At 44.7% G+C, this 44,163-nt stretch carries 40 protein-coding genes and 1 tRNA gene; 22 read left to right on the top strand and 19 right to left on the bottom strand.

Annotated elements, in window-relative coordinates; translation table 11 throughout:
• The coding region (locus H4O21_RS20720) for a transposase (RefSeq protein WP_220495775.1) at positions 1-274 on the top strand (274 nt) is incomplete at its 5' end.
• A 361-nt stretch (positions 275-635) separates the two neighbouring features.
• On the opposite strand, the gene H4O21_RS20715 is transcribed toward H4O21_RS20720, so the two are convergent.
• Complete coding sequence (locus H4O21_RS20715; protein ID WP_220495774.1) at positions 636-1,187, bottom strand: transporter substrate-binding domain-containing protein; 552 nt, start codon at positions 1,185-1,187, stop codon at positions 636-638.
• A 570-nt stretch (positions 1,188-1,757) separates the two neighbouring features.
• Between H4O21_RS20715 and H4O21_RS20710 the strand changes: the two genes are divergently transcribed.
• Entirely contained in the window at positions 1,758-2,372 is a 615-nt protein-coding gene (locus tag H4O21_RS20710) for a hypothetical protein (RefSeq protein WP_182810804.1), read from the top strand.
• Between the two features lie 83 nt (positions 2,373-2,455).
• On the opposite strand, the gene H4O21_RS20705 is transcribed toward H4O21_RS20710, so the two are convergent.
• From H4O21_RS20705 to H4O21_RS20695, 3 genes are read right to left on the bottom strand one after another with little or no spacing between them, the layout of a single operon-like run.
• Positions 2,456-3,604, bottom strand: coding sequence for an ABC transporter substrate-binding protein (locus tag H4O21_RS20705; RefSeq protein ID WP_182810803.1), 1,149 nt, complete (start codon positions 3,602-3,604; stop codon positions 2,456-2,458).
• Positions 3,605-3,609: 5 nt separating this feature from the next.
• A complete protein-coding gene (locus H4O21_RS20700; protein WP_182810802.1) occupies positions 3,610-4,230 on the bottom strand; it encodes a response regulator transcription factor in 621 nt (206 codons plus the stop codon).
• Between the two features lie 23 nt (positions 4,231-4,253).
• Positions 4,254-6,143, bottom strand: a complete 1,890-nt coding sequence (locus H4O21_RS20695; RefSeq protein WP_182810801.1) for a sensor histidine kinase — start codon at positions 6,141-6,143, stop codon at positions 4,254-4,256.
• Positions 6,144-6,587: 444 nt separating this feature from the next.
• Here H4O21_RS20695 and H4O21_RS20690 point away from each other — a divergent pair, with 444 nt between their 5' ends.
• On the top strand, positions 6,588-7,532 hold the full coding sequence (locus tag H4O21_RS20690; RefSeq protein WP_182810800.1) for an alpha/beta fold hydrolase: 945 nt from the start codon (positions 6,588-6,590) through the stop codon (positions 7,530-7,532).
• Between the two features lie 20 nt (positions 7,533-7,552).
• On the opposite strand, the gene H4O21_RS20685 is transcribed toward H4O21_RS20690, so the two are convergent.
• Positions 7,553-8,026 (bottom strand): GNAT family N-acetyltransferase, encoded by a 474-nt coding sequence (locus H4O21_RS20685; RefSeq protein WP_182810799.1) that lies wholly within the window; start codon positions 8,024-8,026, stop codon positions 7,553-7,555.
• A 138-nt stretch (positions 8,027-8,164) separates the two neighbouring features.
• Here H4O21_RS20685 and H4O21_RS20680 point away from each other — a divergent pair, with 138 nt between their 5' ends.
• Positions 8,165-8,905 (top strand): pyridoxine 5'-phosphate synthase, encoded by a 741-nt coding sequence (locus tag H4O21_RS20680; protein ID WP_182810798.1) that lies wholly within the window; start codon positions 8,165-8,167, stop codon positions 8,903-8,905.
• Between the two features lie 105 nt (positions 8,906-9,010).
• Here the strand turns inward: H4O21_RS20680 and H4O21_RS20675 are convergent, their stop codons facing one another.
• The 3 genes from H4O21_RS20675 to H4O21_RS20665 form a co-directional block, all read right to left on the bottom strand.
• A complete protein-coding gene (locus H4O21_RS20675) occupies positions 9,011-9,751 on the bottom strand; it encodes a sporulation protein (protein WP_182810797.1) in 741 nt (246 codons plus the stop codon).
• 219 nt (positions 9,752-9,970) lie between these two features.
• A tRNA-Val gene (locus H4O21_RS20670) sits at positions 9,971-10,047 on the bottom strand.
• 49 nt (positions 10,048-10,096) lie between these two features.
• The gene (locus tag H4O21_RS20665; protein WP_182810796.1) at positions 10,097-11,707 is read right to left on the bottom strand and encodes a diguanylate cyclase; all 1,611 of its coding nucleotides are present in this window, start codon (positions 11,705-11,707) and stop codon (positions 10,097-10,099) included.
• Positions 11,708-12,078: 371 nt separating this feature from the next.
• Between H4O21_RS20665 and H4O21_RS20660 the strand changes: the two genes are divergently transcribed.
• Entirely contained in the window at positions 12,079-13,410 is a 1,332-nt protein-coding gene (locus H4O21_RS20660) for a KamA family radical SAM protein (protein WP_182810795.1), read from the top strand.
• A 106-nt stretch (positions 13,411-13,516) separates the two neighbouring features.
• Here H4O21_RS20660 and H4O21_RS20655 read toward each other — a convergent pair whose 3' ends face one another.
• Together H4O21_RS20655 and H4O21_RS20650 are read right to left on the bottom strand one after the other, a co-directional pair.
• Positions 13,517-14,644: a beta-ketoacyl-ACP synthase III gene (locus H4O21_RS20655; RefSeq protein WP_182810794.1), complete on the bottom strand. Its 1,128-nt coding sequence runs from the start codon at positions 14,642-14,644 to the stop codon at positions 13,517-13,519.
• Between the two features lie 316 nt (positions 14,645-14,960).
• Positions 14,961-15,896: a class I SAM-dependent methyltransferase gene (locus H4O21_RS20650; protein ID WP_182810793.1), complete on the bottom strand. Its 936-nt coding sequence runs from the start codon at positions 15,894-15,896 to the stop codon at positions 14,961-14,963.
• A 290-nt stretch (positions 15,897-16,186) separates the two neighbouring features.
• Between H4O21_RS20650 and H4O21_RS20645 the strand changes: the two genes are divergently transcribed.
• Positions 16,187-16,918 (top strand): glutamine amidotransferase-related protein, encoded by a 732-nt coding sequence (locus tag H4O21_RS20645; RefSeq protein ID WP_182810792.1) that lies wholly within the window; start codon positions 16,187-16,189, stop codon positions 16,916-16,918.
• Between the two features lie 82 nt (positions 16,919-17,000).
• On the opposite strand, the gene H4O21_RS20640 is transcribed toward H4O21_RS20645, so the two are convergent.
• Both H4O21_RS20640 and H4O21_RS20635 read right to left on the bottom strand, forming a co-directional pair.
• Positions 17,001-17,939 (bottom strand): LysR family transcriptional regulator, encoded by a 939-nt coding sequence (locus tag H4O21_RS20640; RefSeq protein ID WP_182810791.1) that lies wholly within the window; start codon positions 17,937-17,939, stop codon positions 17,001-17,003.
• Positions 17,940-18,071: 132 nt separating this feature from the next.
• Positions 18,072-19,010 carry a LysR family transcriptional regulator gene (locus H4O21_RS20635; protein ID WP_182810790.1) on the bottom strand — a complete coding sequence of 313 codons (939 nt, stop codon included), beginning with the start codon at positions 19,008-19,010 and terminating at the stop codon, positions 18,072-18,074.
• Positions 19,011-19,229: 219 nt separating this feature from the next.
• Between H4O21_RS20635 and H4O21_RS20630 the strand changes: the two genes are divergently transcribed.
• The 5 genes from H4O21_RS20630 (at position 19,230) to H4O21_RS20610 (ending at position 24,716) form a co-directional block, all read left to right on the top strand.
• Entirely contained in the window at positions 19,230-20,252 is a 1,023-nt protein-coding gene (locus tag H4O21_RS20630; RefSeq protein WP_182810789.1) for a TRAP transporter substrate-binding protein, read from the top strand.
• Positions 20,253-20,336: 84 nt separating this feature from the next.
• Entirely contained in the window at positions 20,337-20,972 is a 636-nt protein-coding gene (locus H4O21_RS20625) for a TRAP transporter small permease subunit (RefSeq protein ID WP_182810788.1), read from the top strand.
• A gap of 2 nt (positions 20,973-20,974) precedes the next feature.
• On the top strand, positions 20,975-22,303 hold the full coding sequence (locus H4O21_RS20620) for a TRAP transporter large permease (protein WP_182810808.1): 1,329 nt from the start codon (positions 20,975-20,977) through the stop codon (positions 22,301-22,303).
• A gap of 166 nt (positions 22,304-22,469) precedes the next feature.
• The gene (locus H4O21_RS20615) at positions 22,470-22,907 is read left to right on the top strand and encodes a BLUF domain-containing protein (protein WP_182810787.1); all 438 of its coding nucleotides are present in this window, start codon (positions 22,470-22,472) and stop codon (positions 22,905-22,907) included.
• A gap of 258 nt (positions 22,908-23,165) precedes the next feature.
• The gene (locus H4O21_RS20610; protein WP_182810786.1) at positions 23,166-24,716 is read left to right on the top strand and encodes a sigma-54-dependent transcriptional regulator; all 1,551 of its coding nucleotides are present in this window, start codon (positions 23,166-23,168) and stop codon (positions 24,714-24,716) included.
• Positions 24,717-24,863: 147 nt separating this feature from the next.
• On the opposite strand, the gene H4O21_RS20605 is transcribed toward H4O21_RS20610, so the two are convergent.
• Both H4O21_RS20605 and H4O21_RS20600 read right to left on the bottom strand, forming a co-directional pair.
• Complete coding sequence (locus H4O21_RS20605) at positions 24,864-25,166, bottom strand: hypothetical protein (protein ID WP_255487399.1); 303 nt, start codon at positions 25,164-25,166, stop codon at positions 24,864-24,866.
• A gap of 63 nt (positions 25,167-25,229) precedes the next feature.
• Positions 25,230-26,699 carry a sensor domain-containing diguanylate cyclase gene (locus tag H4O21_RS20600; RefSeq protein ID WP_182810785.1) on the bottom strand — a complete coding sequence of 490 codons (1,470 nt, stop codon included), beginning with the start codon at positions 26,697-26,699 and terminating at the stop codon, positions 25,230-25,232.
• 321 nt (positions 26,700-27,020) lie between these two features.
• Between H4O21_RS20600 and H4O21_RS20595 the strand changes: the two genes are divergently transcribed.
• Positions 27,021-28,007, top strand: a complete 987-nt coding sequence (locus H4O21_RS20595; RefSeq protein WP_182810784.1) for a hypothetical protein — start codon at positions 27,021-27,023, stop codon at positions 28,005-28,007.
• A gap of 128 nt (positions 28,008-28,135) precedes the next feature.
• On the opposite strand, the gene H4O21_RS20590 is transcribed toward H4O21_RS20595, so the two are convergent.
• On the bottom strand, positions 28,136-28,390 hold the full coding sequence (locus tag H4O21_RS20590) for a YkgJ family cysteine cluster protein (RefSeq protein WP_182810783.1): 255 nt from the start codon (positions 28,388-28,390) through the stop codon (positions 28,136-28,138).
• Between the two features lie 319 nt (positions 28,391-28,709).
• Between H4O21_RS20590 and H4O21_RS20585 the strand changes: the two genes are divergently transcribed.
• The 9 genes from H4O21_RS20585 (at position 28,710) to H4O21_RS20545 (ending at position 38,277) form a co-directional block, all read left to right on the top strand.
• A complete protein-coding gene (locus H4O21_RS20585; protein WP_220495773.1) occupies positions 28,710-28,988 on the top strand; it encodes a peptidylprolyl isomerase in 279 nt (92 codons plus the stop codon).
• Between the two features lie 169 nt (positions 28,989-29,157).
• Positions 29,158-31,566 (top strand): sensor domain-containing diguanylate cyclase, encoded by a 2,409-nt coding sequence (locus H4O21_RS20580; protein WP_182810782.1) that lies wholly within the window; start codon positions 29,158-29,160, stop codon positions 31,564-31,566.
• A gap of 160 nt (positions 31,567-31,726) precedes the next feature.
• Entirely contained in the window at positions 31,727-32,815 is a 1,089-nt protein-coding gene (locus tag H4O21_RS20575; RefSeq protein ID WP_182810781.1) for a YbaY family lipoprotein, read from the top strand.
• A 225-nt stretch (positions 32,816-33,040) separates the two neighbouring features.
• The gene (locus tag H4O21_RS20570) at positions 33,041-34,057 is read left to right on the top strand and encodes a bifunctional helix-turn-helix transcriptional regulator/GNAT family N-acetyltransferase (protein ID WP_255487398.1); all 1,017 of its coding nucleotides are present in this window, start codon (positions 33,041-33,043) and stop codon (positions 34,055-34,057) included.
• Between the two features lie 63 nt (positions 34,058-34,120).
• On the top strand, positions 34,121-34,915 hold the full coding sequence (locus tag H4O21_RS20565) for an AzlC family ABC transporter permease (protein ID WP_182810780.1): 795 nt from the start codon (positions 34,121-34,123) through the stop codon (positions 34,913-34,915).
• The gene (locus H4O21_RS20560; RefSeq protein WP_182810779.1) at positions 34,912-35,235 is read left to right on the top strand and encodes an AzlD domain-containing protein; all 324 of its coding nucleotides are present in this window, start codon (positions 34,912-34,914) and stop codon (positions 35,233-35,235) included. Before H4O21_RS20565 ends, H4O21_RS20560 begins: the two co-directional genes overlap by 4 nt.
• Before the next feature lie 200 nt (positions 35,236-35,435).
• Entirely contained in the window at positions 35,436-36,890 is a 1,455-nt protein-coding gene (locus tag H4O21_RS20555; protein ID WP_182810778.1) for a DEAD/DEAH box helicase, read from the top strand.
• Positions 36,891-37,130: 240 nt separating this feature from the next.
• A complete protein-coding gene (locus H4O21_RS20550; RefSeq protein ID WP_182810777.1) occupies positions 37,131-37,640 on the top strand; it encodes a hypothetical protein in 510 nt (169 codons plus the stop codon).
• A 196-nt stretch (positions 37,641-37,836) separates the two neighbouring features.
• A complete protein-coding gene (locus tag H4O21_RS20545) occupies positions 37,837-38,277 on the top strand; it encodes a MaoC family dehydratase (protein WP_182810776.1) in 441 nt (146 codons plus the stop codon).
• A gap of 11 nt (positions 38,278-38,288) precedes the next feature.
• Here the strand turns inward: H4O21_RS20545 and H4O21_RS20540 are convergent, their stop codons facing one another.
• Entirely contained in the window at positions 38,289-39,218 is a 930-nt protein-coding gene (locus H4O21_RS20540; RefSeq protein ID WP_182810775.1) for a DMT family transporter, read from the bottom strand.
• A 207-nt stretch (positions 39,219-39,425) separates the two neighbouring features.
• Between H4O21_RS20540 and H4O21_RS20535 the strand changes: the two genes are divergently transcribed.
• Complete coding sequence (locus H4O21_RS20535; protein WP_182810774.1) at positions 39,426-40,355, top strand: LysR substrate-binding domain-containing protein; 930 nt, start codon at positions 39,426-39,428, stop codon at positions 40,353-40,355.
• A gap of 263 nt (positions 40,356-40,618) precedes the next feature.
• On the opposite strand, the gene H4O21_RS20530 is transcribed toward H4O21_RS20535, so the two are convergent.
• The 3 genes from H4O21_RS20530 to H4O21_RS20520 all read right to left on the bottom strand — a co-directional run bounded on the left by H4O21_RS20530 (position 40,619) and on the right by H4O21_RS20520 (position 43,693).
• The gene (locus H4O21_RS20530; protein WP_182810773.1) at positions 40,619-41,392 is read right to left on the bottom strand and encodes an EAL domain-containing protein; all 774 of its coding nucleotides are present in this window, start codon (positions 41,390-41,392) and stop codon (positions 40,619-40,621) included.
• Between the two features lie 626 nt (positions 41,393-42,018).
• Positions 42,019-42,435: a YccF domain-containing protein gene (locus tag H4O21_RS20525; protein WP_182810772.1), complete on the bottom strand. Its 417-nt coding sequence runs from the start codon at positions 42,433-42,435 to the stop codon at positions 42,019-42,021.
• A gap of 256 nt (positions 42,436-42,691) precedes the next feature.
• Complete coding sequence (locus tag H4O21_RS20520; RefSeq protein WP_182810771.1) at positions 42,692-43,693, bottom strand: transposase; 1,002 nt, start codon at positions 43,691-43,693, stop codon at positions 42,692-42,694.
• Positions 43,694-44,163: the final 470 nt, after the last annotated feature.

Here is a 44,163-nt window from a genome sequence, read left to right as displayed (position 1 = left end):
GAGGAACCGAAAGAGGACGCTCTGTAGGAGGCGATCAGCGATTGAACCCATCATAGGGCATCTGAAACAGGATTATCGACTTTCCAGAAACGGGCTGAAAGGTAGCGAAGGTGATGCAATAAACCTGTTAATGGCGGCTTGTGCCTGGAATTTGAAGAAATGGATGAGCCTTTTCTTTTTGTTTGAATACAAGGGAGTCATTCAGGCTCTGGTCATCGTACAAACTGCAAATGGGGAACAGAAAATCAGTTGGCTTTATTTCCTGGAGCAATAAAGCCAACCGATGCTCTGTTAGATAGAAACCTGACTTTTTCAGGGCTGACTAGATAGAATAAACCTGTAAGAAAGAAACGTGCTGCAGTTCTGAGAATAGCAGTTGTATCTGTGGCTGAATAATTCATTGCTTAGTTTTTTCCGATTCAGAATGCAATAGAGCGCTTATATAGCTGTTTATCATGGTGTCAGTATCGAGATTTCTGAGCCCCTGGTTATAAACAAAAGACAGATATCTTCCTCTGGGTGTATTTCGGAAGCATAGGTAGAGCTGTTTTTTCTCCAGTAAGCGCTGGTTAATCTGTACCTTGTCTGAAATAAGGGAAAGTCTTTTGTCTGTATTGAGCAAATAATGGAATACGTTATTTATCAATAATGGCTGCCGGTATTCTGTTAGCCGCTACTTTTTTTATATTGGTCAGGTCATTAATCACCGCCTCCGTTTTCTGTAATCCGGAAGCTACTCTCAGATCAAACTCCCTGGTATTTATGTAATTTTGTACCGTGCCTATTACATATGGGCTCAGGTCGCTGATTTTTCTCCAGTAAACCGGATTAAGGGTGTTTTCAATCAGTGCCAATGGGCTGCTTCCCATTGGCTGGCTATACAAAAACTCCCTGGCAACTTCCTCTGAATAATATTCTGGAAAGTAGCCTGAATAGCGGCTATCAGGATTTCTGGCCTCATTGATAGCTCTTGTCCAGGGATAAAATTCAACTTCAAGCTGGTATCCCATTGAGAGAAAAGCTGCTTTGGCAATAGCAACACTGGCTCCGCCATCCGGTAGTTTACTGCTACTGTATGGCGGCCACTCCAGGGATGTCAGGTATATTTTTTTGACTGACGAGGCATAGCCAGTATCCGGAAGATACAGCAGGGTTATCAGGAAAAATCCATATAGCGGTTTGCTCATTATCACCTCCGGCCGCTGCTGCTGGCTCTGAAAGTATCAGTAGATGATATCTTATCTGATTATAGATGCTGTAAAGATCGGATACATAAGTATTGACTCTGGCCTGATCTGGTTGCTGTAGTATGACAGCCTGAGCATTGCATTTCTGAAAAGTCTTGCGACATTCTTCAACTTCTTGACTGTATTTCAGGTCATTCGTCGTGATACAGATACAGCCTATCTCCTTGATGTTGGTGGTTTTCGGTAATAAGCGGCTTGCTGAAACCTGATATGAACTGGAAAGCGGATTGACAGTTTCTTTTCTCTGGCAGCTCATCTGTTCCTATTTAAGTCTTTTCTTAAGTTCTGGCTTCTTGCATCTTCATTCCTGTGCTCCTCAGGCATATGTATTTCAGATTATAGAACTCAGGTTCTTTCATGGCCTTTTAATAGCGTGCTATCGACCAGGAAGATGGGACTGTGTTAACAAAATTTATCAAAAAAACTTTACGTGTGAAAAAAACCCACTTAATATAGATTTTGTGCTCGGGGGAAAAAATCCCACTTTAAAGTCGATTCAGGAGAAAAGTTATGCGTGGAATGAATAGCCAATTTCAGCAAGGCCAGCAATCAGGTAGGCAGGAGGCTTATGAAGGAAAAGGTGGAGGTCATAAAGGTGGCAAGAGAGGTGAGTATTCTGAGCCTGAGGACCTGACTCAGGAAGTCGTTAACAATGATGATGGCAGTGTGACTATTTCTGTATCGGCTACAGACTCTGAGGGAGAGACTCATAGCAGAAGTGTCACTGTTTCAGATAATGACTCAGGTGGTATTGATATCTCTTCTGTTAACGATGAAGGGCGCAGTAAAACGGTAACAGTTTCTGCGGATGAGGATGGTGGGGTAGATCTGGATGTTGTTTGTATTAATGAAGATGGTGAAACAGTGAGTCGTCATGTTGAACTGGATATGAATGATGATGGTACTGTTAGTCTGGAAGAATTATTTATCGATCAGTATGGTGAAGAGCAGAGCATTGTTCGTGACATTGAGCTGGCTAAGTTTTTAGGTGATGAGAGCGAGACTCTCAATGTCTATGAAGTTGTTGAAGGGTATCTTGAGAGAAGTCATTTTGATCTGACCGATGTTGATCTGACAGGACTGAATAATCTGGATACTTCATCAGTTGATGTGTTGAGTATCTGATTCTTCTGGTTCTGAATGTGCGTGTAAAAGCCCCGGCTAACCTTGATGCCGGGGCTTTTCTATTTAATCTGTACCAGATAAATTCAGTTATCAGTCTGGATATGTAAGGTCTGTAAATCCTGCCGATGACGGGCAATCATCAGAAACGGATACTTTTTATGCTGCCGGTGGGCTTTTGAGAATTGAGTGAAATCAATGCTATCAAACTGCCCTGACCTTATTTCTTTTTCGAATGGAATTTTCCATTCGTGTTGGTGACTGATCATCGATAGCTGCATGCTGGTGGGTTGCTGGTTAAACCCCTGAAAAAAATCATACATATAAATGATGCTCCAGGCTGCCGACATATAATGACCACCATAGCTGTTAAGCAAACGTCCTGATGTTATATATTTGTCAGCCTCGGGTGTCAGATCAAACCCGGTAATGAAAACATCTTCGCCAGGTATTTTTCCTGTTTCTGCAATAGCCCTTGCTGCACTGATAGCCATATCATCATTTGCTGACCAGATCAGATTAATCCCCGGATATCTTCTGCTGGCAGACAGTACCGCATCTCTTGCATTATCAGGTTCCCAGTTAGTGGGAAATACGTGGTGAAGCTGAACCATTCCGGCATACTCTCTGAGTGTTTTTTTCAGGCCAGCCAGTCGCTCGTTGCTGGCATCCGAAGCCGGAGCTCCCTCAAGAGCAATCATAGATAATGGTTTTTCAAAGTCCGGATTGCTCAGTCCTTTTTCAATAAGTTCCCGGGTTATTCGTCTTGATGCCAGTTCATTGCCACTCAGTAGCTGGGCTTGCCAGAATTTATAGTGATCGCCCGGACTACCCATTTGATCATCTATAGAGAAACCATTGTCGAAAACCATCGAGTATATCTGGTGTTGCTCGAGCAGATTAAGAATGTGTTGTCCGGTATGTTTAAGATTAGAAAATAATACAGCATCAGGTTTGTAATCTGTTGATAGCAGAGTGTTAAGAGTTCGCACAGGACGAAGCGGGTTGTTGCCCAGGAGGATAACTTCCAGTTTGATTCCAAGATCTTGCGCTGCTTTGTCAGCGGCTTGTCTTGTCAGTTGCCAGAAAGGCGCTTTCTCATCATTTATCAGTAATACGAAATGCAGCTTTCTGGCATCTGTAGCAGGTAGATTCTCTGCCCTGGTTGCTGGGGATAGTGTTACGACCAGAGATATTGATAGTATCAGAACTATGGTCTGTATTATCTGACTCAATCGATTCATGCGCTGGCGTATGCCATATAAATTTTTACCAGCTCAGCCAGTGAACTGGCCTGAGTTTTTTTCATAATATTGCTCCGATGATATTCAACCGTTTTCACTGTAATATTCAGTTCTCGGGCAATTTCTTTGTTTGCCAGCCCTTCAATCAGAAGATCCAGAATCTGCTTCTCTCTTCGGGTGAGGGAGTTCAAAACTTTATTTGTCGCCTGATCCTTTAATACGGACTCTTTCATTTCCCTGAATTTTCTCAGAGCCGCCTCTACCTTGAAAATTAACTGACTATGGTCAATAGGTTTTTCCAGAAAGTCAAAAGCCCCTAGTTGAATAGCCCGGACAGCCATAGGAACGGTTGCATGCCCGGTTATAAAGATAACAGGAGCAATGACATTCAGTCTTTCCAGTTGTTGGTACAGTTCAATACCGCTCATTCCCTGCATTCGTACATCGAGAAGAATACAGCTGGGTTCAGCTGAGGTTTCTTTGACGGTTTCAATAAAGTCCTCTCCGGACGGATGAGTTGTTGCTTCATATCCATATGATTCAAGTAGCATTTTCAGAGATGCAGCTACTGAGTCCGTATCATCAATGATATGAATTTTGTGTACCTTCTGAGTCATAGAGTCCAGATTCCTGTTCAGATTCAATTGACCGTAATTGCTGGAGGCTGGGTGTTATCAGGATTAAAAACAGGTATGCAAAGTGTGAAACATGCGCCGCCATGCTCCAGATTTGTAGCAAAGATTGAGCTCTGATGCATCTCTGCAATACTTCGACAAATTGATAGCCCCATACCAAGTCCGTTTTTCTTTGTGGTGTAGTGTGTTGTGAAAACCCGGTCAATATCTTCTATACCCGGACCTGTGTCCATTACATCCAGCTGGTATTGCTCGTCATTTCTGAGTAAATGCAATGTGACAGAGCGGGTTTGTGCCTGTGTTTCACTGATAATTTCAATAGCATTACTTATCAGGTTTATCATAAGTTGCTTGAGTTGCACTTCATTGCCTACTACCCAGGCTTCAATAGTTGCAGAATTAAACTCCAGTACAACGTTTTCTTTATCTGCTCTGAGCTGGCATAGTTCAATTGTGTTCTGAATCATTTTCACCATCTCAAGCGGTTCCTGAGGATAATCATTTCTTCCGGATTGCCCCCTTGCCTGTTTAACGATATCAGAAGCGATATCAGCTTGTTGTTTGAGCTGACGAAGGCTCTCGGTAATCTTTTCGCGGTTCAGTTCACTATCCTGTAAGCTGAAGTTTATAACAGATTGCGAATAATTCCGTATAGCTGCCAGAGGCTGGTTCAGCTCATGGGCAATAGTGGTTGCCATTTCCGAAATGGCCATCTGATTCTGCCGGTATGACATCAGGTCGTTAGCTTCTTTCTCCAGCGTTTCCGCTCTTACCTTGTCGGTAATATCTTTCAGAGTAACGTAATAAAGAGAGTGGTTTTCATATACAACCATATTGAAATGCAATTCAATATGTTTAGGAAGTGCACCGTACTGACTTGCAAGTACGCCTTCAGGCAACCGATGGTTACCATGTTCCATTGGCTTAATGCCAAATTTATCTTCAAAATCCTGATGTGTCAGGTTATCAAGGGGAAGTTGCAGCAGATTCAGAGCGGCCTGGTTTGCATCAATGATTCTGTTTATGTCAGCTGCGCCTACCCGGTACGGTTCAACGATAAGTACAGGGTCAATGTTACGATGAAAAAGAGCTCGATATCTTTTCTGGCTGCTCTGCAGCATATTAGTGAGCAAACGTGACGACTCTTTTCCTTCTGCCACTTCGTGAGTTCTTTCTATCAGTTTGTCACGGATCTCTTTTTGTCGCAGATGATGGATGTGATTGTTTTCCTGAAGATCATTACATAGCCGGGCCAGTTGAGCTATTTCCTTGTTAAAACTGTTCCTGATTATAATCGGTTTAAATTGTCCGGGGCGATTCCGACGGAGTTGATCTGTCAGTTGTGCAATGGGAGAAACCAGTTTGTATTTCAGAACCATATAAATAATAAATGAGATCAGCAGTATGTCTATCATGCATGCAAAAACAAACCAGATATTACTGGCGGAAAATAAGGCTTGCTCCGCTGCATTGGTGAAATGAGCTGTGACATTTCCCATTAATACACGTTCCCCGGATGGTAACTGATAGCTCAGAGGGCGGCTGATGACCAGAGGGTCCAGTATTCGTTCTGCTTCAGAGTCGGGACTCGTTCTGTTTTTAAGGTAAAGTCGTGAAAACTGATCTGAGATCATCAGGTGAGTAATATCTTGATTGCGAAATAAGCTATCTCCTATCAGGTTGACGGAATTTTTGTCGGCATCGAAAATTGCTTTTGCCAGCAGCCCTGTGATCTGATCAATTTGTTCATTCCGGTAATTTTCTCGTTTTTCAGCACTTTGCGTCAGCTGGAAAAATACCTGTCCCGCTGTAAGAGTAATCATAAGAATAATAATTGGCAGTAGAATCAGCTGGCAGAGCTGGCGTAGCATAGAGGGGTATTTTTCAACTGCCATAGGTATTGTTTCCGTAAACCAATTTCTTTATCTGATTTAAAGTATACATAGCCTTGCATGATAATACCCTAGGGAAAACCCTGAAAAATCCGGTAGTTGACCGAGTAGAGAGCAAAGCTGTATCGAACCATACTTGCATCATGTTTTTGCAACAAAGTTTTTCACAGGTTAATTAGTATCAATCTGACTGAAACGCTTTCACGAATGCAGGCCTTAAAGGCTGTTGCTCTTAGGGGACACAGGAAGTCCCCTTTTTTTATAGCTGGAATGTTGGTCTGATATTCTGGTTTTGCTCTTGTAATGATGTTTATCAGGGATGGATAAAACATGTTGTTTAAGAGTTTCTGTTTTTTTTCTGCTGCTTGCGCTCTTCTTATATCTGCATATTCTTCTGGCGAGGCAGATGTTGATCGTAGGTCTATAAAGTACAAAGAATTCCCTGTTGTGCTCAGGACGTCTTCGGAGAATGAGCTGAAAATACTGATACAGGGAGAGGGCAAAGACAAGCCGGTGATACTGTGGCTGCACGGTGGCCCCGGACATGCTATTACAGGCTCCATCGTACGACTTTCTCCTGAGCTGCTAGATCACTTTATTATTGTTGATTGGGACCAGCCCGGAGCCGGGCTGGCTTATTCCGATCAACAGGCAGATGATGGTCTTTATCTGGAACAGTTGGTTGAAGATGCCTATGAGCTGACGCTCTGGCTGAAATCTCATTTTGATCAGCAAAAGATCTATTTGCTGGCGCATTCATTCGGAACCTTGCCTGGTCTGCTGCTGGCGTCCCGATACCCTGATGATTACCATGCTTATGGCGCTATTGCTCAGATAACCAATATTGCATTGAATGAACAGCATCGCTATGACTTTGCACTTTCTGCTGCAATAACTTCACACAATGGCACGGCCATTACAGCGTTAAGTGACGCAGGACGCCCTGACGAAGATGGGATCTATCCGGCAGATGAGTCAGGTACAGATGATTATCATGCTATGACATCATACTGGGTTGCATGGTTTGGTGGTGCTGTATACGGCGAAACCAGTGATGAGGCTGTGTGGGATTTTATTCGCTCTGGTGCAGCTTATCAGGACAATGAACAGTTATGGCTGGACGGAAAAGTTTTTTCCAGGGGGATTTTTTATGATGACGCTGTCTGGGCTTTTGATGCTTTTGTCGACGTTCCTGAACTGAAATTACCTGTTATTTTCTATACTGGTATGCACGATCATGAGGTATCGGGTGATCTGCTGGAGCAATATTTTAGTCAACTAATGGCCAGAGAAAAAATATTTATCCCGTTTGATGCATCAGCTCATTATCCTTTTTTTGAACAGCCAGAACATTTTGCTCATCAGTTGATAAGCACCTTAAATTATCATTAATTGTCGTTGATTGATTTCGATCACTTGCCTGATATTTGACTTTTTGAGTACAGAGTAAGGTTGTTATTCTGACCGTAGCCGTTGTTCTGATAAAAGCCTGCCGCGGGGAGTTTTTTGTCTGTTAGAAGGTAAATGGCTGAGATACTTGCTGGCTTCAGGCTGCCTTCCAGGGTTTTCAGCAGAATGTGGCCTGCCCCCTGATTCTGATACTCAGGTAAAACGCAGAATTCCCTGATATGAAAAAGATCGCTGTTTTGAAAGGGTTCTGCCTGACCCAGAATGAAACCAATTATTCTGTCAGTGTCTGATATTTGCTGATTAGCATTGGATATAGCGATATATCCTGAGGCTGCCTGAGAGTTAAAAAAATAGTCTAACCTTCTGGTTGAATCTGACAGTGACCAGGCTTCATTCCATGGAGGAGAGGAGAAGGTTTGCTGGAAAACTTCTGCGCATTCTGGAAGGTCTTTGGCTTCCATTTCTCTTACTATCATCCTGATTTTCCTTAAGTTTGCTGATAGTCATACTGTATCAGAAACTCAGTGCTCTATATGAAAATTTCTCTATAATGAAAACTTACTGTTCAGAGTAGGTGTGCTGCTCTGTGTTTTGACCAGAAGTTGAGAGTCGCAATGACCTGTTTAAGTGTTAATCTGAATAAAATTGCTTTGCTAAGAAACTCCCGCGGACGGGATTTTCCTAATGTGATTGATTTTGCAAATAAATTTATTGCTCTCGGGGTTCACGGTATTACGATTCATCCTCGACAGGATGAGCGCCATATTACGAACCAGGATGCCAGAGATCTGGGGCAATTGCTGCCTCATAACAGTCGCATTGAGCTCAATATTGAAGGGTATCCATCAGAAGATTTTCTGAAAATGGTAGAAGAGATTAAGCCTGCTCAGTGTACTCTGGTGCCTGATGCACCTGATCAGCTGACATCAGATCATGGCTGGGATCTGGATAAAGACGCAGAATTTGTGACGCAGGTTTGTCAGCGTCTGAATGATGCTGGTATTCGCAGTGCTATTTTTCTTGACCCGGATGTCTCCATGGTAGAAAAAGCTGTGAAAACGGGAGCTGCCAGAATTGAGCTTTATACCGAAGAGTTTGCGGCTACTCATGGTACAGAGCAAGGTAAAGTGGTGTTGGAACGTTATCGTCAGGCTGCTGCCAGAGCTCAGCAGCTGGGTTTGGAGGTTAATGCTGGTCATGATCTTGATCTGAATAATCTACCCGATTTTCTGAGCATTCCGGGTATTCTGGAAGTATCTATTGGTCATGTGTTGACGGTTGAGTGCATTGAGCAAGGGATGGAAAAAGTAACGGCTCGTTATCTGGAGATTTGTGCCGCTAATCCTTCTGTCTGATTGGGGCTTTCAGGCGTCAGTTGTTTTGCCTCAGGTCTCATAGAGCTTTAAAGCAAGCTGAGCGCAGAGTGGTTTCTTGCTCTGCGCGCGTGCTTGATATTTTCATCAGCCAAGCAAAGATTTTAGCTGAGCGGTCACTTCTTCCAGACTGATGTTGTTTGGCAGTGTCAGGCTGCGGTAGCTGTCTCCTCCAAAATTACGATCAAGCTCTAGTAAAACATGGGTGACATGTTCTGAGGCTACAAAAGAAACCTCAACTTCATTCAGGCCAAACAGAGCAAATTCATTAGGGCGGTATTCCAGCTCCTGGTAGCATCCAGTTGTGGACGCAAAGTCATGTCCTCTGAGTTGTCCTTCCTCAACGTCAGCTTTAAATATGGTATAACCACAGTTATCCATCGCCTGGAGTACTTTATTCTGAGTTGGAGTTGGGATGATGTTCAGGGGGTCTTTGTCACTGGCATCAATAGCCATGTCGATATTGAGGCCGGTAGCAATCCAGACTCGGGTCTGATTGTTGCGCGCACCATTAGAGCTTACGGGTGTTTCCCATGGCAGTGAGCCTTCAAATGGGATTTCTCTGATTTCTCCTGGCTGGATAACGAATTTATCTGCAATATGCCACTGAGCCAGAGGCTTGTTGATAACCATTTCTGTGTCATCCCGTTCAACTTTAACACGGGTCATCAACGCAAGATCCAGTCCGGAAATTTCCTGCTCTGTGTCTCCTCCTGTGATGACAATGTTAGCGCTGATCGTATCTCCGGGAGAAACCACTTCTTTGGTAAGAATCGTATCTACTTTTGCTCCACCAATGCCTACACTTGCCAGTAATTTCTTAAACATAGTATTTCCTTAAATGTATGCTACCAGACAGCTTTCAGCGTGCTGAAAACAGAGTTCTTTCAGCATCATAATCGACTATGATGACAAATGTATAGGTTCTTATGGGTTAAGCTTTTGATTTAAAGGCGTAAATAGTGGGGGAAACCGTAAATATCGTGCCGCAGAAGAGTGCGCCATAAACCAGAAAGGCCACCTTAATATTAAGGTGGCCTTTGTATCTGGTAGGCGCGATCGGATTCGAACCAACGACCCCCACCATGTCAAGGTGGTGCTCTAACCAACTGAGCTACGCGCCTGCTACGTGGGACGTATTATACGTATAACATTTTGTTGTGCAAGCATTTTTTATTCTGAGAAAGTGATTGTTCGGTTTCTGCCACTTTCTTTTGCCTGGTAAAGTGCTTCATCACTTCTCTGGTAACATTGTTCAAGGTCAGAGCTTCCAGTACTAAGAAAGAGACCAAAAGATGCGGTGACAACAGAAGCTGCGGAGTTGTATTCGTGCAGAATACCTAAGGACTCAATACTGTATCTCATATCCTCTGCACAGGATAAAGCCTGTTCTGTCTCCCCGGACAGATAGAGAAGGGCAAACTCTTCGCCCCCCAGGCGATAGGCCAGGGCATCGTGTCGTCTGGCAACATCCTGCATGATAGTACCAATGTTAATCAGCACATCATCTCCTGCCTGATGGCCATAGTTATCGTTATACTGTTTGAATTTATCGACATCAAAAATGAGGAAAGCAAGCAGAGCGCCTTGTTCAATGGCTTTTGCTGCATAATCGGGAAATAAGCTGCTCAGATGACGGCGATTATACAGGCCTGTCATAGGGTCAGTTACAGACAGAGTCTCAATGTGCTTCTTATTTGTAATATCCTGCCGTATAGCGGTATACCCCGTAATGTCTCCCTGCCTGTCTTTCTGGGGTTCAATCGTTACATCAACCCAGTAGAAGTCGCCATTCTTTTTGGCATTTTTAACTTCGCCACGCCAGACACAACCAGACTGAATTGTATCCCATAAATCTTTATACAAAGAGTCTGGCATATCCGGATGGCGGACAATATTATGATTGCGTCCAATAAGTTCTTCCCGGCTATAGCCTGATATATCACAGAAGGCCTGACTCACCGAGCGAATGATGCCATTTTCATCGGTGCTGGAAGTGATAACGTAGTTATCAACTGTAGCAGCGTAGCGGTCAATCTGTTTAAACTTCTCCCGGCTATTTACCAGGGTGACAATACGGCTGATGAACTCTTCCCTGGAGAAGGGCTTAACCAGGAAGTCGTTAACCCCTGTTTTCAAAAAGCTGGCACCGAGCTGAGGGTCTCTATGGCCGGTGACTGCAATGATCGGAAATTCCAGGGCATCTCGTTTTTTACGGACCTCTCTGACCAGCTCCTGACCATTCATCTCTGGCATCTCATAATCTGTTACCATCAATGATATTTCGGGGTGCTCCTGCAGTACTTTAAGTGCTTCTGCTCCTGATTTTGCAGTGTAAATATTGAACAACAATGGCTGCATCAAGGCCCCGATAGAGGACAGGCTGGACATTGAGTCGTCAACAATAAGTACCGGCATATTGTCGGTTGTCAGAAGCAACTCAGCTAAACGTACAGCATAGAAGAGATCGCTGATTCCACTTTTAACAACGTAGTCAACAATCGGTAGTGCAGATATTTGTTGCTGCATCACTTCATTCATTGAGCTGGTCAAAGGAATTGTCGGGATCGCTTTTCCAACGACTGTGCGAACAATCTCTCCCTGAGACGCATCAGGTAACACCAGATCTGTTATTGCTACGAAAAAACAATGTTGCTCCAGTAATTCCAGTGCTTGCTCATAGGTCGCAGCATGGAAAACCTCATAGCAATTATTCTGGGCCAGCTGTCGCTGAATCGCTTTTGCAAACAGATTACTGTCTTCAACCAGGAGGAGTTTTTTCATAAATTCAGCAAGCCATAGTCCGTAACTATATGCATTTTAAAATATTTTATATGTAGATGTCTCTTGAATGTGTTTTTTTGTGACACCTGTCAATTCCAAGCATAGCGCTCGTTAAGAAAAAAGGAGGGGGAAATCATAAGTATCTGAATAGTCGTTTATTGTAAAGAGCCATCGTGTTCTCAGGCCTATGCCCGGAGTGTAGCAGAATACTGTGATGCTCCGAGCTTCAGAGTAGCTTTGGTTTTGTCAGTATTTATTTGTACTGTAAAAATTTGTCAGCCAAAATGTTAGTTCTGTTAGTACGGTTTTTTTCTGTATAATGCCACGTGATAAATTATATAAAACAGATTCGTGAAACTTGAAGTGAGTTTATGACAGTTCAGGAAATTATTAATACAGAACAAATAGTTAAAGAGCAACCTACGCCTAAATTTAAAGTGTATACGGCTCGCCAGTTGGATAAGGTTGAGCAGCTGAAGTCTTTGCCTGAAGCACTTAGAGCTGAAATGGAAGTGGTTGCTGAAGTGCTTCCTTTCAGAGTCAATCAATATGTCATTGATGAACTAATTGACTGGAATAATGTTGTTGAAGACCCCCTGTTTCAGCTGACCTTTCCACAGAGAGGTATGTTAAAAGAGGAGCACTTCAAAAAGATTAAGCTGGCTAAAGAAACCGGAGAGAAAGAGCTGCTGAAGCAAGCGGTAGCCGAAGTGCGTGAAGCGCTGAATCCTCATCCGGCAGGCCAGCTGGAGCAGAACATCCCCCGTGTTAATGGTGAGCCGGTACAGGGTATTCAGCACAAGTACAGCGAAACCGTACTGTTTTTTCCAAGTTCTGGCCAGGTCTGCCATAGCTACTGTACCTTCTGTTTCCGTTGGGCTCAGTTTGTCGGGGATAGCTCTCTGAAAATGGCTGCGAAAGAGTCCGGTCAGTTGCAGGATTATCTGCGTGAACATCGAGAAGTGACGGATGTGCTGATCACTGGTGGCGATCCTATGGTCATGAAGACAAAGAATCTTCGTGCTTATCTGGAGCCGCTGCTGTCTCCTGAATTTGATCATATTCGCACCATTCGCATTGGCTCCAAAGCACTGAGCTTCTGGCCTTACCGCTTTGTATCGGACGCTGATGCAGATGATCTGATGGCTCTGTTTGAAGAAGTGATCGCGGCAGGTAAAACTCTGGCCTTTATGGCGCACTATAATCACTGGCGTGAGATGGAAACCGATATCCACCGTCAGGCAGTGAAGCGTATTCGTGCCACCGGCGCTCAGATTCGCAGTCAGGGACCGCTTCTGAATCATATCAATACTTCTGCCGATGATTGGGCGAAGATGTGGCAGACTCAGGTTGAGATGGGTATTCAGCCTTATTACATGTTTGTTGAGCGTGATACCGGTGCGCAGCATTACTTTGAAGTACCTCTGGCTCAGGCCTGGGCCACTTATCGTAATGCAATGAAACAGGTGAGTGGTATTGCCCGTACGGCTCGTGGCCCTTCAATGAGTGCAACACCTGGTAAAGTTGAAATTCAGGGCGTCGCTGAGATTAACGGAGAAAAAGTGTTTGTTCTGAGGTTTATTCAGGGACGTAATCCTGATTGGGTTCAGCGACCATTTTTTGCTCAGTATGATGAGAACGCCACATGGCTGAATCACCTTAAGCCAGCCTTTGGCGAAGAAAAGTTTTTCTTTGAGGAGTAATCCTGAAATCTCCTGAAGGCATCTGTTATTCGTGACAGGTGCTCAATATTGCCCCTGGTTGTATTCAAAGCACCAGGGGCCTTTTATTATCTGGACATTCCGCTGATCAGATCTTTTTTATGATCAGGCTGCCAATAGAATAACCCGCACCGAATGAGCAAATCACACCGTGATCACCCGGTTGCAGATCTTTATGATGCAGGTTAAAGGCGATCAGAGATCCTGCAGAGGCGGTGTTGGCATACTGATCCAGTACGATAGGCGCTTCATCTGCTGAAGGGTCTCTGCCCAGTAGTTTCTTACCGATCAGTGTGTTCATATTGATGTTCGCCTGGTGAAGCCACCAACGACGGATCTGTTGATTATCTAATCCGACAGATGAAACATGCTGGCTGATATGCTCTGCAGCCATCGGACAGACTTCTTTAAAGACTTTCCTGCCATTCTGGTGAAATAGTTTGTCAGCAGAGAAAGGTTCTGTATCCGTGACATGGGACAGGTAGCCGAAATTTGAGCGAATGTTATTTGAATAACTGGTTTGTGCTTTAACACCCAGAATTTCATAACAGTGGTCAGAATGAGCTGTTGCTGATTGTTCGATAATGGTCGCTGTGGCCACGTCACCAAAAATGAAGTGGCTATCTCTGTCTTTGTAGTTTACCTGAGGGGATGTCAGTTCAGGGTTGATGACCAGTACACATTTTGCTGTACCGGCTGCAACCATCTCATAGGCCCGATGCAGAGCAAATGTAGCCGCTGAACAAGCGACCAGCATATCGAATGCAAAGCCCTGAATACCTAAGGCATGCTGAACTTCAATTGAAATAGCAGGATAAGCTCTTTGCGTGTAGGCGCAGGATACGATGACAGCATCAATCTGTTCCGAAGTTTTATTCGCTTCGCTCATCGCTTTTCTGGCGGCATTCAGAGCCATCTCTGCCTGGTGAGATATTTCTCCATCAGCTCTTTCAGACAATGCTGGTTTCATCCGATCAGGATCCAGTGTGCCTTCTTTTACAAAGGCATAGCGGGCTTTGATACCTGATGCTTTGTAGATGAACTCTGCACTGGACAGGGGTTTTTCCGTTTTTTCACCTGATTCAATTTCGGCAGAGTGCTGGCGGTTATAGTTTTCAGCGTAGGTGTTGTAGCTTTCAACCAGCTCTTCATTGGTAATGATATGTTCCGGATTCCAGAGTCCGGCGCCACTGATTACCACTTTTTTTTCCGTCATATGTCGACCCCTGTCAGTAAAACATCTATTTCAATCAGTTGTTTGATTCTGCATGAAAGTACGTCTAACGTCCAACCAGTATTGTGAAAATTAGCAGGATTAGTCCAGCTGATAAAACGGCAGAGTGTTTAAATAAAATATAGTTATTCTGCCAATGAGCTGACCGGTATGATCCGGCGCTTTGGCCATGTTGCGAAAAAAGAGCTGTCAGTTACGATCTTAAGTGCTTATCTGAACATTGCCAGAGGAAATCCCTCTGGCAATGCTACCCGCTAATAGTGTGTAGCTTGTTTACCGTGGGTATTTATATTCAGGGTTAACGCTGGAATAACATCACCTTTAATGACTTTTCTTCGTCTTTGTCCGGAAACTCTTCCGGATTAGCAAGACGTTCAAAGAAACGTAATTCCGGTGCTTCCTGTTTCATCAGGTTTATCAGATAAGAAGAATGGATCTCAGGGTCATTAGCACAGGCCATCACGGTGCCATTGTCTGATAACAGCGAGTTCAGTTGTCTGAGGACCCGGGGATAGTCTTTTGTCAGTATAAAGCTGCCTTTCTGAAAAGATGGCGGATCAATAATGATCAGGTCATAAGGTCCTGTTTTGCGTATTTTGCCCCAGGTTTTAAACAGATCATGGGCCAGAAAACGGACTTTACTCAGGTCATGGTCATTTAGTCTGTGGTTTTCTCTGCCGCGGCTAAGGGCTGGGCTGGACATATCCAGATTTACAACAGATTGAGCATTTCCAGCCAGTGCAGCGACAGAAAAGCCGCAGGTGTATGCAAACAGGTTCAGCACTTTCTTATCTGCGCTATTTTCCTGGACCCATTGTCTGCCATTTCTCATGTCCAGAAACAGGCCATTATTCTGTTTATTGGTTAAATCCAACCGATAGCTCAGGCCATGTTCCTGAATATCTGTATATTCACTATGCTGACCGGTAATCACTTCAACAGGACAGCCATTGCGATGGCGATAATGCAGCAATACAGAGTGATCTGGTTTGTCCTGTAGTGTCGGGTGTTTGCTGATGTTTAACAACACCTGCTTCAATGCCTGTAGAAATTCTGCATCAGGTTCCCGGAACAAAGAGACCAGCAGATGGCCCTGCAACCAGTCAGCAGTGATATGTTCTAAACCGGGCCAGAAACAGCCTCTGCCATGAAATATTCGTCTTGCTTCAGAAGAGGGAGTATCCAGAAATTCAATAAGCTGCTGTTCAAAGACGGTAATAGCTGAAATATCCATAGAGTAGATGAAGACCGCTGGTGTGAGTTAAATATCTGATCGGGCACTCCGGGTTGCAGAGTGATCAGAACTTTATCATGAGCTGGCATGATACTGGAATATTAGCAGGACTATAGGTTTTTTGTCGTGTTGAAAAGTTGTAACTTGTTGCTATAGCGAATTTTTTTCGTAATTCGTGCCCTTATCTGTTCATTATTTTTCTGAGTTAAGTCAGAATACGGGGGCCTGTTATCAGCTGAATCAGAAGTATGGATTTCTGATGGAAGTAAGACAATAAGGAATTGAAAGTAATGAAAATAGGTATTCTTGCCGCTGGAGCTCCGCCAGAGAACTTAATTGAAAAGCATGGCACATATGCTGATATGTTTATTGATCTGTTCAGCTGTGCTGATCGGGGCTTTTTATTCCGGGTATATGATATCAGATATGATGATTTTCCTGCTGAAACAACAGAGTGTGATGGCTGGATCATTACCGGATCAGGTCATTGTGTTGAAGAAAATTTACCCTGGATGGTAAAGCTGAAACAGCTGATTCTTAATATATATGTTACTGGCAGGCCAATGATTGCCACGTGTTTTGGTCATCAGATTGTTGCCAGTGCTATGGGTGCTGATGTCGGTCCCTATGCGGGTGGCTGGGGTGTTGGTTTGCAGACTTTCAGGCTCGATATGAAAGTGCCCTTTATCTCAGAATACGTGGAACAGTTTTCCCTGAACGCGATGCACAGAGATCAGGTGCTGACTAAACCTGATCAGGCTGAAGTACTGGCTTCATCTGACTATTGCCAGTATGCGGGGCTGCTATATAGTGATCGAATACTGACCTTGCAGATACATCCGGAATTCAGTCTGGAGTACACCTATGATCTTATTGCTGTCAGAGCAGAGAGCGGTATTGATCCCGAGCGGGTAGCTGAAGGTCAGGCATCTGTCAGGGAGGGTAAGGTACATTTTGATCGGGAACTGGTGACTGACTGGTTTATTCGATTTTTATGCCAGAAAGACAGTATTTCAGTCTGATAAGTCAGTATCGGAATAAAAGGAATATTGCTTGTTGCAGAGTGAGGCTGACGACTGTTCGGTGTTGTCGTCAGCAGATCTCTTATTGATTTGAAGTTGCTTCTGTATCGATATTCATGTCGAGCTCTTCCATAAAAGCATCCAGGATAAGATTCGGGCGGGCTCCTTTCCGGGTGATGGCGGTAAAATGAGTGTAGTAAAAATGCTTATCCGGATAAATTGCCTTTAGTTTGCCATCACTAACCCAGCGACTGGCAAAGTGGGTAGGAAGAAATCCGATAAACTGACCGCTCAGAATCAGAAAGGCGATGCCTTCCCTGTCTGTGGATGTTGCGCTGGTATTCAGTTTCGTCTGCCACTGTTTATTTTCTGCAGATTGAGCGTAAGCAGGCACTACCGCATCGAACTCAGCCAGTGCTTCATCGCTGATCTCCTGCTCGTCATAGTTGAAAAGAGGGTGCTCCTGACTACAGTAGAGCAGGGATTTTTCTTTATAGAGCGGATAGTAGTTCAGGCCGGGTAACTTACGCAGATCGGGAACCACTCCTGCATGCAAGCGTCCATCCAGCAAGGCGCTTTCGATCTCATTGGGTGGAATCATGCGGATGTTGATGACTACATCCGGGCCTCTTTGTTTCAGGTTGCTCAGAGCCCGGGTGATTTTCATCTGAGGCACAGTGACCATATTGTCGGTAATGCCGATATTCAGTTCGCCAATCAGCTGAGTATGCAGTGTGTTAATCTGAGTCTTAAAATCTTCGATAGAGCTTAGTAGCTGCAAGGTGTAGTTATAGATTTTTTCGCCTTCTTCTGTCATGGAGAAACCAGAACGCCCGCGCTGACACAAACGAAAGCCCAGCCTTTGTTCCAGATCAGACATCGCAATACTGATCGCGGCCCTGCTGATATTTAACTCGACTTCAGCAGCAGAAAAGCCTCCACATTCAACAACCGTTCTGAAAATTCTCAGCATTCTGAGATCAATATCGCTAAGCTGACCGGTAAATTGCTTCTTTTTCATTATAATCTGTGCTGACGTTAGTAAATGTTTAAGCTATTTTTTTCACTTATTGATTCTCTAAAGTAATATTCTGCTCAGTATAAGGTCAACTGTTTAATCTGATTTCAGTGAAAATAGCATCACCTGATATTTTCAATATGGTGCCTGATGCCCGGTGTCATCGAAGAACTGCTGGATTGTACCCAGAAAGAGCTTTTTAGCCCGGTTGGGTTTATGGCTGCGTTTATAGATGACAGCGGCCCCCAGAGTGAAGTGCTTTTTGTCTTTGGCAATGGCTTTTAGCTGACCGCTTTGTACGTAAGGCCGGGCGACCTCCTCGGGCAGAAAGCATACAAACTCTCCGGACAGTGTTAGAGCGATTCGGGACTCATAGTGATAGGAAGAACCTGCCAGGTTCATTTCAGACAGGTTCTGATAGACCTCTTCATGGGGTTGTAGTCCGGCATGAATCAGTCGGGCACGGTTCAGCATCTCCTGAGAGATATGCTGGTCATCCATACCGTAAAATGGATGTCCGGCAGCACAGTACAGATAATTCTCGTCAGAAAACAGATGGATATAGTTCAGACCATCCAGTTTTCTGTGATAAGGGATAAAAGCAACATCCAGTTCATCATTCAGTATTTGTCGCTCCATATCACGCATGTGATCCACTTCTGTCTTCAGAATAACGTTAGGAGCGACTTTACAGAATGTTTTGACAATTTCCGGGAATTTACTCCGTTTATCCGTGCTGAAGGTATCGCTGAGAGCGATGCGGAGTACGCCGTTGGGGCTATCGCCAAGATTGTTGATCGTGCTGCGGAACTGATCCAGCTGATTCAGTAACAGGTTGGTCTGTTCATATACTACGCCGCCTTCTTCCGTGAGAGTAAAGCCACTGCGACCACGTTTACATAAGGTCATACCCAGTCGACTCTCCAGGCTGGCAATATGATTACTGACCGTTGGTCGGCTGATATTCAGTTCCGCTGCAGCGGCGCTGAAACCACCACAATCGACAACGGCTTTAAACACCTTGAGTTGTTTGATTTCGTAATCGCTAATCTGCCCCAGTGATGGCTTTTTCATGCTGTTTCGCCTGAAGGTATGAGGTAATAGAAAATCGGAAATCCTCTATGATTGTCCATCCCGTGTCAATTTTACTGACGTTAACTCTATTTTACGTAAAAAAAGTCAAACCTATAGGTGGAAACCCGTTAATTTATCGCCATGCCCTGTTCTGAAATCATTGCCCTGCACATTGGCCAATGGCCCTGAACAAAAAAAATATAAATTACAGGTGAGTGTATGTTTCGGACAATCCGTCATATTAAAAAGACACTAACGGTTTCATCTTTAGCTCTGGTCATGGGACTGAGCGGTGCGGCTTCAGAAGCAAATGCTGCAGAGCATAACTGGCGTTTCAGTAACCTCTATAGCCGTGGTACTGCTTTTGGTGAGGTTTACGAGAGTCTGGCAAAAAATATTGAAACCATGTCTGAGGGCCGTATTAAAGTACAGGTACTTTATTCTGGCGAAGGTGTGGGAACCAGTGGTCTGCTGGGCGCGGTAAAATCAGGCCTGATTACTATGGGAGCACCATTCCAGTCAATGCATGCTGGTGAGCTGCCTGCGGGCATTGTTGAGATTGGTCTGCCGGGTGGAACAGATGATCCGGAAGAGCTGCAGAGCCTGTTTCATGATAAAGGCTGGGACAAAGTTCTGACTAAGGCTTATGGTTCCCAGGGGATGGTATGGCTGGAGCCTTACATTCAGCCTCCGGTCTATGTGCTGACTAAAAAGCCTGTGAACTCTATTGAAGACTTTAAAGGTCTGAAGATTCGCGCACCGGGTGCATATGGTAAATTTCTGCGTAACCTGGGGGCTTCTCCGGTTTCTCTGGCCTGGAGTGAAATCTATACCAGCCTGGCAACGGGTGTCATCGATGGTTCGATCGGTAGTAACATGATCGACCACCGTGATGGTAACCACGTTGAAGTGGCAAAATATATGTACCGTCTGCCTCTGGCGGGTGCTCAGGTTCTGCCTATTGTCGTAAACCGTAATGCATGGAAGAAACTGCCTGAAGATCTGCAGAGCGTGGTACGCAAGGCAACTGAAATTCATGCCCAGGATCAGTTGACTTTGTCTCGTAAGTGGGAAAGTGAAGCGGTCGCTGAAATGGAGGCGAAAGGCCTGAAGTGGAGTCCTGCACCAAGCAAGAGTGATAAGGAAGCCTGGGCTGCTGCTGGTGCCAGCCTGTGGGATGAGTATGCTGCAAAAGATAAATACAGCAAAGAGCTGATTGACATTCTGAAAGCGAGTCAGTAAATCTTGTCATAAAGAAACCAGCCGGGTGAAGCCCGGCTGGTTTTTCTGTTTTTAATTATTGCTGTTTTTCCGATAGGTGTGCCTATGGTTACCGCCATTTTTCGCAAGCTTTGCCTGAGTATTGATACTCTGGTGATGTTATGCGGTAAGGCTTCCGCATTTCTGATGCCTGTACTGGCCGCAGTGGTTGTGTTTGAAGTATTTTCTCGTTACGTCCTGAACAGCCCTACCATCTGGGCATTTGATCTCTCGCTATTCCTGTTTGGCTATATTGCGGCACTGGGTGGTGCTTATGCACAACAAAAGCGTGCGCATATTAATGTCGATATTCTTTATCTGAGTGTCACCCCTAAGGGGCGGGCTGTATTTAATCTGATCTCCTGGTCACTGGGCGTTTTCTTTCTGGTGCTGGTGGTTCAGATGTGCTTTGGCAAATACGAAGAGTCTATTGAGTTTGACTACAGACGTCAGAGCGAATGGGCGCCGCCTATGTTCCATTTCTGGATCATGATGATGCTGGCTTGCAGTCTGTTTATCGCTCAACTGGCGAGAGACATGCTGGCTGAATTATATTTCCTCCTGACTGATGATGACCTGATTCCTGAAGTTTCTGATCAGCACCATCACGAGGAAGAGGATCATGGCTCTCAGATTGAGCCTGATTCCCATGTCACCGGGTCTTCAGTCAAACCATCGGATAAATCAACAGGAGAACAGTGATGATGGAAATTGAAATGCTCACAGCTGTACTTCTGCTGTGTATTCTGATCTTTTTTGCGCTGGGTGCTCAGGTTGGTCTGGCACTGGGCGGTATCGCTATGGGAGTGGGCTACCTGACCTGGGGAGATAGCCTGTTCAACATTATTCCGACAACACTGGAATCTACATATTTCAGCTTTATTCTGCTGGCGATTCCGCTTTACATCTACATGGGACAGTTGTTGACTAAGTCTGGTATCGGTGATGCCATGTTCAACTTCAGCCAGATCATTGTTGGCCGCTTACGAGGTTCACTGGCCATCAGTGTTATCGGGGTCTGTTCTATGATCGGTGCGATGGTTGGCATTATTGGCGCTGGTATTATGACTTCAGGCAGTATTGCGCTAAGACCGATGCTGGAGCGTGGTTATAATAAGCGTCTGGCACTTGGAGTCATTATGGCTGGAGGTGGTCTGGGTATTCTGATTCCGCCCAGCATCCCCATGATTATGTTTGCGGCATCGACTCAGAACTCCGTGGGTCGGATGTTTCTGGGTGCCATGATGCCCGCTTTACTGACCGTGGTACTGTTAATTGCTTATGTAGTGATCAGCTGCTGGTTAAACCCGGATCGCGCTCCTATGGATCATGAGCAGGAAAAACAGCCTGAGCTGCCTGCCAATGAAAAGTTCCGTATTATCCGTGATGGTCTGTTTTCTGTACTGCTGATTGTGGCGGTACTGGGCAGTATTATTACCGGTATTGCCACACCGACAGAATCCGGAGCTATTGGTGTTGCCGGAGCTATTTTACTGGCGATTGTCTTCAAGCGCTTTAAGTGGGATATGTTCCGGGAAGCAGGTTTTCAGACCGGTACTCTGGTTAGTGTTGCCATGTGGATCATCTTTGGTGCCTCGGTATTCAGTAATTTTCATCTGCTGATGGGAGTGCAGAATATGGTGGCAGGCTTTACAGAAGGCCTGGACCTGCCACCGATTATGATCATCATCATGTTTCAGCTGATTATGCTGTTATTGGGATTTATTATTGATGAGTTTATTATTGTTCTGATGTGCGCGCCCCTGTTTACTCCGATTGCGGTGTCTCTGGGGTATGATCCGATCTGGTTTGGTGTACTGATGATTATTAATATTCTGATCGCCGTACAAACTCCGCCTTATGGTTTTGCACTGTTCTATCTGAAAGGGATTGCTCCGGCTGGTATTACTATGGGGGAGATTTATAAATCAGTCACTCCATTTATTCTGGTCAATCTGCTGGTGCTGATTCTTTGTATGACTTTCCCTGAGATTGTTCTCTGGTTGCCGGGGCTGGTGATGGGACAGGCCTGAATAAAAACTCTGGTTCAGCATTATTTTCTGCTGGATCAGAGTATTGAAACCCCGCTGTCAGGTATATTCTTTCCTGCTCATGATTCAGAATTTCTCTTCAAAGGCAATCAGCTTACCAGTCTCTGCTATGCTTAACAGACAACTCTGAAAAGCAGGGAGCCAATGTATGATGTATTTACACCAGATCATATACGTCTGCACTCAGTCCCGGCCTCTTGATGATGATGACCTTGTTGAGTTGCTAGCAGATGCGATGGGCAGAAATGCAGAGCGACAGATAACGGGTATGTTGTTGTATTATCAAGGTGCTTTTTTACAGGTCCTGGAGGGAGAGGTGCATGAGCTGCATCATCTGATGCATGCAATAGAGAATGACAACAGAGTCAGAGATATCGTCAAACTGTCTGAAAAAGCGGTTACTCATAGGGACTTTCCTGATTGGTCGATGGGATTTCAGGTGATTCGCGACGGTGATGATGAATCGTCTGCTTTTTTCAGGATTTTTGACCAACAGGGTTTACTCCGACTACAGGATAAAGCCTCGCTTGCCCACCATTTATTGTCCCGATTTATTGAAAATGCCAGAAGTGACGAAGCGCAGTGAAATTATATATTGATTTCATTCTTATCGCTTTTGTCTGCAATGGGTATGTCGCACGAAATAAAGAACAAAAATCATGTAATCAGATGCAGCATTCGCCCTGATTCTGAGTAATGTTTCGTTATTAATCAGGCACTTTCTTCTGAAAAATCTTATAATTAGCACCATGTGACGTTCTGGTTATTTTTGTTGTATGACTGAAGTAACTGTCTGTGTCTGGCCAGGCTGTGCATATCCAGAAAGAATTAAGGAATATATCGTATGAAAGGCAAGGACTTTTCAATCCTGATTGTTGAAGACAGTCCGGCATTATCCGGGCTCTATCATAGCTATCTCGCAACTGAGGACTTTCAGGTTACAGTTGCTGAAACAGGCTCAGAAGCACTGGCGTTGCTGGAGACTCAGGTATTTGATGGTCTTCTGCTTGATCTTCAGCTACCCGATATGAATGGACTTGAGATTCTCAAACAGATTCACCAGCAACAGCTGCCAGTCGCTTCCATTATTATTACTGCTCATGGCTCGGTCGAGACCGCTGTTGAAACCATGCACTATGGCGCTGCAGACTATCTGGAAAAGCCTTTTGACTCCAGCAGATTGCTGACCACGGTACATAATGCTCTGAAGAAAACTCAGCTGGAAAGACAGTTGAGAGCGATGCAGGAAAGTTACGAGCGCAATCAGTTTGCCGGTTTTGTCGGGGGATCAACTCCGATGCAAAGGGTTTACAGTATCATTGAAAGTGCGTCTCCCAGTAAAGCTACTGTATTTATCACAGGGGAGAGTGGTACCGGTAAAGAAGTCTGTGCTGAAGCAATTCATCAGCTCAGTCCGAGAAAAGAGCAGACATTTGTTGCTCTGAACTGTGGGGCTATTCCAAAAGATCTGATGGAAAGCGAAATTTTCGGTCATGTCAAAGGTGCTTTCACCGGCGCTGTCAGTCCTAGACAAGGGGCTGCAGAAAGAGCGGACGGTGGCACCCTGTTTCTGGATGAAATCTGCGAAATGGATATGGAACTGCAGGTTAAGCTGTTGCGCTTCATTCAGACCGGTACTTTTCAGAAGGTAGGGAGCAGCCATACGCAGCAGGTTGATGTGCGTTTTGTGTGTGCCACAAACCGGGACCCTCTCAAAGAGGTCAGTGAAGGACGATTCCGGGAGGATCTGTATTACAGGTTGCATGTTATTCCAATTGTGCTGCCCGCTCTCAGAGAACGGGAAACCGATGTCACCATGTTGGCACGGCATTTCCTGAAACTCTATGCTCAGGAAGAAGGTAAATCATTTATTCGCTTTGCTCCGGAAACGGAGGTTGTTCTCAGTAGCTATGAATGGCCTGGGAATATTCGGCAACTGCAGAATGTGATTCGCAATATTATCGTATTGCATGATGGCGATACTGTGACTGCAGAGATGTTACCGCCACCTTTATGTGATCTGAATGTGAATATTCATAGTGAGTTGCAAACGTTTGCTCGTCAGGTTGATAAAGTCTGGCATGATATTGAAGATTCCACGGCTACATCGTCTGCTGTGCATTCAGAATCCGGTGCCACTTCTGAAGTGTCTGCTCACTCCAAGGCTATTGCAGATAACGCTATTGACGCAATATCTGATAATTCAACCGGGATATTGCCTGCATCTATCTCGGCAGTAAAACCTCTCTGGCTGATTGAAAAAGACATTATTGAGCATGTTGTTGCTTTATGCGGTGGCAATATTAACAGCGCAGCTGCTTTGCTGGAGATCAGCCCTTCAACCATTTATCGTAAGAAGCAGAGCTGGGATGCCAGAGATAATGAAGAGGTCTGAGTAATATCAGACCCATTCTTGTCTGATCAGAGGTACTCCAGAATAATTCTGATCTGGATACTGCAAGCTGCTCAGGTTATGCTGAATCTCTTCAGGAGGATCAGCACAGATAAAAAGTCGCATGATAGTTTCCTCTGAAATCGGAAATTACCTGGGGCCTGCACGTTTGATGAAAAAGGCTTTGCAGTTGATATCGATAATAAAAAACATGGTATAGAAGCGTCCCCCGGCTTTAGCGTAGCTGGCCACTTCTTTTTGATACCCCGGATGATGTCGCTTCAGAACAACGGCTGGCTGAAATATCTCAGTGTCATCACCCAGAAAGGCTTTAGATCCCGCATCAGCTTTTTGTTTGGAATCCCAATCACTGCATTCAGCCAGTACCTGACCTGACAGAGTCAGGGCGATTGATAAAATCAATAATCTGATCGGTTTAACAATCAGTTTCATAGGGATCTTCCATTGGTTCAAACAGGGCCAGATTACTGGGTTTTATTCTTTGCCTCAAGTCTGTTATGTAATTGTAGTTGATTCTGTGACTGAGTTAACTTTCACTCGATTCCGGCCAGATTTTTTCGCCTGATATAATGCGAGGTCAGCCCTGTGTATCATGGCGTCAGCGGCTTCATCAGGTATCCATTGGGTAATGCCCGTGCTGACGGTGATTGTATTATCCTCATTACTATGCTGGTTGCCGGCTTTTACACACTGGCTAATTTGTTCACGGATTAGTTCTGCCTTTGATATCGCTTCAGATTGGTCAGTATCCTCTGCAAGAATCATAAACTCTTCACCACCCCAGCGGATAAATGCATCCTTATAGCTGATATGGCAACGTATAATGTCGGATATATCAACAATGACCTGGTCACCAGCAAGGTGACCAAAGGTATCATTAATCTTTTTAAAATGGTCAATATCAATTAACAGGCATTGCATAGGATACTCAGAATTAGTAAAGCGTTTGTTCTTATTTTGCCAGATATCTTCAAAACCCTGTCTGTTCAGGGCTCCACTGAGTTTATCTGTCATTGCCTGCTGTTTTAATTGTTGGTGATGTCCTGTAATCAGGCTCAGTACCAGAATAAGGATAACAATGGATATTAATGTGCCGATAAGCAGATTAATAAGGAAGGGTTGCCAGATACGGGGATCCCAGGGATTATCCTGCCGTTCTACAATCAGAAACCAGTTGAACTCACTGATCAGGCGAATATTCAGATGAATACGAGCGTTATCATGATGATACTGATAGCGGTCATTTTTCTGACTGAGTAGTTCTGATGATAACTGACTTAATCCCGGAATATGTCTGATGTTCTGGTAACGGATTTTATCCGAACTGCCCAGCAGGATATTGCCATTTCTATCAGTGAAGTAGATTGTCAGGCCCATTTGCTTCTTGTAACGACTGATCATCTGTTGCAGGTTATCAACAGAGATGCCAACTCCGGCAATACCTATAAAGTTTTCCTGATAGTCATATACTTTATGATTGATAAATACAGTCAGCATCTGCCTGACTCTTCTTTCTAAATCAATATTGATCTCATAATCCTGCGGCATGTTTTTAGTGCGAAAAAACCAGCTATCCTGAGGATTATCAAACCTGACCTCTCCCACAACACCTCTGGGATGATAATAATGGTGAGTCTTATCAGAAATAAAAAAGCTGGTTGTGCTGCCATACTTTTTTTGTATTTCGGCAAGGTACCGGGTAATTTGCGAGCTGTCCTTTTCTCCATTGATGACCCAGTCTCTTAAAAACGTATCATGTGACATCATAGAAGCAAGAGATACGGGTTCTCTGAGTTGTTGCCGAATCTGCGAATAAACACTTTCCCCCGTTAGTGGAAGTATCTGGCTGACAACCTGTTCAGACAGAGAGCCTCGGGCGGAAAAGTAGCTCAGTAAGCTGACAGAGATAAATCCGGATAGCAGTATCAATGAAAGGCTGATGATAAAATGCTTGCCTTTTAACAAAGGAATATCTCCGTGGGACAGTGAACAGGCTTATTGCATAACGTTTCAGTCTGTAAATCAATACCTCATGGGGCTGGTAGTGGAAATTGGATAAAAAAATGAAATATATTCTCAGGGCCGGATATTTATCCGAGTACACAGGTAACTCACTGTAATGTGAGGAAAAATCTGATATGAAATATAATGGCTATACTGATATTTTTAAGAAATGTTCGCAAATAAAGGCTTTTCAGGTATCGTATACCAGATATTACTTAATGATACATTTGTGTTGCATTAAGAGTGTTTACTTCAAGATTCATGATTTTCAGGAGACATTGTATGTTCAACAAGTCAAAAGGAGCGGCCCTGGTATCTCTGGCTCTGTTCTTTTCTTACGGCGCCCACGGTGATGCGCAGGATAATGAAACCATTTTTAACTGGGCAGAAGGCGAATACAGTTCCTTCTTTGCTCCGGGAGGACAGGCCACTGCATCTGATGATCCGTGGACTTATCGCTATTATTCAGCGACTGGAACATATCTGGGTATTAATACTGCAGATGAAGTTTATGTTATGGGAGGCTCGTTTGGCAGTGCTCCGGTAAAAGTGGGCAGTGTCAGTGAATTTCTGGCGATTATTAATAACTCAACCGGAAACGGTGGGACTGATACAGGCGGTAGTGGTGGCTGTGTCAATGTTCCTCTGCCATCCAGTGGTACTTCTACCAGCTTTACCATAACAGATGAAGAGTCTGGTGCGACTGGAACAATGACGATTACTTATAATCAGGTGAGTAATACCCGGTCTGTAACCACCAGTACTTCTAAGTATTCTGTCACAGGATTTGATTCTGAGTCATCATCGGTCACAACGTCCGACTATCGCATCGATAATGGCTATGTCTACGAATCTAAAGTTGTGACTGAGGCAACTTCAAGCACGCCATTTGGTTCTTTCAGTGACATCCTTACAATTGAATATAGCCCTGAATACCTGGCTGGTCCGGCACTGACTTACTGTGAAGGGCAAACCTGGTCTTCTCCTTCAGTACAGCAAACGATTACAAGCACAAATACTCTGATTCCTGGTTCGGGTAGCACAATTTCTGAAAATACAGATGTTGAATCCGGCGTGGTTGAAGGTGTTAACGTCAGCGTAACTGTGCCTGCCGGTACTTTTAATGCGGTTGTATTGAAAGAAACGGACGCTGATGGTAGCTATAGCAAAAGCTGGATTTCACAAAGCCATGGGGTATTTATCAAATCCGAAAGCTACGATGCGTCAGATAATACGACCACAAGTATTGAAGTTGAATCGATCAACTAAGCATCTATGGCAGAAGTTGCAGTACGTGTCTGATATTGGCTGGAGTGTACTGAAATAACTGTTTCAGATGTTATATTAATTCACTGGATAGCCCGATGCCTCGGGCTATACAGAACGTCGATAAGAGATCAGCCAGTACAGTTTTCCAGCTCTGTAATCAGCCTGATCGCTTCCTCTCCATTGCTACCACAGACATAGTCCGCGGGCTGAAAGTCACCACATACCTTTGGCCGTTCAGGTTTTCCGAATAGCTCGCAAAGCAAACTTTCCATCAGGTGAGCACAGCGCACTCCGGCAGGTTTACCATTGGGCATTGCAGGCATTGCAGAACTTATGCTCGGAGCGATACAGCAGGCACCACAACCCATCCGGCATTCCGTCATAGCTTTTTCTCCTGTGCGTTGGCCCCGATACTATAAAGATAGGTATTGTAGCCATTGCAAGGGAGAATAACAAAGCAGATGAAAACGGGTGGAAATCACACAGTAGTGTCTTTGGTTATGGCTATAATGATGTCTTTCGCCACATAAAAGCAACCACGTTGCTAAGATCCGTAACACTAAGGATTGTAAAAGATAGTGATTCTATTGAACCAGATCATGAAAAACGTATCAAATAGGATTGCCACTGTCATATAGAAGCGTCAGGATAAGTCTGTATGACCTGAAATAATACTGATATGAATTAACAGGAGCCAGAATCATGTCTCAAGCTACAGCCCGCCACATTCTGGTGGCTTCGGAAGAGCAGTGCTTAAACCTGAAATCTGAAATTGAGTCGGGTAAAGACTTTGCAGATATTGCCAGAGAGCATTCTCTGTGCCCTTCAGGTGCTCAGGGTGGGGATCTGGGATCTTTTCGTCCGGGGCAGATGGTACCGGAATTTGATAAAGTGGTTTTTTCATCGGATCTGAATACAGTAATGGGGCCGGTGCAGACTCAGTTTGGATACCATCTTCTGGAAGTGACCAGCCGTTCGTGAGCCTTTCTGGCTTTAAAAAACCACTGTCAGGGTGATTCGACAGTGGTTTTTTCGTATTCAGCCATTCTGGCTTTCTATTTTTACCAACAGGGCGTTCTATCTGGTAAAATGCCGCTTTGAAAAGTGGGTGTCTTTGCCTGATTATAACGTTGTTCTGTCGAGAGAAATAATGGATTGGCTGAAAGGAAAAAAGCACTTTTTTCTCTTCGTTTCACTTCTGATTGCATTCATTGATGCTTCCCTTCTGTTTATTAATTACCGTTTATCCAGTACTGCTTTTTATTCTGCTATAGAAACAGAAAGTAAAGATCTCAATGCTGCCTTTCACGCTCTTGTTGATCAGACTGGGGAACATCTTGAGCTGATGGCGGCATATATTGCTAATGATGATGATGTAATACGCTTGATTAATGAGGGCGGTTTGGCTGTTAAGCATGAGGGAGGGGGAGCAGGGGAGCACATAAGTGGCTTAATACGCCAGGAGTTGTATGAAAGTGTCGTCTCGAAATGGCGCTATATTCAGGATCATTCCGATATTTATCAACTGAGCTTTTATTCTGGTGTCAAGGGACTTAATTTTTTGAGGGTGCATCGCCCGGAGTACTTTGGGGATACATTACCAGACTCCCGACGCTTGTTTAATCAGGTCATTCAATCTGGTGAAACCGTAAGTGGTATTGAAACAGGACGTTATGCTTCTAACCTGAGTGGTCTGGCACCTGTGTTTCATTTTGATATGGATTCTGGAAACAGACTGATATCAGGTGTCGTAGAGGTAGGCTCTAGTTTTCAGAAGGATTTGCTTGGTTTCCAGAAAAGATTGCAAGCAGGGGCTGGAGTAATGTTACCGGATAGCCATCACTCTCTGGAGGCAGGTAAGAAGTATCCTGATCAGGTAGCTCACCTGCCGTGTGATTGTGTGATTGATGAGGCATCTGATTTCGGTGTGCTGAAGATGTTGTTAAGCCAGCATGTTGTAGGTGGCCTTTCTCTGACAGAGATGAATAATATGATTATTCCCGTAGAGGGAAGATATTATGCGTTTATGGTCCATGATTTATATCCATCATCAGATGGCCTGGAAAAGGGTTTAAATGCTGAACAGAACCCGGTTCAGGGAAATCTTGTATTCTGGCTGGATTACACCACGCAATATCAATCATATAAACAGTCTCTGCAGTTGAATGCTTTACTGGCACTGATGGCTTTTGTGATTGTAGAGCTTCTTATTCTTGTTGCGATACGGTTTTATACCCGCCGTCTTGAGTCCGATGTTTATATTAAAACTAAAGAACTCTCTTGTAGTGAACAACAGCTGAAAACTGCTCAGAAACTGGCTCATATTGGTCATTGGGAGTGGAATCTCAAAACAGACGTAACATCATTCTCAGATGAAGTGGTCCGTATTCTGGCTTTTGAACAGGGAGAGAAACTGTCGTATCAGACGTTCTTATCCCGAGTACATGCTGATGACAGAGAGGAAGTAGACACGGCCCTCCGGCAAGCAATTAAAGGAGGAGGGTGCAATCTGGTACATAAAATTGTACGTCCGAATGGAAAAATTCGTCATATCAGAGAACGGGTCGTTGTAGCCAGAGACCAGGCAGGGCAGTCGATTAGCATGTTGGGTACCATGCAGGATATTACTCCTCAGATTGAGTTACAGAGAGCCCTGGAAGCAAAAGAATATCTTTACAGACAGATGTTTGAACGCAATAAAGCTGTCAAGCTGCTTATTGATCCTGCCTCTGGGAGCATTGTAGATGCCAATCCGGCGGCAGTAGAGTATTACGGATATAAGCTGGATGTACTTCGTTCAATGAACATTGAGGATATTAATATTCTGTCTCAGGAAGAGATTAGTGAAGCGATATGTCGGGCAAATGATGAAAGTAAGCCATTTTTTCACTTCCAGCATAGACTCTGTAGTGGGGAGGTCAGAGATGTGGAGGTTTATTCAGGCCCTGTCAGTCTGGATGGAGAAGAATACCTCAATTCTATAGTCTTTGATGTGACTGAAAGAAACCAGCTGTTTCGGGATTTGGAGCAAGTCGCGTTTTTTGATGCGCTGACATCGTTGCCTAATCGCCGGAGCATCGACAACTATGCTGAAAAACTGATGGCTGGTGCATTATCGGGGGAAGCATCGTGCTCTGTTATTATGCTGGATATTGATCATTTTAAACGTTTCAACGATACCTGGGGACATGATGCCGGAGATCTGGTGCTTCAGAAGGTTGCTATGATTCTGAAGAGGTCCGCAGGTGTCAGTGGTTTTGCAGGTCGCTTTGGTGGGGAGGAGTTCATTATTCTGCTATCCGGGGGGGATTATTCAGCGGCACTATCAATTGCAGAAAATACTGTTCGTTCTGTCAGAGAGTCCAGAATTCAGATCAGTGATGAAGTCGTTCAGGTAACCATATCTGCCGGGGTAGCGACATTAATGAAAAATGGACATTGTCTGTATCATAAGACGATAGAAGAACGAGGTCCGATAACAAAATTCAAGCAACTGGTTAAGCAGGCCGATGAGTGCCTTTATCTGGCTAAAATGGAGGGCCGGAACTGCGCCAGATAATTGATTCTTATAGGAAATAATTATTACATTAGGCTGGTCTGATTTTTTTGAAGGCGAGAAAAAATTACATTTTTATAAGCCTTGTTATATCAGGCTGCCAGTGTTTATATCAACGTTTAACTGAGTATATTCTGGTTCGAAAGTCATGGTGTTTTCTGATATGTTAAAAATCCTTTGGATTGCTTTATTGTCTTTTCTGATAACCGCTTGTGCAGGAAAACAGATCCCTGAACAGAACAAAGTACCACCTTCAGCTTCTTCTGACCGGGTTGAAGCTGGCAATCCATATGCTGTCGTCTCAGGAAAGATCGCTTATGGTGAACAAATTACGCTGAAGCCCGATAGCCTGGTCAGAGTTGTTCTGCTGGAAGGAGACCGGAGCAGCGGACAGATGACATCTGAAGTTAAAGAGCAGATTTTTCGGACTGATTATGAACAACCCCTTCGTTTTGAGCTGAAATACCCCAGGGCCAGTATTACTCTGGATAAAATTTATGGCATCCAGGCACATATCTTTTCTGCGGATGAACGTCTGATTTTTACCATGCCGGTACCGGTTCAGGTTTTTAAGCATGATTCTGCGCAGGCTATTCAGGATAAAAATATAACCCTGATGCTGGAAAGGGTGCCTTTCATCAGGTCCGGGCAGAAAAATAAAGATCCGGCATCACAGGCTAAGGTATATCGTTGTCCGAATCTCTTATTCAGTACCAGTCTTCATAATGGAGATCTGGCACTGTATTTACCTGATGAGATGCTGATGCTGAAACCTTCCGCTAACTCAGAACAAAATCAGTATCGCCATGGGGATACTTTATTTCTGAGTCAGGGCGGTAAGAGCATGTTGTCCTGGAATGGGACTATTTTCAGTCACTGTTTACGCCAGCCAGAGCTGGAGTCAGAAGATCCCCTTGTCAGTCGCCCAATTGTTTTCCGGGCTGTAGGAAATAATCCAGACTGGTTACTGGAAGTTGAGCAAAATTACAGTATTAATCTATTGATGGATTATGGGCAGATTCGCTATAGCTGGCCTGCCGGTAAAGTGGATAATGTTTCTCAGTCTTACTGGCAGTTACCGGAAACCTTCTCTACCCCCATGGCTGATGTTCGGGTTTCACAGGAGCTCTGTAAATTGGAAGCTCATAGTAATATTTCCCGTAATCAAATTGCAGTGACTCTGATAAGCCGTGATGGTCAGAAGAAAACACTGACCGGATGCGGTCATTCCCTGTTAGATTCTATCAAATGATATTTCTATACCGGGGATCGTTTTTCTGCAGTACGGAGCATATTGCATTCATACCTCATACAGGTTGAAAAGATCCCGTAGTCCGTCTCTGAATCAATTCAGTGTAGATATATAAGCGATATTTCGTTTCTTCAATTGTTTCTCTGGATACAAAAAGTTATATGCGAAAGAGAGGGTTTGCTTTATTATGTAACCAGTTACGTATCTGGTTACCAGGTTTGATATATGAATCATGATCAAATGCAAAAGTTTGGTAGTTTATCTCTGGGCAGCAGACTGAAAAGGTTATCTGACCGTCTGATGCAGGATGTTACTCAGATCTATCAGGCAAGAGGGCTGGCACTGAATCCGTCCTTTTTTCCTCTGTTTAATCTGCTGTTGCAGAACGGGGCTCTGTCTGTCACTGAAGCAGCAGAGATGCTGGGAGTCAGTCACCCTGCGGTCAGTAAAGTGGCTCGCAAAATGATGGATGAGGGCTGGCTGAATAAAAAAGCAGATCCCTCTGATGAGCGTCGTCAGCAGATGTATCTGACAGATCAGAGTAATTGCTTACTGGAAGAGATTCAGCCGGTCTGGCATGAAATCAAAAGTTATCTGGATGAGTTAATGGACCGTCAGGAAGATCATTTCCTTCGCTCATTAAATGACTTTGAACGCCGGATTGATCAGGAGGGCTTTGTCAGTTCTGTGCTGGAGCGTCTGAATATGCGCTCCAGAGTAGCTGAAGTACGTATTGCAGGCTGGCAGCCTGAGCTGAAAAGACATTTTCAGCGTCTGAATCAGAACTGGCTGGATAGATATTTTGATGGTGAATTAACAGAGCTGGATAAACAGGCTCTGGGAAATCCTGAAAGTTACTATCTGGCGAAAGGCGGATATATCTGGTTTGCAGGTTTGAATGATCGGAATGTACTGAACCAGAGTAACCCTGAAAGCAGTCCTGCAGAGGACAGTGTCATTGTGGGTACTGTGGCTCTGGCCCGGCATAGCGCCGAGTTGTTTGAGATCTCAAAAATGGGAGTCGCCGCAGATATCCAGGGGATGGGGATCGGAAGGCAGTTACTTCTGGTTGCGCTGGATAAAGCCAGAGAACTCGGTGCTAAAGAGGTCTATCTGGAAAGTGCCACTAAACTGGAGCGTGCAATCAGGCTGTACAGAAATATGGGATTTGTGGAAATACCGCATCCGGATGGCAAGTCTGTATACCCCAGATCAGATATTTATATGACGCTCACTTTATAAATGAAATAAGCAATCAGGTATTCAGATACCTGTATAAGGTAAACGTTTTAACGGAGCAAAATTATGTCAGCTGATACAGTGACGGAAAATATACCGCAGGATGCCGAAGATAAACGGCACAACGCTGAGGGTAATGCGACTCCCAGGCAGGAGTTTTTCGCCGGAGCCAGAGCAACGATTCCTCTGATTGTTGGTGCGATTCCATTTGGCATTATTTTTGGGACCCTTGCAGAACCCAGTGGGCTATCTGCTTATGGCGCTATGGCGATGTCTCTGTTTGTCTTTGCCGGATCGGCTCAGTTTATCTCTCTGGGGCTGTTATCTGCCGGGGCTGCACTGCCGGTGATTATCGCCACGACGTTTATCGTTAACCTGAGGCATATGTTGTACTCCGCCAACCTGGTGCCTAAGGTGCGCCATTTACCTCAGAGGTGGCGTATTGCAATGGCCTTTGGCCTGACTGATGAAACATTCGCCGCAGTCAGTAACCGCTATCTGCTTCAGGATGATATTCGCCATGCTCATTGGTTCTATCTGGGATCATTTCTGGCGATGTATAGCAACTGGGTGCTGTGTACCTTGCTCGGTATTGCTCTGGGAGAGCTGTTTCCGGATATGACTAAGTGGGGACTGGATTTTGCGATGTCGGTGACCTTTATTGGTATGGTGGTACCTTATCTGAAGAATAAACCGATGTGGGCAGCTGTGATAGTAGCTGGTGCTATGGCTATTGCGACGGTAGCTTTACCGCATAAATTAGGACTTATCGTAGCAGCTATTTGTGGTATTGCTACAGGCCTGTCATTCCACTTGCTGGAGAAAAAACGTAATACTCAGGCTGGAGGGGAGTTCTCATGAATGAAGTCTTATTGATCATCGGTATGTTTCTGGCGACTTTCTCTACCCGGTATCTGTTATTTGCTGTTGCCGGGAGAGTCCACTTTCCCGAATGGCTGAGTACAGGACTGAGCTTTGTACCGCCGGCAGTGTTAACCGCGATTGTTTTTCCGGCCGTGTTAATGCCAGAAGGGGAGATGTGGTTTTCTCTGGATAACCCCTGGTTATTAGCAGGTATCGGAGCCGTTATTATCGCTCTGGTGCGTAAAGATCTGCTGACCACTATTGTGGGCGGCATGGCTATTTTTATTACACTTAAATTTGTCGTGGGGCTGGGCTGAAACGACTTAAATAACAGTTATGATATCTGTTGATACAGTTAGCATGACTGTTTTACCCCTAGCACCTGTTCCTGGCTGAGATCAATACCATTCATAGTTAAGTCTGTTATGTGCTGGGCTGCGTTATATGGTAAAGTGCGCAGCCTTTCTGCCGCCGGACATCGTGCGGTTTGTATCGACTCTTCTGCCTGAGATGCTCTATGACATTTTCAATATCCGGATTAAGTGAATCTATTCTGAGTGCTGTTCGCGAACAGGGTTATAACGAACCTACGCCGATTCAGGCTCAGGCGATACCGGCAATTCTGGCTGGTCAGGATGTCATCGCAGAAGCTCAGACCGGGTCTGGTAAAACGGCAGCTTTCTTGCTGCCAGTGCTGGAACAGTTGTCAAAAGGAGAGACACAGAAAGCGAAACGTATCCGGGCTCTGGTGCTCGCGCCGACTCGTGAGCTGGCATTGCAGGTAAATGATGCTTGTCGGGTCTATAGTCAGAACCTCGAACTGACGTCAATGGCGATGTTCGGCGGCGTTGACGCTGAAGAGCAGAAGCAGGGGCTGATTGATGGTGTTGATGTTCTGATTGCAACACCAGGTCGTTTGCTGGATATGATTTATCAGAAAGCCATTCGTTTTGATGAGCTGGATGTTCTGATTCTGGATGAAGCAGACCGTATGCTGGATATGGGCTTTATCTCTGACATCAGAAAGATACTGGAACGTCTGCCTGAACAGTGCCAGAGTTTGCTGTTTTCAGCTACGATGAGTGATGGAGTACAACAACTGGCGCAAACGCTGACCTCAGATGCGGTCAGTTTTTCTGTGGCAGATGACCCGTCTGCCCGTCCTCGCATTGAACAGTGGCTGGTTACGGTAGATAAAGACCAGAAATCGGCATTACTCAGTCATCTGATTACAGATCTTCAATGGCAACAGGCGCTTATTTTTATCCGCACTAAACACGGTGCCGCTAAACTGGCAGATCAGCTGGCGAAAAGAGGCATTCAGGCTGAAGCGATTCATGGCGATCGTAGTCAGGCTGTAAGGACACAGTTACTGGATGACTTCAGAAGCGGAAAACTGTCCTTTTTGATTGCCACTGGTGTGGCCGCACGTGGGATCGATATTGATCTGCTGGAACGTGTCGTGAACTATGATCTGCCAGATGATTCTGAAGATTATATCCATCGTATTGGCCGTACTGGTCGTGCCGGAGCCTCAGGTCAGGCCATCTCCCTGTTATCAAAAGATGACTTTAAACGTTTGTGTGCCATTGAAAGTCGTCTGGGGCATTTACTGGAACGTCGGGAAGTTGAAGGCTTTATTCCGAGAAAAGCGGTGCCTGTCTCCATTTTGAATTATGTGCCGAAGCATAAGCGAGAAGGTAATGAAGCCGGTACTTCCGGTGATGACAGAAACAAGGGTAAACGACGTTCTTCAGGAGGATCTGGTGCAGGTAAATCGAATGCAGGCGGCAGACGTCACACCGGTGATAAGCATGGCTCTGGTCAGAAAAGAGCAAACCGGCGTTCTGATCAGGATAGAAGTAAAGGAACTGACCGAAAACCTGCTGTGAACTCTGGCAACAAAACAAACAATTCCGATCCATGGGCTGCCTGGAATGACAAGAAAGATCGTAAGCTTGATCGTTCATAATCGTCAGGAGTGTTTTTTGTTTTTCTGAAGATGGCAGGCTGATTATGAGCCTGCCATTTTTCTTAATCAGTTCAGCTAAACCTTGTTGCTTTATTCTTTAGTCCTGGATTATCCGTTTTCCTTTCTGAATCATTGGCTTAGTCGTTATCCTGTCTGCAGGTGTATCGGATAGCTGTCCGATACACCTGCACAATTGATGTATTACAGATGTATCTGAATCAGAGTCACAGGACTACAATAATGATAAAACGACAATGGGATCTTAAATCTGCATTAATCTGGAGCTATATTCTGATTGCTCTGGTAACCGGACTGATTCTGCACTTTGCCGGAGAGAATCGTCACAGAAGCCTGATCCATAACCTGGGGGCCGGAAGCCTCTGGCCGATGACGATTATGAAAACGTATCCTCAAATTGATGCCTCATCACCGGAACAGTTTGATCTGAGCTTTGATCTGGTCGAGGGGAGTCATCCCGGAGATATCAAAGGGCATCGTTTATTTTCAGAAGCTCTGGGGTTAGCTTCTTACTATATCTATATTCAGCAACAGACTGATGCCGAGCTGAAAGCCCTCAGTGACTTTTCTCACCTTGATCTGGGTTCCAATACTTTGTTCCGAAAATTGTTTAAGCAACCGGATATTCGTATGCAGGTTGCAAAGCAGTTTGATGGTATGACATTTGGCGATATTGTGGCCCAAAGGGATAGCATTAAAGAATCAGTACAGCAGGCTCTGGCTAAGCGCTGATTTTGAAAATCATGCTAAATATCTGAGCAATATTACTCTGTCAGCACTGACGTATTCTCCAGTTAACAGCTGGAGAACAAGGCAAGGTACTCTCAGGTATGACTGACAGTCATTATCGCTATTCATCTGCGTAGTTTCTTTTCACCCGTGATCAGGGTAACAATGAGTGCTTTGTTAATACTTAACGGAGCATTGAATGACTCGCTATCTGGATGATTTTACGGAAGGTGAAGTAATTAAGGGGCCTGGTTTTACGCTGAGCGAAGGCCAGATTCTGGATTTTGCCCTGACCTATGACCCTCAGCCTTTTCATATTGATAATCAGGCGGCGGCAGAAGGGCCATATGGTGGCCTGATCGCCAGTGGTTTCCAGACACTGGCTCTGTGCTTCAGGATGATTGTTCAGTCTGGTGTCTTTCAGACGGTCAGTATGGGTGGTCCAGGGATTGATGAACTTCGTTTTCTGGCTCCGGTACGTCCGGGAGATACGATTACGCCGTCGGCGACGATCCTCTCTGTGACGCCATCTCGCTCAAAGCCTGACAGAGGCGTGCTGAAAATCCAGTTTCGTGGATATAATCAGCACGGTGATGAGGTGATCAGCTTTATTGTTATTATGATGGGCCGCAGGCACTGACAAAACAGATATCAGCTATTCCGGGCTTCTCGTTTTCTGTCCAGATGAATCAGACATAAACCGGAGCCCAGAATGATGGCCGTGCCTGTCCATGTCAGAATGTCAGGATAATCGCCAAACACCAGATAGCCTAATGCTGTTGCACTGATAATTTCCAGATACCTGAGAGGTGCCAGCGTCGTTGCCTTACTCAGGCTGAATGCTGTGCTGATCATCCAGTGAGTTAAAGCGGAAAAGAACCCCAGTAATATCAACAAGTGCCAGTGAGGCAACTGTATCGGAGACCAGTCCAGCAGTTCAGCACCACTGATTTGCCCTGTCAGCAGTATTGCCCCCATCATTATAATCCCTGCCAGACTGATATAAGCTTGCATTTCTGAGGTAGCAATCTGACTGCGTACAGTACGTACGGTAATCAGATAAAGAGCATAAAACAGGGCTGCCAGCATAGGTAACACTGATGACCAGCCATATAATTGAAAGTTAGGCCGGATAACCACCAGAGCACCGGCCAGTCCCACCAGGGCCAGCAGATATTTAATTGGTGCTGATTTCTCTTTTAGTAACAGAGAGGACAACAGCATAACCAGCAAGGGTTCAATAAAGAATAGTGCCACAGCGTTAGCAACCGGCATAGAAACCAGAGACCAGACCATAGATGTGACAGCCAGATTGACCAGCAAACTGGCGATAAGTAATTTTTTAGTGAGAGCCGCTGAATGAATTAACCGGGGCAGGCCCCGTATGGCAACCAGCAGAAATACTGCCTGAAAAGCGACACGCAAAAAACTGATCTGTACCGGACCCAGATCTTTGGACAGCAGTTTCGCCAGTACATCAACAGAAGGGATCAGCAGCATGGCCAGAATCATAATCCAGAGTCCGTTTTGTTGCTGTGCATTGTCGTGTCTATTAAAGCGGGATAAAAAAGATAAACTCATTGACGGATATTCTCTACAACAATCAATCTCTCTGACACTGACGGGGTTATCTTTCGGTCCGGTATCTCTGTATAGGTAATAGCAGAGCGATAGACGCAAAAGATAAACCGAGGATTTCAGGTCATTTAACAGTTGGCAGATGCTATCAAGTAATTTTTCTGATAAAAAACGATTAATACTGAAATTTTTATATAGAAAATCTAAACAATGAAAATGGATCGTCGACAACTCCCTCTTAATGCACTCCGGGCCTTTGAAGCGGCAGCAATCAGCTGTCATCTGGGCAGGGCGGCAGAACAGCTAGGGGTTACTCAGGGAGCTGTCAGTCAGCAGATACGCAGCTTAGAAACCTCCCTGGGGCAAGAATTATTTGTCAGAAAGCATAAACGGCTATACCTGAGTCCCGCTGGTCAGCGTTTGCTGGATGCCGTGAGCGAAGGCCTGGACAGAATGACTCAGGGGATAATCCAGTTGGATGCTGACAGCCAGTCTATGGCTGGAGAGTTGGTTCTATGTTCTACACCCTCAATTACTAATAACCTGTTGATGTCGGTGATAGGACGGTTTAACCGGACTTATCCTGAGGTATCTATCCGACTCAGTCAGATTGTGCCGAATGCCAGGGTTCTGCCTGATGAATTTGATGTCTGTGTCTGTTTTGGCCTGCCGGATGATACATCTCATCTTGAAACCCGGCGTTTGCATACTACAAGGCTGTATCCGGTGGCATCGCCATCATTGACATTGCACAGGCCTGCTATTGAAGATGGTGCAGAACTGCTGAATTACCCTTTACTGCATGACAGAGCCAAAGGATGGACCCATTGGTTTAATCAATTTGCCAACGGTGAGGTAAAAGGACTGGAGGCTAATATTTTTTACAGCGACAACTATCAATCGCTTATGGCTGCGAGGCTGGGGCAGGGGGTTGCTCTGGCAGAGTATTATGAAGTAGCAGCAGATCTGACATCGGGACAGCTGATGCTATTGCATAATAAGGGTATTGAGATGGGGATTGATAGTTATCTGGTGCTACCAAAAAAAGATCGACAAACGCTGCGAGGGCGAGTTTTTGCTGATTTTATTGAGCAACATCTGGAAGATCTGGCCAGCCATTTTCCACCGGATAAGGCCTGATGCGGTCTGGTATATAAAGTAAGCTACTGATCGTAAAAGAAAAGAGAGAGGTATGCTGATATATTTTCAGAAAAAATGGTCGGGGTTACATAAAAAAGTCCTGTCTGCTCAAGGAGAGCCAGACAGAACTAATGACCAATAAAACATGGTAATGTTTTAACTATTGGCAATGAGGATAAACCGTTCCGTAGTGCTTTACGGAATGGAAGATACACTGGATCACCAGGAAAAACGGAATGATCCATTCTATTGATTCTTTTGGCTCAGAATTTTTCAATAGCGACTTCTGGCAATGACTCAAAGCCGGGGCGAGCAAAATAATAGCCCTGAAACAGATCAATGCCCTGATCTTTCAGCCAGAGATATTCCTCTTTCAGCTCGATTCCTTCCGCAAGCAGCTCCAGTTTCAGCTCATGGCATACCAGAATAATTCCTTTAATGATGGCTTGTTTTCTGGAATGCATATGTATATCTGTAATGAGTTCACGATCCAGTTTTATCGTGTCTGGTTCGTAATCAGCCAGAAGGTTCAGACCAGAGTAGCCTGCGCCAAAATCATCAATGGCTGTTCTGAATCCCATTGCTTTATAACTATTAATAATTCTGACCAGGTGTTGTTTATCTTTGACTTCTTCACCTTCGGTGACTTCAAAAACAATCTTTTCTAATGGAAAACCATAGCGATTGGCTGCATCCAGCGTTGTTCGAATACATAAATGAGGCTCGTAAACGGCATTCGGTGTGAAGTTCAGGTTCAGATATGTCGTCAGATTAAGCTCCACTGCTTTTTTAATAGCTGTCACTCGACAGGCCTGATCGAACTGATAAATATTGGTTTCATCTATATGCTGAAAAATAGTACCTGCAGGCTCTCCATCTGTGCCTCTTACCAGAGCCTCATAAGATTCAATGGATCTGGTACTTGCCCGGACAATAGGCTGAAAGGCGAAGCTGAAACTGAATGGAAGCTGTGCAAGGTTTCTGCAACGATCACATGAAGGTAACTCCGATGCGCCTTTTTCCGATATGCATGTCATCCGTTTTCCCACCTGAGAGTTGCTATAAACAAGATTAAACTTTTTTATACGGTAAAGTGTATATTATAGATTGTTATAGGGTGGGAGGCTAATGAATGGCCATGATACTTCATGGAGAACGCACTAAATTAGTCTGTTTTATAAGCGCCCTGTCAGACATTTTTGGAGTTTTTAGGCACTATGGATAAAAAAAGCCCATCCAGATATCGGCAGAAGTGGATGGGCTATAATATCGCTCATCGATTAAACCTATGCGATTACAATGGGATTGAGTAACTAACCCATAATTCTATATGTTTTTAGCTGAATTCTGGATCACATCCTGAATAAAAATATTCAGTGAATATTTGAGAGATACGATTATTCCGACAAAATCGATACTTTATTCACGGAGATAATTTATTAATAGTAATGGGGCGCGGATATTACAGCCTGATTCCTTATGCTCTGCAGCAAGCCTGATACACGTTTGATCAGAGATAAAACGTTGGTGCTTCAGAAAACAATCTGGAGCGAGTCTTAAACCGTTATGGGAGAGGGGCTGACTATGCAGTATTGTCATAATGTAAAGCCAGAATACTCTGTATTCTGGCTTTTGTTGGTAAGCAAACGGTCTGATCGGTAACTTAATATTTTCTGGTTAAATCTTCTTTATTGACTACAGTCTGACCGACAGGAGCCAGTGATATCATCGCCAGTTTCAGGTGCTGCAGAGCAAAAGGAATTCCGATGATAGTCACAAAACACGCTACAGCAGACATCAGATGTCCCAGAGCCAGCCAGATTCCGGCAAAAATAAACCAGATGATGTTACCTATCATGCCCAGAGCACCTGTGCCCACATCTTCATGACCCGTTAGCTGATCACGGGAAATCGCTTCTTTACCGAATGGGAAGAAGGAAAATTTACCCAGCACGAAGCAGGAACGTCCCCAGGGAATACCTATAATTGAAATAAATGCCAGTACTCCAAAAAACCACCAGAGAAGCCCCATAAAGACTCCTCCCAGTAAAAACCACAATATATTACCCAGTGTTCTCATTGTTTCATGCTTCCTTTTGCGTTGTCTTATTTCTGACCCTGGATTGCCCGAAGGGTTGCATTTGATACCACGTTACTATAGCGGCTTCAGTCTCTTTATGGTCCTGTTTCAGACCCCGTGAGATTGTACCTGGCTTAAATGCTCTGGTGTCGCTTTCCCGTGGACTATTTTATCTCCAGTGAATGAAATTATCCTTAACTGACTGGCTGTATCCATTAGATCACCTCACATATCTGGGATAGTGCATGTGCTGTGGCTAAACGGATCTGTTGAATAAGGGATAGAACTGTTGGCTCTCCCTTAACCAACGACACCCCACCTGTTTGGCAAATGATTTAAGCTTGTCTAAATGCCCTATCGCCCGACATGGCTTGATACCAGATGGCTGCATCGCCTTAAGCCACTGCTCCGCATCAATATTCAAACGTGACAAAATAGGTGGGAAATGGCTAGAAATAGCGCCGCGTTTATCCTCTCGGGCGCAACGCCCCGTCCAATCCACTAGTTCAAGATAATCCGCTGGATCAAAAGCAATGGCAAACTCACTGTCTGCTTGTTCGGCTGAGAAGGGTTTCAACACAGGCTTATCGGGGGATGGTTCAGTATGGTCGGCTTCCGGTGCATACTCCCAAATCCGCTGCTGGATAGAAGTAAAATCCGACGCTTCGGGGCAATCTGAAATAGCAGCACGTACAGGATTCAGATCCACATAAGCCATGCAGGTCAGCAAACCCTGCTCATCTAATAACGCCTGGCTTTTAAAACGACCCTCCCAGAAGCGGCCTTTGCAGTTATCTTCCTCATTGGCTTTACGGGCGATATGCTCATTGAGGCAGCGCATAAACCAGCTGATATCCATAAGCCTTTCCCGCCACTCAGCGACAATCTCTGCAACTTTGTCCAGCTCCGCATCAGTTTGATATTCACCGCGTTTATAACGCTGAATCAACACAGGTCCAGTAAACAACTGAGTCCAACGGGCAATCACCTCATCATCGGACCAACTTTGTGCTTGCTGCTGGTTGATATACAACACCAGATGGTAGTGATTCGACATCAAAGCATAGGCACAGATATCAATGGCAAACATCTGATCTAACTGAACTAAACGATCAATAATCCACTGACGACGATGCTCAAATGATTGGCCTGAAAACTCATCCTCACCGCATAGAAAAGCCCGACGTACACAACGAGCAATACAGTGATAGTAGGGCGTATCGGAAGGACTGATTTGCTCACGGCGTGCGCGTGTCATGTGGGAATCCTCTGAAATTCTTTGGTGGCTGAATTCAGCGTAGACGAGGATTTTGGAGCTGTCTAATTTTTATGGGTGTCCTCTTGTTTTTCCGCATAGAAAAGCGCGACGCACACAACGAGCAATGCAGTGATAGTAGGGCGTATCGGTGGGACTGATTTGCTCACGGCGTGCGCGTGTCATGTGGGAATCCTCTGAAATTCCTTAGTGGCTGAATTCAGCGTAGACGAGGGTTTTGGAGCTGTCTAATTTTGTGGGTGTCCTTTCTTTTTTTTCTTTATATCGACATATATTGTCGCTATTGCCTTCAGGACCATTTTTACAAATAATGGTTGCCTAATTTTTATTTTTCAATAGGAGATCGTAATGACAGATTCTATTGGCTCTTCGACGTTTCATGTGGATTTACCTGATTGAACCTGTACCTCTATTGGGCTGCCAATCAGGTAAATCATATTGATAAAGTTCTT

It is taken from the genome of Oceanospirillum sediminis, assembly GCF_014164585.1.
In the GTDB taxonomy this organism is placed as follows: Bacteria; Pseudomonadota; Gammaproteobacteria; order Pseudomonadales; family Halomonadaceae; genus Oceanospirillum; species Oceanospirillum sediminis.
The sequence above is the reverse complement of the archived record's forward strand: the minus strand, read 5'-3'. Positions and strand labels throughout refer to the sequence as shown.

Coding starts and splice junctions, on each gene's coding strand:
- H4O21_RS20635 (WP_182810790.1), bottom strand. CDS start 19,010: ATGAAAAAGCCATCACTGGGGCAGATTAGCGATTACGAAATCAAACAA.
- H4O21_RS20555 (WP_182810778.1), top strand. CDS start 35,436: ATGACATTTTCAATATCCGGATTAAGTGAATCTATTCTGAGTGCTGTT.
- H4O21_RS20540 (WP_182810775.1), bottom strand. CDS start 39,218: ATGAGTTTATCTTTTTTATCCCGCTTTAATAGACACGACAATGCACAG.
- H4O21_RS20550 (WP_182810777.1), top strand. CDS start 37,131: ATGATAAAACGACAATGGGATCTTAAATCTGCATTAATCTGGAGCTAT.
- H4O21_RS20565 (WP_182810780.1), top strand. CDS start 34,121: ATGTCAGCTGATACAGTGACGGAAAATATACCGCAGGATGCCGAAGAT.
- H4O21_RS20650 (WP_182810793.1), bottom strand. CDS start 15,896: ATGGATATTTCAGCTATTACCGTCTTTGAACAGCAGCTTATTGAATTT.
- H4O21_RS20590 (WP_182810783.1), bottom strand. CDS start 28,390: ATGACGGAATGCCGGATGGGTTGTGGTGCCTGCTGTATCGCTCCGAGC.
- H4O21_RS20520 (WP_182810771.1), bottom strand. CDS start 43,693: ATGACACGCGCACGCCGTGAGCAAATCAGTCCTTCCGATACGCCCTAC.
- H4O21_RS20655 (WP_182810794.1), bottom strand. CDS start 14,644: ATGACGGAAAAAAAAGTGGTAATCAGTGGCGCCGGACTCTGGAATCCG.
- H4O21_RS20665 (WP_182810796.1), bottom strand. CDS start 11,707: ATGAAAAAACTCCTCCTGGTTGAAGACAGTAATCTGTTTGCAAAAGCG.
- H4O21_RS20645 (WP_182810792.1), top strand. CDS start 16,187: ATGAAAATAGGTATTCTTGCCGCTGGAGCTCCGCCAGAGAACTTAATT.
- H4O21_RS20700 (WP_182810802.1), bottom strand. CDS start 4,230: ATGACTCAGAAGGTACACAAAATTCATATCATTGATGATACGGACTCA.
- H4O21_RS20585 (WP_220495773.1), top strand. CDS start 28,710: ATGTCTCAAGCTACAGCCCGCCACATTCTGGTGGCTTCGGAAGAGCAG.
- H4O21_RS20715 (WP_220495774.1), bottom strand. CDS start 1,187: ATGAGCAAACCGCTATATGGATTTTTCCTGATAACCCTGCTGTATCTT.
- H4O21_RS20615 (WP_182810787.1), top strand. CDS start 22,470: ATGATGTATTTACACCAGATCATATACGTCTGCACTCAGTCCCGGCCT.
- H4O21_RS20680 (WP_182810798.1), top strand. CDS start 8,165: ATGACCTGTTTAAGTGTTAATCTGAATAAAATTGCTTTGCTAAGAAAC.
- H4O21_RS20685 (WP_182810799.1), bottom strand. CDS start 8,026: ATGATAGTAAGAGAAATGGAAGCCAAAGACCTTCCAGAATGCGCAGAA.
- H4O21_RS20605 (WP_255487399.1), bottom strand. CDS start 25,166: ATGAAACTGATTGTTAAACCGATCAGATTATTGATTTTATCAATCGCC.
- H4O21_RS20675 (WP_182810797.1), bottom strand. CDS start 9,751: ATGTTTAAGAAATTACTGGCAAGTGTAGGCATTGGTGGAGCAAAAGTA.
- H4O21_RS20640 (WP_182810791.1), bottom strand. CDS start 17,939: ATGAAAAAGAAGCAATTTACCGGTCAGCTTAGCGATATTGATCTCAGA.
- H4O21_RS20620 (WP_182810808.1), top strand. CDS start 20,975: ATGGAAATTGAAATGCTCACAGCTGTACTTCTGCTGTGTATTCTGATC.
- H4O21_RS20710 (WP_182810804.1), top strand. CDS start 1,758: ATGCGTGGAATGAATAGCCAATTTCAGCAAGGCCAGCAATCAGGTAGG.
- H4O21_RS20660 (WP_182810795.1), top strand. CDS start 12,079: ATGACAGTTCAGGAAATTATTAATACAGAACAAATAGTTAAAGAGCAA.
- H4O21_RS20570 (WP_255487398.1), top strand. CDS start 33,041: ATGAATCATGATCAAATGCAAAAGTTTGGTAGTTTATCTCTGGGCAGC.
- H4O21_RS20695 (WP_182810801.1), bottom strand. CDS start 6,143: ATGGCAGTTGAAAAATACCCCTCTATGCTACGCCAGCTCTGCCAGCTG.
- H4O21_RS20610 (WP_182810786.1), top strand. CDS start 23,166: ATGAAAGGCAAGGACTTTTCAATCCTGATTGTTGAAGACAGTCCGGCA.
- H4O21_RS20545 (WP_182810776.1), top strand. CDS start 37,837: ATGACTCGCTATCTGGATGATTTTACGGAAGGTGAAGTAATTAAGGGG.
- H4O21_RS20535 (WP_182810774.1), top strand. CDS start 39,426: ATGAAAATGGATCGTCGACAACTCCCTCTTAATGCACTCCGGGCCTTT.
- H4O21_RS20625 (WP_182810788.1), top strand. CDS start 20,337: ATGGTTACCGCCATTTTTCGCAAGCTTTGCCTGAGTATTGATACTCTG.
- H4O21_RS20530 (WP_182810773.1), bottom strand. CDS start 41,392: ATGACATGCATATCGGAAAAAGGCGCATCGGAGTTACCTTCATGTGAT.
- H4O21_RS20525 (WP_182810772.1), bottom strand. CDS start 42,435: ATGAGAACACTGGGTAATATATTGTGGTTTTTACTGGGAGGAGTCTTT.
- H4O21_RS20595 (WP_182810784.1), top strand. CDS start 27,021: ATGTTCAACAAGTCAAAAGGAGCGGCCCTGGTATCTCTGGCTCTGTTC.
- H4O21_RS20580 (WP_182810782.1), top strand. CDS start 29,158: ATGGATTGGCTGAAAGGAAAAAAGCACTTTTTTCTCTTCGTTTCACTT.
- H4O21_RS20630 (WP_182810789.1), top strand. CDS start 19,230: ATGTTTCGGACAATCCGTCATATTAAAAAGACACTAACGGTTTCATCT.
- H4O21_RS20575 (WP_182810781.1), top strand. CDS start 31,727: ATGTTAAAAATCCTTTGGATTGCTTTATTGTCTTTTCTGATAACCGCT.
- H4O21_RS20560 (WP_182810779.1), top strand. CDS start 34,912: ATGAATGAAGTCTTATTGATCATCGGTATGTTTCTGGCGACTTTCTCT.